This window comes from Rhodoferax sp. GW822-FHT02A01 (assembly GCF_038784515.1).
Lineage (GTDB): Bacteria > Pseudomonadota > Gammaproteobacteria > Burkholderiales > Burkholderiaceae_C > Allorhodoferax.
The window spans coordinates 5,071,761-5,127,446 of sequence record NZ_CP152376.1 but is presented as its reverse complement, the minus strand read 5'-3'; the positions used below and the strand labels follow the sequence as shown (position 1 = coordinate 5,127,446).

The 55,686-nt window shown below is 60.8% G+C and carries 53 protein-coding genes (2 of these 53 running past the window's edge); 31 read left to right on the top strand and 22 right to left on the bottom strand.

From position 1 onward, the window contains the following. The 4 genes from AAGF34_RS24265 to AAGF34_RS24250 form a co-directional block, all read left to right on the top strand. Positions 1-386: the 3' portion of a response regulator gene (locus AAGF34_RS24265; protein WP_342618279.1), read on the top strand. The gene continues 25 nt to the left of window position 1, outside the view; 386 of the gene's 411 nt are visible here — the last part of the coding sequence; its start codon lies off the left edge, out of view; the stop codon is at positions 384-386. 199 nt (positions 387-585) lie between these two features. Then, positions 586-1,605 carry an ABC transporter substrate-binding protein gene (locus tag AAGF34_RS24260; protein WP_342618278.1) on the top strand — a complete coding sequence of 340 codons (1,020 nt, stop codon included), beginning with the start codon at positions 586-588 and terminating at the stop codon, positions 1,603-1,605. 2 nt (positions 1,606-1,607) lie between these two features. Next, positions 1,608-2,387 (top strand): ABC transporter permease, encoded by a 780-nt coding sequence (locus AAGF34_RS24255; protein ID WP_342618277.1) that lies wholly within the window; start codon positions 1,608-1,610, stop codon positions 2,385-2,387. Positions 2,388-2,390: 3 nt separating this feature from the next. Beyond that, a complete protein-coding gene (locus tag AAGF34_RS24250) occupies positions 2,391-3,209 on the top strand; it encodes an ABC transporter ATP-binding protein (protein WP_342618276.1) in 819 nt (272 codons plus the stop codon). Between the two features lie 24 nt (positions 3,210-3,233). On the opposite strand, the gene AAGF34_RS24245 is transcribed toward AAGF34_RS24250, so the two are convergent. From AAGF34_RS24245 to AAGF34_RS24225, 5 genes are all read right to left on the bottom strand, one after another. Continuing rightward, complete coding sequence (locus AAGF34_RS24245; RefSeq protein WP_342618275.1) at positions 3,234-3,752, bottom strand: flavin reductase family protein; 519 nt, start codon at positions 3,750-3,752, stop codon at positions 3,234-3,236. A gap of 161 nt (positions 3,753-3,913) precedes the next feature. After that, positions 3,914-4,657 (bottom strand): amino acid ABC transporter ATP-binding protein, encoded by a 744-nt coding sequence (locus tag AAGF34_RS24240; protein WP_342618274.1) that lies wholly within the window; start codon positions 4,655-4,657, stop codon positions 3,914-3,916. 9 nt (positions 4,658-4,666) lie between these two features. Next, positions 4,667-5,767, bottom strand: a complete 1,101-nt coding sequence (locus AAGF34_RS24235; RefSeq protein ID WP_342618273.1) for an amino acid ABC transporter permease — start codon at positions 5,765-5,767, stop codon at positions 4,667-4,669. A 9-nt stretch (positions 5,768-5,776) separates the two neighbouring features. Continuing rightward, positions 5,777-6,952 carry an ABC transporter permease subunit gene (locus AAGF34_RS24230; protein WP_342618272.1) on the bottom strand — a complete coding sequence of 392 codons (1,176 nt, stop codon included), beginning with the start codon at positions 6,950-6,952 and terminating at the stop codon, positions 5,777-5,779. Between the two features lie 111 nt (positions 6,953-7,063). Continuing rightward, positions 7,064-8,098 (bottom strand): amino acid ABC transporter substrate-binding protein, encoded by a 1,035-nt coding sequence (locus AAGF34_RS24225; RefSeq protein WP_342618270.1) that lies wholly within the window; start codon positions 8,096-8,098, stop codon positions 7,064-7,066. A gap of 207 nt (positions 8,099-8,305) precedes the next feature. On the opposite strand from AAGF34_RS24225, the gene AAGF34_RS24220 reads away from it, so the two are divergent. Further along, positions 8,306-9,511 (top strand): serine hydrolase domain-containing protein, encoded by a 1,206-nt coding sequence (locus tag AAGF34_RS24220; RefSeq protein ID WP_342618269.1) that lies wholly within the window; start codon positions 8,306-8,308, stop codon positions 9,509-9,511. Here AAGF34_RS24220 and AAGF34_RS24215 read toward each other — a convergent pair. Further along, positions 9,508-10,119, bottom strand: a complete 612-nt coding sequence (locus AAGF34_RS24215; protein WP_342618268.1) for a YitT family protein — start codon at positions 10,117-10,119, stop codon at positions 9,508-9,510. The genes AAGF34_RS24220 and AAGF34_RS24215 overlap by 4 nt on opposite strands. Then, the gene (locus AAGF34_RS24210) at positions 10,119-10,655 is read right to left on the bottom strand and encodes a hemerythrin domain-containing protein (RefSeq protein WP_342618267.1); all 537 of its coding nucleotides are present in this window, start codon (positions 10,653-10,655) and stop codon (positions 10,119-10,121) included. Before AAGF34_RS24210 ends, AAGF34_RS24215 begins: the two co-directional genes overlap by 1 nt. Positions 10,656-10,790: 135 nt before the next feature. On the opposite strand from AAGF34_RS24210, the gene AAGF34_RS24205 reads away from it, so the two are divergent. Next, positions 10,791-11,531 carry a 2OG-Fe dioxygenase family protein gene (locus AAGF34_RS24205; RefSeq protein ID WP_342618266.1) on the top strand — a complete coding sequence of 247 codons (741 nt, stop codon included), beginning with the start codon at positions 10,791-10,793 and terminating at the stop codon, positions 11,529-11,531. Positions 11,532-11,627: 96 nt separating this feature from the next. After that, a complete protein-coding gene (locus AAGF34_RS24200; RefSeq protein WP_342618265.1) occupies positions 11,628-12,815 on the top strand; it encodes an acetyl-CoA C-acyltransferase family protein in 1,188 nt (395 codons plus the stop codon). Positions 12,816-12,817: 2 nt separating this feature from the next. Here AAGF34_RS24200 and AAGF34_RS24195 read toward each other — a convergent pair whose 3' ends face one another. Continuing rightward, entirely contained in the window at positions 12,818-13,576 is a 759-nt protein-coding gene (locus AAGF34_RS24195; protein WP_342618264.1) for an SDR family NAD(P)-dependent oxidoreductase, read from the bottom strand. Positions 13,577-13,646: 70 nt separating this feature from the next. Between AAGF34_RS24195 and yegQ the strand changes: the two genes are divergently transcribed. Both yegQ and AAGF34_RS24185 read left to right on the top strand, forming a co-directional pair. Next, positions 13,647-15,038: a tRNA 5-hydroxyuridine modification protein YegQ gene (gene yegQ, locus AAGF34_RS24190; RefSeq protein WP_342618263.1), complete on the top strand. Its 1,392-nt coding sequence runs from the start codon at positions 13,647-13,649 to the stop codon at positions 15,036-15,038. Further along, on the top strand, positions 15,035-15,517 hold the full coding sequence (locus tag AAGF34_RS24185; protein WP_342618262.1) for a GNAT family N-acetyltransferase: 483 nt from the start codon (positions 15,035-15,037) through the stop codon (positions 15,515-15,517). The genes yegQ and AAGF34_RS24185 overlap by 4 nt, the downstream gene beginning before the upstream one ends. A gap of 12 nt (positions 15,518-15,529) precedes the next feature. Here AAGF34_RS24185 and AAGF34_RS24180 read toward each other — a convergent pair whose 3' ends face one another. Beyond that, positions 15,530-17,314 carry a methyl-accepting chemotaxis protein gene (locus tag AAGF34_RS24180; protein ID WP_342618261.1) on the bottom strand — a complete coding sequence of 595 codons (1,785 nt, stop codon included), beginning with the start codon at positions 17,312-17,314 and terminating at the stop codon, positions 15,530-15,532. A gap of 317 nt (positions 17,315-17,631) precedes the next feature. Here AAGF34_RS24180 and AAGF34_RS24175 point away from each other — a divergent pair, with 317 nt between their 5' ends. Beyond that, positions 17,632-18,375, top strand: a complete 744-nt coding sequence (locus AAGF34_RS24175) for an ABC transporter substrate-binding protein (RefSeq protein WP_342618259.1) — start codon at positions 17,632-17,634, stop codon at positions 18,373-18,375. Positions 18,376-18,391: 16 nt separating this feature from the next. On the opposite strand, the gene AAGF34_RS24170 is transcribed toward AAGF34_RS24175, so the two are convergent. The 3 genes from AAGF34_RS24170 to AAGF34_RS24160 all read right to left on the bottom strand — a co-directional run bounded on the left by AAGF34_RS24170 (position 18,392) and on the right by AAGF34_RS24160 (position 22,970). Then, a complete protein-coding gene (locus AAGF34_RS24170; RefSeq protein ID WP_342618258.1) occupies positions 18,392-20,158 on the bottom strand; it encodes a methyl-accepting chemotaxis protein in 1,767 nt (588 codons plus the stop codon). Between the two features lie 117 nt (positions 20,159-20,275). Then, a complete protein-coding gene (gene recJ, locus AAGF34_RS24165; protein ID WP_342618257.1) occupies positions 20,276-22,006 on the bottom strand; it encodes a single-stranded-DNA-specific exonuclease RecJ in 1,731 nt (576 codons plus the stop codon). 16 nt (positions 22,007-22,022) lie between these two features. Then, positions 22,023-22,970 carry a hypothetical protein gene (locus tag AAGF34_RS24160; protein WP_342618256.1) on the bottom strand — a complete coding sequence of 316 codons (948 nt, stop codon included), beginning with the start codon at positions 22,968-22,970 and terminating at the stop codon, positions 22,023-22,025. A gap of 77 nt (positions 22,971-23,047) precedes the next feature. Between AAGF34_RS24160 and AAGF34_RS24155 the strand changes: the two genes are divergently transcribed. Genes AAGF34_RS24155 through AAGF34_RS24125 form a run of 7 tightly spaced genes read left to right on the top strand, consistent with a single transcriptional unit; the run spans position 23,048 to position 30,468 of the window. After that, on the top strand, positions 23,048-24,307 hold the full coding sequence (locus AAGF34_RS24155) for a lipoprotein-releasing ABC transporter permease subunit (protein ID WP_342618255.1): 1,260 nt from the start codon (positions 23,048-23,050) through the stop codon (positions 24,305-24,307). Next, positions 24,300-25,034, top strand: coding sequence for a lipoprotein-releasing ABC transporter ATP-binding protein LolD (lolD, locus tag AAGF34_RS24150; RefSeq protein WP_342618254.1), 735 nt, complete (start codon positions 24,300-24,302; stop codon positions 25,032-25,034). Before AAGF34_RS24155 ends, lolD begins: the two co-directional genes overlap by 8 nt. 10 nt (positions 25,035-25,044) lie before the next feature. Beyond that, entirely contained in the window at positions 25,045-25,884 is an 840-nt protein-coding gene (locus tag AAGF34_RS24145; protein ID WP_342618253.1) for a TatD family hydrolase, read from the top strand. A 6-nt stretch (positions 25,885-25,890) separates the two neighbouring features. Beyond that, entirely contained in the window at positions 25,891-26,652 is a 762-nt protein-coding gene (locus AAGF34_RS24140) for a spermidine synthase (protein ID WP_342618252.1), read from the top strand. Continuing rightward, positions 26,649-28,436: an ATPase, T2SS/T4P/T4SS family gene (locus AAGF34_RS24135; protein WP_342618251.1), complete on the top strand. Its 1,788-nt coding sequence runs from the start codon at positions 26,649-26,651 to the stop codon at positions 28,434-28,436. The genes AAGF34_RS24140 and AAGF34_RS24135 overlap by 4 nt, the downstream gene beginning before the upstream one ends. Positions 28,437-28,455: 19 nt before the next feature. Then, entirely contained in the window at positions 28,456-28,944 is a 489-nt protein-coding gene (locus AAGF34_RS24130; protein ID WP_342618250.1) for a tripartite tricarboxylate transporter TctB family protein, read from the top strand. Positions 28,945-28,956: 12 nt separating this feature from the next. Next, positions 28,957-30,468 (top strand): tripartite tricarboxylate transporter permease, encoded by a 1,512-nt coding sequence (locus AAGF34_RS24125; protein WP_342618249.1) that lies wholly within the window; start codon positions 28,957-28,959, stop codon positions 30,466-30,468. Between the two features lie 74 nt (positions 30,469-30,542). Here the strand turns inward: AAGF34_RS24125 and AAGF34_RS24120 are convergent, their stop codons facing one another. The 3 genes from AAGF34_RS24120 to AAGF34_RS24110 form a co-directional block, all read right to left on the bottom strand. Beyond that, the gene (locus AAGF34_RS24120; protein ID WP_342618248.1) at positions 30,543-31,325 is read right to left on the bottom strand and encodes an SDR family oxidoreductase; all 783 of its coding nucleotides are present in this window, start codon (positions 31,323-31,325) and stop codon (positions 30,543-30,545) included. Between the two features lie 2 nt (positions 31,326-31,327). Beyond that, positions 31,328-32,107, bottom strand: coding sequence for an SDR family NAD(P)-dependent oxidoreductase (locus AAGF34_RS24115; RefSeq protein WP_342618247.1), 780 nt, complete (start codon positions 32,105-32,107; stop codon positions 31,328-31,330). Between the two features lie 165 nt (positions 32,108-32,272). Next, positions 32,273-35,269 (bottom strand): HD domain-containing phosphohydrolase, encoded by a 2,997-nt coding sequence (locus AAGF34_RS24110; protein WP_342618246.1) that lies wholly within the window; start codon positions 35,267-35,269, stop codon positions 32,273-32,275. 270 nt (positions 35,270-35,539) lie between these two features. Here AAGF34_RS24110 and AAGF34_RS24105 point away from each other — a divergent pair, with 270 nt between their 5' ends. Further along, positions 35,540-35,872: a hypothetical protein gene (locus tag AAGF34_RS24105; protein WP_342618245.1), complete on the top strand. Its 333-nt coding sequence runs from the start codon at positions 35,540-35,542 to the stop codon at positions 35,870-35,872. A gap of 6 nt (positions 35,873-35,878) precedes the next feature. On the opposite strand, the gene AAGF34_RS24100 is transcribed toward AAGF34_RS24105, so the two are convergent. Further along, positions 35,879-36,409: a C40 family peptidase gene (locus tag AAGF34_RS24100; RefSeq protein WP_342618244.1), complete on the bottom strand. Its 531-nt coding sequence runs from the start codon at positions 36,407-36,409 to the stop codon at positions 35,879-35,881. Positions 36,410-36,447: 38 nt separating this feature from the next. Continuing rightward, positions 36,448-37,323: an NUDIX hydrolase gene (locus AAGF34_RS24095; protein ID WP_342618243.1), complete on the bottom strand. Its 876-nt coding sequence runs from the start codon at positions 37,321-37,323 to the stop codon at positions 36,448-36,450. 63 nt (positions 37,324-37,386) lie between these two features. Between AAGF34_RS24095 and AAGF34_RS24090 the strand changes: the two genes are divergently transcribed. Further along, positions 37,387-38,301 carry an SDR family NAD(P)-dependent oxidoreductase gene (locus tag AAGF34_RS24090; RefSeq protein WP_342618242.1) on the top strand — a complete coding sequence of 305 codons (915 nt, stop codon included), beginning with the start codon at positions 37,387-37,389 and terminating at the stop codon, positions 38,299-38,301. 8 nt (positions 38,302-38,309) lie between these two features. Here AAGF34_RS24090 and AAGF34_RS24085 read toward each other — a convergent pair whose 3' ends face one another. After that, entirely contained in the window at positions 38,310-39,527 is a 1,218-nt protein-coding gene (locus tag AAGF34_RS24085) for a GGDEF domain-containing protein (RefSeq protein WP_342618241.1), read from the bottom strand. A 105-nt stretch (positions 39,528-39,632) separates the two neighbouring features. Between AAGF34_RS24085 and gshA the strand changes: the two genes are divergently transcribed. From gshA to AAGF34_RS24035, 10 genes are all read left to right on the top strand, one after another. Beyond that, positions 39,633-41,171, top strand: coding sequence for a glutamate--cysteine ligase (gene gshA / locus AAGF34_RS24080; protein ID WP_342618240.1), 1,539 nt, complete (start codon positions 39,633-39,635; stop codon positions 41,169-41,171). A gap of 68 nt (positions 41,172-41,239) precedes the next feature. Continuing rightward, on the top strand, positions 41,240-42,250 hold the full coding sequence (ylqF, locus tag AAGF34_RS24075) for a ribosome biogenesis GTPase YlqF (RefSeq protein WP_342618239.1): 1,011 nt from the start codon (positions 41,240-41,242) through the stop codon (positions 42,248-42,250). A gap of 60 nt (positions 42,251-42,310) precedes the next feature. Beyond that, entirely contained in the window at positions 42,311-42,961 is a 651-nt protein-coding gene (locus tag AAGF34_RS24070) for an SOS response-associated peptidase family protein (RefSeq protein WP_342618238.1), read from the top strand. 74 nt (positions 42,962-43,035) lie between these two features. Next, positions 43,036-43,476 carry a universal stress protein gene (locus AAGF34_RS24065; protein WP_342618237.1) on the top strand — a complete coding sequence of 147 codons (441 nt, stop codon included), beginning with the start codon at positions 43,036-43,038 and terminating at the stop codon, positions 43,474-43,476. Positions 43,477-43,567: 91 nt separating this feature from the next. Then, entirely contained in the window at positions 43,568-44,950 is a 1,383-nt protein-coding gene (locus AAGF34_RS24060; RefSeq protein WP_342618236.1) for a response regulator, read from the top strand. Further along, positions 44,947-45,579: a response regulator transcription factor gene (locus AAGF34_RS24055; protein WP_342618235.1), complete on the top strand. Its 633-nt coding sequence runs from the start codon at positions 44,947-44,949 to the stop codon at positions 45,577-45,579. The genes AAGF34_RS24060 and AAGF34_RS24055 overlap by 4 nt, the downstream gene beginning before the upstream one ends. Positions 45,580-45,770: 191 nt before the next feature. Next, positions 45,771-46,298: a chemotaxis protein CheW gene (locus AAGF34_RS24050; protein WP_342618234.1), complete on the top strand. Its 528-nt coding sequence runs from the start codon at positions 45,771-45,773 to the stop codon at positions 46,296-46,298. Positions 46,299-46,320: 22 nt separating this feature from the next. Continuing rightward, complete coding sequence (locus AAGF34_RS24045) at positions 46,321-48,063, top strand: methyl-accepting chemotaxis protein (protein ID WP_342618233.1); 1,743 nt, start codon at positions 46,321-46,323, stop codon at positions 48,061-48,063. Between the two features lie 42 nt (positions 48,064-48,105). Beyond that, a complete protein-coding gene (locus tag AAGF34_RS24040) occupies positions 48,106-49,266 on the top strand; it encodes an HD domain-containing phosphohydrolase (RefSeq protein ID WP_342618232.1) in 1,161 nt (386 codons plus the stop codon). 39 nt (positions 49,267-49,305) lie between these two features. Further along, complete coding sequence (locus tag AAGF34_RS24035; protein WP_342618231.1) at positions 49,306-52,758, top strand: PAS domain-containing protein; 3,453 nt, start codon at positions 49,306-49,308, stop codon at positions 52,756-52,758. Here AAGF34_RS24035 and AAGF34_RS24030 read toward each other — a convergent pair. Genes AAGF34_RS24030 through AAGF34_RS24015 form a run of 4 tightly spaced genes read right to left on the bottom strand, consistent with a single transcriptional unit; the run spans position 52,755 to position 54,631 of the window. After that, positions 52,755-53,357, bottom strand: coding sequence for a thioredoxin fold domain-containing protein (locus AAGF34_RS24030; RefSeq protein ID WP_342618230.1), 603 nt, complete (start codon positions 53,355-53,357; stop codon positions 52,755-52,757). The two genes, AAGF34_RS24035 and AAGF34_RS24030, sit on opposite strands and share 4 nt — an antisense overlap. A gap of 29 nt (positions 53,358-53,386) precedes the next feature. Then, positions 53,387-53,650, bottom strand: coding sequence for an RcnB family protein (locus tag AAGF34_RS24025; protein ID WP_342618229.1), 264 nt, complete (start codon positions 53,648-53,650; stop codon positions 53,387-53,389). 16 nt (positions 53,651-53,666) lie between these two features. Beyond that, complete coding sequence (locus tag AAGF34_RS24020) at positions 53,667-54,293, bottom strand: DUF938 domain-containing protein (protein ID WP_342618228.1); 627 nt, start codon at positions 54,291-54,293, stop codon at positions 53,667-53,669. Positions 54,294-54,322: 29 nt separating this feature from the next. Further along, a complete protein-coding gene (locus AAGF34_RS24015; protein WP_342618227.1) occupies positions 54,323-54,631 on the bottom strand; it encodes a DUF6172 family protein in 309 nt (102 codons plus the stop codon). Positions 54,632-54,662: 31 nt separating this feature from the next. Here AAGF34_RS24015 and AAGF34_RS24010 point away from each other — a divergent pair, with 31 nt between their 5' ends. Then, positions 54,663-55,268, top strand: coding sequence for a 3'-5' exonuclease (locus AAGF34_RS24010; RefSeq protein WP_342618226.1), 606 nt, complete (start codon positions 54,663-54,665; stop codon positions 55,266-55,268). A 10-nt stretch (positions 55,269-55,278) separates the two neighbouring features. After that, positions 55,279-55,686: the beginning of a PHB depolymerase family esterase gene (locus AAGF34_RS24005; protein WP_342618225.1), read on the top strand. 435 nt of this gene lie beyond the right edge of the window; the window shows 408 of its 843 coding nt (coding positions 1-408); it begins with the start codon at positions 55,279-55,281; the stop codon falls past the right edge of the window.

Genomic DNA, 55,686 nt, shown 5'->3' with positions numbered 1-55,686 from the left:
TTGCGCCCCGCTCCTTGAAGGTACTGGTGGCCGAGGACAACATCATCAACCAGCGTGTGGTGGTGGGTTTGCTGACCCAGCTCGGCCATACCGGCATGGTGGTGAAGGATGGCGAGAAGGCGCTCAAGTGCCTGTCCAAGATGAAGGTGGACGTGGTGCTGATGGACGTCATGATGCCTGTCATGGATGGGCTGGAAGCGCTGGCGGCCATACGTGCGCAGGAGGCCGTGACGGGTGCTCACCTACCCATCATCATGGCAACCTCCCACGATGAGCCGGGCGAGGCCTTGCGCTACCAGAAGGCAGGAGCCGATGGCTATCTGTGCAAGCCGCTGGACCTGGATCGGCTGCAGGCGGAAATCACGCGCGTGCTGTCCAGGCGTTAGGCAAAGGCAATTTGGCACGTAGTTTGCATTCCTTCTTGGATACAAGAAGGGGTGTTCAAAAATGGTGCCTTTGTGTGAGCAACCAGACAATGCAACGCCGGTGATCCCGGATTGCGCTGCCATAGCGTTGCGTCAGGGTGCATGTAACCCGAACTCCCTCTGTGTTAACGGTCTCATCGTCAAACTGTAGGAGTTCTTCATGTCACACGCCAACGGTACGCAGCAATACCTTCACGCGGATACCTCCAGACGCAAACTGCTCAAGACCGCGGCGACCGCAGGCGCATTGGGCGCCCTCGGTATGCCTGCCATCGTGCGGGCGCAAGGCGTCAAGCTGCGCATCGGCTTCTGGCCGGTGGCAGCGGGGCTGCCCTTCTTTGCTGCGATTGAAAAGGGCTACTTCAAAGAGGCCGGGCTGGATGTGGAGGCACTCAAATTTGCAGGTGCGCAGCAGGTGATGGAGGCCATGCTGTCCGGTCGCAGCGATGGCAGCTCCAACGGAACCGGTTCGGCCAACCTGGCTATTGGAGAAATTGCGCAGCCAGGCCTGTTCAAGATCTTTGCCACCAACCCGAGCAATGCCAAGCATGTGCTGGACGAGTTCATCGTACCCAAGGACAGCCCGGTCAAGGCCGTGTCCGAACTCAAGGGCAAGAAAGTCGCGTCCGGTCCCGGCATCCAGAATGTGACCCTGTGCAAGACCATGCTGGAGCGCGCCGGTGCAACGGGTGCGACGGTCATGGAGCTGCCCATAGGACAGCATGTGGCAGCGCTGGTTGCCGGCCAGGTGGACGCCTGCTACACGCTGGAGCCCACTGGTACGGTGGGGCGCATGAATGGCACCACGCGGGTGATTGAAGCCGGCGTCGTGGCCCACTACATCCTGGGCGACCCCATGGCTCCCTGGCATGGCGGATCGGCCAGCCTGACTTCGGAGTTCATCAAGAAGAGCCCGGACGTGGCCAAGAAATACATCGCAGCCTATGCACGCGGCATTGAATTGGTGCGCACCAAACCGGATGAGGCGCGCCAATACATGAAAGGCTACACCGCCATCGAAGGCCCGCTCACCAGCGAGGTGCCGCTGGCCTCCTACATGCTCTACAACGAGTTCAAACCAGCAGATGTGGCCTACTTCCAGAAGTTCTACGACCTGTTTACGGAGAAGGGAATCTTCGAGCGAAAGGTCGCGGTCGAAGGTCTGCTTTACAAGGCCTGATCATGTCCACCCGGATATTGCCCAAGCCTTCCAAATGGGAAGGGTTCATTCCCTTCATCGGTCCAATTTTGTTGTTCATCATCTGGGACCTGGTGGTGCGCTTCGGACTCATCAAGGCCATCCTGCTGCCCAGTCCCTTTGCCACGATTTCCACCATGGTGACGGGGTTGGCGGGCGGACCGCTGCTGGCCGACTTTGGTGTGACCGTCATGCGAACACTGGAAGCTTTTTTGATCGCGGCGGTGGTCGGCATGCCGCTGGGCGTCTTGCTGGGAAGCAACGAGAAGGCTTACCGCAGCGTGGAGTTCCTCATCGACTTCTTTCGTTCAACGCCGTCTTCCGCATTGATCCCGCTGTTCCTCCTGATATTTGGCGTATCCGACGTCAACAAAGTGGCGATTGCGGCATTTGGTGCGCTGCTCATCGTGGTGTTCAACAGCGCATACGGCGTCATCAATGCACGCAAACAGCGCGTCATGGCAGCCAAGGTCATGGGCGCCTCGCGCTGGCAGGTATTCAAGGATGTGCTGATATGGGAGAGCCTGCAGCCGTCTTTCGTAGGCCTGCGCTCGGCAGTGTCGATGGCGCTGGTGATTGTCATTGTTGCCGAGATGTTCATTGGTTCCGACTCGGGGCTGGGCCACCGCATCATCGATGCGCAGCAGGTGCTCAACGTCAAGAGCATGTACGCTGCCATTCTGGCCGCGGGGGCCCTGGGATACGCCCTGAATATTTTGTTCTTGGTTGCAGAACGCAAGATCGTGCACTGGAGCGGAAGGTAAGCCATGGAAGTTCTCAACGCAGCCGTGGTCGCCGATGTGCCCACGCCACCCTTCCAACCCGGACCCGCCGGAACCCACATCACGATTCGCGGCCTGACCAAGTATTTTGCCGGCTGGCCGCTGTATGAAAACTTCGATCTGAACATTCCAAAGCACAAGATCGTTTCGGTCTTCGGGCCCAACGGCTGCGGCAAGAGCACGCTCATCAACATGATCGCGGGCTTGATCCCCATGGACTCCGGCGAAATTCTTTTCGATGGCAAAAGCCTGAAGGACACCAAGATCGGCTACGTCTTCCAGAACTACCGCGAGGCCCTGTTCCCCTGGATGCGCACCATCGACAACATCGCCTATCCGCTCAAACTCGAAGGCAAACCCAAGGCGGAAGTGGATAGGCGCATGGCCGAACTGGTGGCGTCCTTCGATGTCAAGTTCGATCTGAACCGTTACCCATACGAACTGTCCGGTGGACAGCAGCAGACCGCTTCCATCATGCGGGCCTTGGCTCCCAAGCCCGAGGTGCTGTTTCTGGACGAGCCTTTCTCCGCACTGGACTTCGAGATGACGCTATTCATACGGGAGAAATTGCAAGAGGTCTTCATGCAGACCGGCACCACCATGCTGCTGGTGTCGCATGATTTGGAGGAGGCGGTGTATCTGGCCGACGAAGTGCTGCTGCTGACCAAACGACCGACCCAGGTGGCCGAGATACTCAAGTACGACGATCCGCGTCCGCGTACGCTGGCCACATTGAGTGAACCCAGCTTTGTGGGCATGAAGAAACTGAGCCTGGAAATCTTCCAGCGCGAAGTGCGTCGGTGACTACGCCCTTGCTAGGCCGCTCGCTTACAGCGGGTGCTCCGCGTAGAACTTGCCGCCGTGATAGAGCAGGGGAGATGCACCGGCCAGCGTCGTGCAACGCTCCACCTCGCCTACAAAGATCACGTGATCGCCTTCTTCATAGCGGCTGCGGTTGAAGCATTCAAACGTGGCTGCCGCGCCTTCGATCAGGGGCGCACCGGCAGCGCCCAGGTGGTACTTCACACCGGCAAAGCGGTCTACATCTTTTGCGGCGAACTGGCGCGCCAGTTCCTGCTGGTCCGCACTCAGGATGTTGATGGCATAGTGCGACCCGGTGCTGAAGGCTGCCATGGAGCCCGCCGTTTGCGACAGGCTCCAAAGCACCAGCGGAGGTGACATCGAGACCGAATTGAACGAATTGGCCGTCAGCCCCACCAGACTGCCGTCAGGGGCACGTCCGGTTACTACTGTGACGCCCGTGGCAAACATGCCCAGGGCGGTACGGAACTCGGCTTTGGAAAAAGTAGGGGGCTTGGCCTTTTGGGGCCGGACGGAAGACAACATGCGGGGAATTTAACTCAGATTGATTGGGGCACGCCATGGAGAGGTTTTTCTTCTCCTTTGCGATGTCTTCCCTGTGGCGCTGTTTGTAAGTTCCCACTGCCCCGCCCTTACCCAGACGGGGGTAAGGGCAAGATTGGCGCAGTTAAAGCGCAAGCGTTGAATCAGTGCCCCAAAATCTTGGAGAGAAAGTCCCGGCTGCGGTCGCTCTGCGGGTTGTTGAAGAAGTCGTGCGGGTTGTTCTGCTCCACGATCTGGCCCTGGTCCATGAAGATCACACGGTCGGCCACGGCTTTGGCAAAGCCCATTTCGTGTGTGACGCATAGCATGGTGATGCCCTGGTTGGCCATCTCGATCATCACGTCCAGCACTTCCTTGATCATCTCCGGGTCCAGCGCCGACGTGGGCTCGTCAAACAGCATGATCTTGGGCTTGAGGCACAGCGCGCGGGCAATCGCCACACGCTGCTGCTGGCCACCCGAGAGCTGCAGCGGGTACTTGCTGGCCTGGTTGGCAATGCGCACGCGTTCCAGTTGCGCCATGGCGCGTTCTTCGGCTTCCTTCTTGGGCATCTTGCCTACCCACATCGGGGACAGCGTGAGGTTTTCCAGCACGGTGAGATGGGGGAACAGGTTGAACTGCTGGAACACCATGCCGACTTTCTTGCGCACATCGTCAATGGCCTTGACGTCGTCAGTGAGCTCCACACCGTCCACGGTGAGGTGGCCTTGCTGGTGCTCTTCCAGGCGGTTGATGCAGCGGATCAGGGTCGACTTGCCTGAGCCCGATGGGCCGCAAACCACGATGCGCTCGCCGGTCTTGACCTGCAGGTCGATGTCACGCAGCACGTGAAAACTGTTGCCATACCATTTGTTGACTTTGTCGAAGGTAATGATGTGTTCTGACATGGTGAATCCTTAGCGCAGCTTGCTTTTGTTGACCTGCTTTTCAATCCAGATGCTGTAGCGCGACATGGAGAAGCAGAAAATGAAATAGATCAGGGCGATGAAGAGGTAGCCCTCGATCTTGAATGGTCGCCAGTTGGCATCCGAGTTCAGCGCCATGCTCATGGCGCCGGTAAGCTCATACAGGCTCACGATGGTGACCAGCGAGGTGTCCTTGAAGGTGGAAATGAAGTTGTTCATGACGCCGGGCACCACCATGGCCAGCGCCTGGGGCAACACGATTTTGCGCTGCGTCTGCCAGTAGCTCAGGCCCAGTGTGGCCGCGGCCTCCACCTGCCCCTTGGGCACCGCCTGCAGGCCACCGCGTATCACTTCGGCCATGTAGGCCGCGGCAAACAGGGTAATGCCGGCCAGCACCCGCACCAGCACATCAATGCTGAAGCCTTGCGGCATGAGCAGGGGGAACATGAACGACGCCATGAACAGCACCGAGATCAGCGGCACGCCGCGAATCAGCTCCACATAGATGGTGCACACGCTGCGGATGGCGGGCAGCTTGGAGCGGCGGCCCAGCGCGATCACCAGCGCAATCGGGAAGGCCATGGACATCGACAGGGATGCCAGCAACAGCGTCAGCGGCAAGCCACCCCAGCGGTCCGTATCCACACGTGAGAGGCCCAGAACGCCGCCATACATCACCGTGAAGAAGAAGGCCAGCACGCCAATCCACAGCGCCGCCAGCCAGGGTTTCCAGAACGCGCGCATGCAACTGGCCACCAGCAGTCCCAGAAGCGCCAGCGCGGATACCAGTGGTCGCCATTGTTCTTCAAACGGATAACGGCCGAAGATGATGATGCGGTACTTCTCTGCCACCACGCCCCAGCAGGCCCCTGCGGCCGCGTGGCAGGCATCGTAGTCCTTGGCCCAGACGGCGTTGATGAAGGCCCAGTTGATGAAGCGGGGCACGATGGCCAGCAGTACTAGACCGATGATGATGGTGCCTATCGACGTGGGCAGGTTGGCAAACAGGTTGAATTTGATCCAGGCGGCCAGCCCCTCGGTCTTGACCGGGGCGGGGCGTGGTGCAATAGGTTGAAAAATGGTTGCAGTCATGGCGAGCCCCTAGCGTTCCCTGATGGCCGAACGGTTGTTGTACCAGTTCATGCTGATGGATGTGAACAGCGAGGTGCTCAAGTACACCAGCATGATCACGGCAATGCATTCCACCGCCCGCCCGGTCTGGTTGATGGCCGTGTTGGAAATGGACACCACATCCGGATAGCCAATGGCCACCGCCAGGGAGGAGTTCTTGGTCAGGTTGAGGAACTGGTTGGTTACCGGTGGGATGATCACGCGCAGTGCCTGCGGCAGCGTCACCAGTCGCATGGTCTGGCCGCGGCTCAGACCCAATGCTGCCGCTGCTTCCGACTGGCCCAAGGCCACCGACTGGATGCCTCCGCGCACCACCTCTGCCACAAAGGCCGCCGTATAGACGGTCAACCCCAGCAGCACAGACAGGAATTCCGGGGTGAGGGCGCCGCCATTTTCAATGGCGAATTCGCCCTTGACCGGCATGTTGAACTCCATGGGCGCACCGCCTACGATCCAGCCCACCACGCCAAAGCCGATGACGATACCTACGGGCACCCAGAACAGGCTCTTGGGCACACCGGTCTTCTCAAACGACCGGATGGCATAACTTCGGTAGAACAACGCAACCACAATCGCCACTGCCATGCCGATGACCGCATACAACTGGCCCGTACCCCATACCGGAACCGGAAAATTCAGGCCGCCCTTGCTCAAGTAAAGCGGTCCCAGCACCAGCGGCTCAGCGGATTCGGGTAGCACTTCGGTAAACATCAGATACCACATGAGCAACTGCAGCAGTACCGGAATGTTGCGGAAGAACTCCACGTAGCACACGCAAATGCCACGTACCAGCGCATTGCGGGAGAAGCGCCCCACGCCGATTAGCGTACCCAGAATGGTGGTCAGGATGATGCCCAGGATGGCAACCCTGAGCGTGTTGGAAAAGCCGATGAGGTAGGCCTTCCAGTACGGGTCGGCGGAGTCATAGGCGAACAGGCTCTCGCCGATGTCAAAGCCGGCGCCGCCCAGCATGAAGTCCCAGCCGCTCTGGATGCCGCGGGCATTCATGTTGACTTTGGTGTTGTGTGCCAGGTAGAGCACCACAGCGACGATGACTGCCACGGTGACCAACTGGTAGATCAGGCCGCGGAATGCCTGACTACGCCAGGACCAGGGCTGTTTGGGTGGTTTGTGGGAAGTGGACATGGGTTGTTGTAAAGGGCGGATCCAAATACAAAGACAAAGGGGCAGAGTCACAGGTGTGTTTCTGCCCCCCGGGGATATGCCAAGGCCGCTGGCCCTGTGCGTGTGGGTGAATTAGCGCAAGGGTGGTGCGTACTGGACGCCGCCCTTGTTCCACAGGTTGTTCAGGCCACGCGGTAATTGCAGGGCCGATTTGGGACCTACGTTGCGTTCGAATATTTCACCGTAGTTGCCCGTGGTCTTGATGGCACGTGCCAGCCATTCCTTGTCGAGACCCAGCAGCTTGCCGGTGTCTTCAGTGGATCCAAGCAAGCGGCCCACGATGGGGTCTTTGCTGTTGGCCTTTTGTTCATCCACGTTGGCTGCGGTCACACCGTATTCTTCGGCTTCCAGCAGACCGTAGATGGTCCATTTGACAATAGCGGTCCACTCGTCATCGCCACGGCGCACCATGGGACCCAGGGGCTCTTTGGAGATCAGGTCCGGCAAGATCACATGGTCGGCGGGATTCTTGGCAACCTTGTTGCGGGTAGACGCCAAGCCGGATGCGTCGGTTGTATAAGCCACGCAACGACCGGAGAAATAGGCGCCCTCCGCAGCTTCCAGTTTTTCAAACACCACAGGCTTGATGCCCAGGCCGGAGGCCTTGGAGAAGTCGGTCAGATTCTTCTCGGTCGTGGTGCCGGACTGCACGCAAACGGTTTGGCCCTTAAGCTGTTTGGCACTCTTGATCTTGCTCTTGACCGTAACCATGAAGCCCTGGCCATCGTAGTAAGTCACGGCTGTCTGGCTCAGGCCCAGGGACGCATCGCGGGTCAGGGTGAATGTGGTGTTGCGCGACAGGATGTCAACTTCGCCGGATTGCAGCGCGGTGAAGCGGGCCTGTGCATTCAGCGGGACGTACTTCACCTTTTCGCCGTCTCCCAGGGTGGCTGCAGCCACCGCGCGGCAGATATCCACATCGAGACCGGTCCACTTGCCACCAGAATCAGCAGCACCGAAACCAGCCAGACCGGTGTTTACGCCGCAAATCACTTGCCCGCGCGCCTTGATGGCGTCCAGGGTCTTGCCGGCAAACGCCGGGCTGGCAACCAAAGTACCCATGGTGGCCACAATGGCAGCAACGATCTTCAGTGATTTCATAGTCATGTAGTAATACTCCTGTGTTGACTAATGTTTCGACGCGGCACCTCTGGGTGCACCAACGAGGTGAATGTAGCGGCATGTTACTTGCCCTACGCTCAGGGTTTACTCTTGAAAATTATGCAAAATAGTTATGAGCTAATTTGCCGCAAACTCTTGGTAAATTTCCAAAAGCAGAAAACATGCCATACGCCTCCACATTGGAAAATCCGAATGACCAGCCACTCACTGTTTGACACCGCCGCCCCTGAGTCCTTGGGCTTTGTGCCCGCACGCCTGCAACGCATCGACGCCATGTTGTCGGATGCTTCCAATCGAAGACACCTGCCGGGTGCGGTGGCGATGGTGGTACGTCGTGGCAAGGTGGTGCTCCAAAGCAGCGTAGGCATGCAGGATGCGAACACCGGCACTGCCATGTCGCCGGACTCGCTGTTTCGCATCTATTCCATGACCAAACCGATTGTCTCGGTAGCGGTGATGATGCTCGCCGAGCAAGGGCGGGTTTTGTTGGGCGATCCGATCTGGAAGTACCTGCCCGAATTCACGGACGTGCAGGTGGTTTCGCTGGTGGATGGGCAACCCGTCAAGCACAGGCCGCGCATTGCACCGACGGTGCAGGACTTGCTGCGCCATACCTCCGGGCTGACCTACGAGATTTTAGGAACCGAGCCGGTGCAGCAGCTGTATGCACAAGCCGACCTGTGGTCGCGCAAGAAGACCAATCGTGAGTTCTCCCAGGTGCTTTCCACCCTGCCGCTGATGTTCGAGCCGGGCACCACCTTCGGCTACAGCCGTGCAACCGACTTGCTGGGCAGCCTGATCGAAGCCGTGACTGGGCAGACGCTGGGCGCGTTCCTGCAACAAAACATCCTGGACCCCCTGGGCATGGCGGACACCGTCTTCCATGTGGAGCCAGCGCAGCAACACCGCATTGCGGAGCCGTTCGCCGTGTGCCCCGATACGGGCGCGCCTGTGGAACTCATTGATATTCGCCAACCCTATCCCATGGAATCCGGTGGCGCTGGCCTAGTGTCCACCGTGGGCGACTACGCCCGCTTTCTGCAGTGTCTGCAGAATGGCGGCGAGCTGCAGGGGCATCGCATTCTCATGCCCAACACGGTGCGCAACATGACTACGGACCACCTGGGGCAGATGGCCCAGCACTTCACCCAGCGTTCGGGCTACATGCTGGCACAGGGCGTGGGCTTCGGCTTGGGCTTTTCCGTCAAACTGCAGGACGGGCTGGATCCGCAACCGGGTTCAGCCGGCCTGTACAGCTGGGGTGGCATTGGTGGAACCACCTTCTTCGTGGACCCAGCCAAGGAGCTGTTTGCGATTCTGCTGACCCAGGCACCCAACCAGCGTGACATCTATCGCCCGAGGTTTCGGGCCATGGTGTACGCTGCGTTGCTGGATTAGATGGCCACGTAGCGGCCCTTGCGGTGGTTGAGGGCCAGGGTCTGGTTGAGCATCACGGCGCCCAGAATGGACAGGGCAATATGCCACCAGTCGGTCACGGCAAAAGCCAGCGCCACGATGGCGCAGTCCAGCCCCATCTGTATGAAGCCTGCGCGCCAGCCGTAGCGCTCCTGCAGATACAGTGCCAGCACATTGAAGCCGCCCAGGCTGGCCTGGTGCCGGAACAGGATCAGCATGCCAGTGCCCATGAGCAGACCACCGGCCACACTGGCAAACACGGGGTTGATGGCGCCTAGGGAAATCCACTGCGGCAGCAGGTTGCTGATGCTCGCCAGCAGGGCCACCGACACGAAGGTCTTGAGGGTGAATACCCTGCCCATGCGCTGGAAGGCAAGACCGTAGAAGGGCAAGTTGATGAGGAAGAACACCAGCCCGAAGTTCCAGCCGGTGGCGTAATGGATCAGGAACGCAACGCCCGCCGTGCCGCCGGTCAGCAGTCCGGTGCGACCGAACATCACCACGCCCAGCGCTACAAACAATGTGCCCGTAATCAGGGCCTGGACGTCCTCATGGGGACGGTGGCGCAGGTCGGCGGGGGCGTCCTGCATCAGGCTGTAACAGCCGTGTTGGCCGGCACTTCCGGCGCGCCCGCCGATGAGCCACAAGTGCCTCCACCGCAGCCATGGATCTGTTCGGCAGGTAGAGCGGATGGTTGACTCATTTCACCCGTGGCTGGATCAAAGCCGGCAGAACGCAAATGCAGGGCCAGCCCGGCATCCATGCTTTGCACATGGTTGACGAACCACAGGCCCAGCTCGTGTGCCATCTGGCGCACCAGGTCCAGTTCGCCTTGCAGGCCACGCTTGCCGCCTTCACGCATCACTTGCAGGATGATGTTGTGCTGGGTTGCGTGGCAGTTCTCCGCGGAAAAACCGGTGGCCTGCATCCACTGGTCCTCACGGTCGAAATGCTCCTGGGTGTGGTCTATCAGTTCAGCCCAGCGGGACAGAAGCGTCTCATCGGGCGCTTCCACGGCCGCTGCCAGCAGGGCGATAAATTCTTCGTGGGTGTCGTCCATCATCGGCATATCCAACGCCAGGGTGGGTGTCCATTGCATGGTCTTACGGTCCGCGGTTGCTTGCATATGTGCTTCTCCAAAACTGAGGAGGTGACTTTACGTGGTCTGCCGGCGCCAGACCTTGATGTAGGTCACGTGCACTGAGCAATCGGCCGCTTGGGCCGACGGATAATGATCGGCTGTTCGCCAGTCACCTATTTTATGTCCCTCACATTTTCGCCCCCTGTCCTGGACCGCAGCGCCGATTTGGGCCGCATATTGCAGTTGCAAGGTTTTGCCGTGCTCAGCGCTGAACAAGTGGCTGAGCTCAGCCACGCTTCCATGCCGGAGCTGATGGCCTGGCGCCCCGAATGGAATGACTTGCCGCCTGACGGCTATCTGCGCGACGGCGGACGCTACCGGCGCAGGCGCCACAGCTGCTTTGTGGTGAACGGCGATCAAGCCACCCAGGTGCCGCACCGTCCGCACTGGCAACCGCTGGAATACAACGCCCTGCACGGTGGACTGGAGCGGCACTTTGAGCCCATGCACGCCGCACTGGTGGAGCAACCGGCCTGGTCGCAACTGCTGGTCTGGCTGGGGCGGGTGTGCTCGGACCTCAAGGGGCAGCAACCCTGGTTTGTTGAGGCGCACCAGTTCCGCATCGATACCACCGACGGCATTGGCCGCCCCACACCCGAAGGCGCGCACCGCGATGGGGTGGACATGGTGGCTGTCTTCATGGTGGAGCGCGCGGGTGTCAAAGGTGGCGAAACCCGGGTGTTTGAGGCGGATGGCCCCAAGGGGCAGCGCTTCACCCTGTCGCAGCCCTGGTCGGTGCTGCTGCTGGACGACGCGCGCGTGATCCACGAAAGCACGCCCATCCAACCCCTGGAGCCCAGCGGTCACCGCGACACGCTGGTTGTCACCTTGCGTTCAGGCGGTTTTCAGTCAGAGGCCTAATATGTAAGCCAGTGGTACGGAAGCACGATCAGAATTTCCGGCCGCAGACCTGTTCTTTTTTTCCGTAACCCATTTCAAGCAATCAGGAGACAAAACATGAGCAAGCGTGAAGTTGTAGTGTTGGGCGCAGCCCGTTCGGCCATTGGTACTTTCGGTGGAGCTTTGGCAGACATCGAGCCCTGCGAGCTGGCCGGCACCGTGATGAAGGAGGCGATTGCCCGTTCCGGCGTGGACCCCAAGGTCATCAACTACGTGACTGTCGGCAACACCATCCCCACGGAAAGCCGCTTTCCCTATGTGGCACGCGTCGCTTCCATCCAGGCTGGCCTGTCCAATGAGTCGGTGGCCATGGCGCTCAACCGCCTGTGCTCTTCCGGCCTGCAGGCCATCGTCACTACGGCACAGAACATCCTGCTGGGCGACTGCGAATACGGCATCGGTGGCGGTGTGGAAGTCATGAGCCGCGCCGGTTACCTGTCCACTGCCATGCGCAATGGCGCACGCATGGGCGACACCAAGATGATTGACACCATGGTGGCCACCCTGACCGATCCGTTCGGCGTGGGCCACATGGGTGTGACGGCAGAAAACCTGGTGACCAAATGGGGCATCACCCGTGAAGAGCAGGACGCACTGTCGGTGGAGTCGCACCGCCGTGCGGCTGCTGCCATCGCAGAAGGCCGCTTCAAGTCCCAGATCGTTCCCATCGTGAAGAAGACCCGCAAGGGCGAAGTGGTGTTCGACACCGACGAACACGTCAAGCCCGAGACCACCCTGGAGTCGCTGGCCAAGCTCAAGCCCGCGTTCAAGAAGGAAGGCGGTACCGTGACTGCCGGCAATGCCTCCGGCATCAACGACGGTGCAGCCTTCTTCGTGCTGGCCGATGCTGATGTGGCCGCCTCGGCTGGCCACAAGCCCATCGCCCGCCTGGTGTCTTACGCCGTGGCCGGTGTGCCCAACGAAATCATGGGTGAAGGCCCCATCCCCGCGTCCAAGTTGGCCCTGAAGAAGGCCGGCCTGACACTGGACCAGATGGACGTGATCGAAAGCAACGAAGCTTTTGCCGCACAAGCCATTGCTGTTTCCCGCGGCCTGGGCCTGGACATGGCCAAGACCAACCCCAACGGCGGTGCCATCGCCCTGGGTCATCCCATCGGCTGCTCCGGCGCGTTCATCGCCACCAAGCTGATCTATGAGCTGCAACGCATTGGCGGCAAGTACGGCCTGGTGACCATGTGCATTGGCGGTGGCCAGGGCATTGCCTGCGTGTTTGAGCGTCTGTAAGTTCAGTTCCTGACATCTGCCACCGGCTCGGCGCCAAAGTCGGGTCGGGCCAGATAGGCCAGCAACCGCCTTGCCGCATCGGCAGGGCTGGTGAGCTGGCCTTTTTCTTTGAGGGCGGCAAAACCACCCTGGTCGGGAAACTGTGCGGCATTTGCACTGCGCAGTTGTACCTGCATGTCGGTATCGATCACGCCGGGCGCCAATGAGCAGACGCGCGCGCCGTGTGGCAGCAACGCTTCCTCCAGTGCCAGGCAACGGGTGAAATGGTCCATGCCAGCTTTGGCCGCGCAGTAGGCGCCCGACGATGCCATGGCGCGACGACCCAGTCCCGAGGAAATATTCAGCACCTTGCGCGGGACTTGGGCCCAGTGCTGGGTCGCGCCCAGAAAGGCGCCGCACAGCAGCATGGGCGCTTCGAGGCCTACGCGCAGGGCGCGGGCCAGCTCGGTCGCTTCGCCCTCGCGCAAGGGCGTGAGCGCCGGAATCACGCCCGCGTTGTTGATGAGGGTGGCACTGGCCAGCGTATCGGTGTCCAGTGCCAACAGCCAGTCGCCTACCCGCTGCGCCACAGGTGCCGCGTCACTCAGGTCAGCCTGCCACTGCAGCAGCTCGGCGCCGCAGGTGCCAGCCTGTTGAGCCATTTGCGTGTTGGAGTTTCTTGAGATGCAGAGCAGCAGGGCGTTTGGGGTCAGCAATTGCTCGGCCAGCGCCAGTCCCATGCCACGGGACGCGCCGGTCAGGATGGTGAGGTGTTTTTTCATGGTGCAGCGCCTTGGTTCCGGGTTGAAGCACCGCATTTTGCCTTTCAGTGGACGCTGGGATAATCGCAGCATGCAAGTCAAGACCCCCGAACTCCTCGCCCCAGCCGGTTCTCTGTCCATGCTGGAGACCGCGTTTGCCTTTGGTGCCACTGCCGTCTACGCCGGGCAGCCGCGTTATTCCCTGCGCGTGCGCAACAACGATTTCGGCGACTTGGCCACGCTGGGCGAGGGCATCGCCAAGGCCCATGCGCTAGGCAACAAGTTCTATCTGGTGTCCAACATCTATCCGCACGACAACAAGCTCAAGAGCTATGTGGCCAATATGAATCCGGTCATTGCCTTGAAGCCCGACGCCATGATCATGTCCGATCCCGGCTTGATCATGATGGCGCGCGAGGCTTGGCCAGAGATGGAAATCCACCTATCGGTGCAGGCCAATACGGTGAACTCTGCCGCGGTGAAGTTCTGGAAGAGCGTGGGCATTGCCCGCGTCATCCTGTCGCGCGAACTCTCGCTCGACCAGGTGGAACGCATCCGCCAGGAATGTCCGGACACCGAGCTGGAAGTCTTCGTGCACGGTGCGCTGTGCATCGCCTACTCGGGCCGCTGCCTGCTCTCGGGCTACTTCAACCACCGCGACGCCAACCAGGGCAGCTGCACCAACTCCTGTCGCTGGGACTACAAGACATTGCAGGGTGTGGAAGACGCGTCCGGCGACATCCTCACGCCCACAGCGGCGGGCGCACGCGATTCTGGCTGTGGCAGTTGCGGCGCTTCCTCGCAGGATTCGGGCAGCGCCCATCCGTCCGGCGTCTACCTCATCGAAGAGAGCCAGCGCCCGGGCAGCTATATGCCCATCGAGGAGGATGAGCACGGCACCTACGTGATGAACTCCAAGGACCTGCGCGCCATCGAGCACGTCAAGCGGCTGGTGGATATCGGCATCGACTCGCTCAAGATCGAAGGGCGTACCAAGAGCCCCTACTACGTATGCAGAACCGCCCAGGCCTACCGCAAGGCGATTGACGATGCGGTGGCTGGACGCGAGCTGGACCCGGCCCTGCTGGGGCAACTCGAAGGCCTGGCCAACCGCGGCTATACCTCCGGCTTCTTCCAGCGCCACACGCCCGAAGAAACCCAGAACTATCTGCGCGGTTATTCCGAATCGGGTCGCAGTCTTTATGTGGGGGACGCAGTGGCCTTCGATGCGGCGCGCGGCATGGTGCAAGTCAATGCCCGCAACAAGTTCTCGGTGGGCGACACGCTGGAGATCATCCACCCCAGTGGCAACTTTGATGTGCAGATCCAGCGCATGCAGAACGCCGAGGGCGAGCCGGTGCAGTCCGCGCTGGGCAGTGGTCACACCGTCTGGATCGATCTGCCGCAGACCGCAGTCGGTGCCTTTGTGGCGCGCTACCTGCAGGCACCTGCGCCTGCACCCCGAAGGGCGGTGATCGCATGAGCACGCCCATGCAGATCAGGCAGGACGATTTGCGCGGCGCGCAAATCATTGCGTTGTTGCAGGCGCACAGGGCCAGCATGTTCGCGCATTCGCCACCGGAGAGTGTGCACGCGCTGGACCTGGACGGACTGCGCAAGCCAGAGATCACCTTCTGGTCCGCGTGGGACGGCGAAACATTGCTGGGTTGTGGCGCACTCAAGGAACTGGACGCCACGCAGGCCGAGGTCAAGTCCATGCGTACCGTGGCGGCCCATCTGCGCAAAGGCGTGGCTGCCCGCGTGCTGGCGCACATCGTGCAGGTGGCGCGGGATCGTGGATACGACAGGCTGTATCTGGAAACCGGCACCGCGCCGGCCTTTGCGCCAGCGCGCGCCCTGTATGAGCGCCATGGCTTTGGCTATTGCGGTCCCTTTGCAGACTACGTGGAAGACCCTTTCAGTGTCTTCATGTGCCTGCAATTGCCTGCACCGGCAATGTAGCCCTGCCGGACCTTAAAAAGTCTCCCATTCATCGTCATTCGTCTTGGCTGCTTGCGCGGTTGCCACGGCCTTGGGTTGTGGCAAGGACTTGGGTGCGCTGGCCTTGGCCATGGGAGGTTTGGAAGATTTGCCGGCCAGAGCCTGGGGCGCACGGCCCGGCTGCGCAACGGCCTTGGGCAAAGACTTTGGCGCGGGCTTGGGCGCAGGGGCGCGTTGGTGCGTGACCTGCAAGGTATCGCTGGCCGAGAGCTTGAAGGTAGAGACCACCTGCACCAAATCGTGGGCTTGCGACTTGAGGCTGCTGGCCGCGGCGGCCATCTGCTCAACCAGTGCGGCATTCTGCTGGGTCACCTGGTCCATCTGGTTGACAGCTTCTCCGACCTGGGATACCCCAGCAGCCTGCTCGCTGCTGGCTGAGCTGATCTCTCCCATGATGTCGGTGACGCGGCGAATGCTGCTCACCACTTCGGCCATGGTGGTTCCGGCCTGATCCACCAGTGCGGTGCCTTGTTCGACCCGTTCCACGCTGGCGTTGATCAGGCTCTTGATCTCCTTGGCCGCTTCGGCCGAGCGTCCGGCCAAGGAGCGCACTTCGCTGGCGACCACGGCAAAGCCGCGGCCCTGTTCGCCCGCACGCGCTGCTTCCACCGCAGCGTTGAGCGCCAGGATATTGGTCTGGAAGGCAATGCCGTCGATGACGCTGATGATGTCGCTGATCTTGCGCGAAGAGTCGTTGATGCCTTTCATGGTCTCCACCACCTGACCGACCACGGCACCGCCTTGTACGGCGACGGTAGATGCGTTGATCGCCAACTGGTTGGCCTGGCGAGCGGAGTCGGCGTTCTGGTTGACGGTGCTCGAGAGTTCTTCCATGCTGGCAGCGGTTTCTTCCAAAGCGCTGGCCTGGCTTTCGGTGCGCGAACTCAAGTCCTGGTTGCCCTGGGCGATTTCCGAGCTCGCAGTTGCAACACCTTCGGAACCCACACGCACCTTGCTCACCACTTGCACCAGACTGCCTTGCATGGCTTGAAGACTCTGTAGCAGGGTGCTGATTTCATCGCGACCGCTGGCATCGATGTGCACAGTCAAGTCACCGGCTGCGACCTGTGTTGCGAGCGCATTGGCTTGCGTCAGGGGCTTGGTGATGGAGGAGGACAGCGTCCAGGCCAGGAATACGCTGATGGCCAGTCCGATCACGCCCAGCGCGATCAACAGATTGCGGCTGGACTCGTAGTTCTGGTCGATCTTCTTGGCAAAGGCATTGACTTGGTCACGCTCGTTTTGAAGCAAGTCCCCCAACTTGCTGATATAGAGCTTGGAGGCTGGCGTGAACTTCTCGTCCATCAGCTTGATGGCCTCATCGGCCTTGCCGTCTTTCTTGAGTGCGACGATTTCATTGCGTGCATCGAGAAAGGCCTTTCGCACATCGGCAATATCCTGGAACAGGCGCTTCTCTTCGGCAGAATTCATGAGAGGTTCCAGCGCCTTTTGCAACTCACTGGATATCTTGGTGGCCTCTTCCTGATCCTGCTTGAAGTAGTCCGCCAAAGCGGGGTCGCTGCTGCGGGCAATTGCTGCCGTGCGGCGAACGCCGGCAGCGATATTGCGATTCCAGTCCGAAACCAACCGTTCCGCTTTGAGCGGCTCCGCCATCATGTCGCGGGTGGATTGCCCCACCTGGCTGAGGCGCTGAATCGCAATCAGCATGGAAACCAATGACAGCGCCATGATGAGCGCAAAGGCCACCGACAGGCGTTGGCCAACCTTGAGTGTTGAATAAATCCGATCCATTGCCATGCCCCCTCATCTGGTTGTTGAACAAGAAAAATGCTCGTGTAGGTGCAAGTGTGCTGCATAGCTTTCACGAAGTCACCTTTTATCGGGTGGGGGGCGGCATCCAAGATACCGAGGGCAATTATTCAAGGGAGTACGAAGCTCACCGCGAAGTGGGTTACACCTCGCAACGCCAATTGGGGGTAAGGAAATTAGGAATTCCTTGTGCACCAGGGCAAAGTGGGAATAAGCTTCGCGTGCTCGAGTACGGCCCGGTGCGCTTTCAGGTGCCGGCGCGGCCAACCGAATAATTGACATACGACAAGAGGTGATGGAGCACGATGAACAGTCTGATGGCCCTTTCTCTTGTCGCGATCATGCATGCATCCCTTGCAGCCAATGTGGTGACGCCGATCTACGAATCGCCCCCGAAGTTTTATGTTGAAAACGACGAGGCGAAGGGCCTATGTATCGATGTGCTCAAAGCCATCGAACGAGTCGCCAGCGATCTCCATTTTGTGGTCGTGAAGAACGTGCCCTTGAAGCGAATCGAGATAGGTACCCGTCGGGGAACATATGACTTGCTGCTGTGCGCCACGCCGACCCCGGAAAGAAATGCGCAGTTGCGCATGATTGATATTCCTGTCTACAGCGTGCGCGACGTGCTGATCGTGCGCAAGGATGACCCAATTGTCGACGCCACATTGGATGACATTCGCAAACTTGGCGCAGACAACACGATATTGGCCTATTCAGGTTCAGGCCAGAACACCTGGTTGGGTGAACAGCCAAATCTCCACACCGATTTGGGCGCTCCTGATCCGATTGCCAACTTTCAGAAGCTGATGTTCGGGCGTGGGCGTTTTGTTTTTGCAGGCGAGGCTGTGAGCGTCAATGTGATGCGGCTGCCTCAGTTTGCGGAAAAGTTCCGTATTTTGCCAACACCGGTCCGCGTCATGGGACGGTACTTTTTCTTCTCACCCAACACGCCGCCGCAGATCGTTGAGAAGGTGCGGGACGCACTCAGGCAACTGGCCGCCAGCGGGGCGTTGAAGCGTATCGATAGCAAATACCAGCTCCGCTAGAAGCTGCGGGTATGGCTCAGAAGGTCTCCCACTCGTCGTCGCTGGTCTTGGTAGCCTGTGCAGTCGTCACCGGCTTGGGCTGCGGGAGCGATCGGGGGGCGGCAGCCTTGGACGCAGTCGGCTTGGCTGTCTTGCTGGCCAGCGGCTGAGGTGCACGCGCAGGCTGTGCAGCGTTCTTGGGAGCGAAGTGCGGTAACGGTTTGGCATGGGCCGTGGCCTGCAAGGTATCCTTGGCCGAGAGCTTGAAGGTAGAGACCACCTGCACCAGATCGTGGGCTTGCGACTTGAGGCTGCTGGCCGCGGCGGCCATCTGCTCAACCAGTGCGGCATTCTGCTGGGTCACCTGGTCCATCTGGTTGACAGCTTCTCCGACCTGGGATACCCCAGCGGCCTGCTCGCTGCTGGCTGAGCTGATCTCTCCCATGATGTCGGTGACGCGGCGAATGCTGCTCACCACTTCGGCCATGGTGGTTCCGGCCTGATCCACCAGTGCGGTGCCTTGTTCGACCCGTTCCACGCTGGCGTTGATCAGGCTCTTGATCTCCTTGGCCGCTTCGGCCGAGCGTCCGGCCAAGGAGCGCACTTCGCTGGCGACCACGGCAAAGCCGCGGCCCTGTTCGCCCGCACGTGCTGCTTCCACCGCAGCGTTGAGCGCCAGGATATTGGTCTGGAAGGCAATGCCGTCGATGACGCTGATGATGTCGCTGATCTTGCGCGAAGAGTCGTTGATGCCTTTCATGGTCTCCACCACCTGACCGACCACGGCACCGCCTTGTACGGCGACGGTAGATGCGTTGATCGCCAACTGGTTGGCCTGGCGAGCGGAGTCGGCGTTCTGGTTGACGGTGCTCGAGAGTTCTTCCATGCTGGCAGCGGTTTCTTCCAAAGCGCTGGCCTGGCTTTCGGTGCGCGAACTCAAGTCCTGGTTGCCCTGGGCGATTTCCGAACTCGCAGTTGCAACACCTTCGGAACCCACACGCACCTTGCTCACCACTTGCACCAGACTGCCTTGCATGGCTTGAAGACTCTGTAGCAGGGTGCTGATTTCATCGCGACCGCTAGCATCGATGTGCACAGTCAAGTCACCGGCTGCGACCTGTGTTGCGAGCGCATTGGCTTGCGTCAGGGGCTTGGTGATGGAGGAGGACAGCGTCCAGGCCAGGAATACGCTGATGGCCAGTCCGATCACGCCCAGCGCGATCAACAGATTGCGGCTGGACTCGTAGTTCTGGTCGATCTTCTTGGCAAAGGCATTGACTTGGTCACGCTGGTTCTGCAGCAGTTCGCCGATCTTGCTCAGATACAGCTTGGAAGCGGGCGTGAACTTTTCCTCCATCAGCTTGAGTGCCTCATCGGCCTTGCCATCCTTCTTCAGACCCACAATTTCATTGCGAGTCTCCAAATAGACCTTACGCAGGTCGCCAATCTCCTTGAACAGACGCTGCTCTTCCGGCAGGTCCATAAGCGGCTCCAAGGCTTTCTGCATTTCGCCTGACATCTTGGTGGACTCTTCCTGGTCCTGCTTGAAATAGTCTGCCAGTGAGGGGTCGCTGCTGCGGGCAATGGCCGCTGTACGGCGCACGCCCGCGGAAATATTGCGGTTCCAATCTGAAGCGAGTCGTTCCGCCATCAAAGGGCCAGCCATCATGTCGCGGGTGGATTCGCCTACCTGGCTCAGGCGCTGAATCGCAATCAACAGCGAAGCCATGGAAAGCACCATGATGAGTGCGAAGGCCAGCGACAGGCGCTGGCCGACTTTCATTTTGGAGTAGATGCTGTTCATTTTGATATCCCCATTTTTTTATCGATGGACACCGCACAGTGTGGCGTTCCAGCGTGCCCAACTACGAGTGATATTACACCCGGTAGAGTACCAATTCGAGCTCTCAAAGACGTGTCTTCAGACTTCTGCACCCTCGACCAGAAAGCGCACTCTACGCACCCCATTCCACTCGTCTGCATCCAGCCGAAATGCCAGCTTGACCCGAGGCGGCAACTGCTCGGTGTGGCCAAACCAGATGCCGTCTACGGGCTGGCCCTGGTGTTTGAGCTTGAGTTGCAGATGCTTCTCACCGACCAGTCGCTGTGACACGACCTCCACTTCCTCGCTGAAGGTAGGTGGCGCAAAGCCCTGGCCCCAAACCTCCTTGTGCAAGGTGTCCACCAAGTCCACGCGCAGGTACTGCGGCTCCAGCGGGCCATCGGTTTCCAGGCGGCGGGTGAGCGTGGCGGCGTCCAGCCACTCCTGGGCCACTTCGGTCAGGCCTTGCTCGAAAGCATCCAGACCATCCTCGTGGATGGTGCAGCCGGCCGCCATGGCGTGGCCGCCAAAGCGCAGCAGAACGCCGGGGTAGCGCTTGGCCACCAGGTCCAGCGCGTCACGCAAATGGAAGCCCGGAATGCTGCGGCCTGAACCTTTGAGCTCGTGCTCCTTGCCCGGTGCCTGGCTTGCAGCAAATACGAAACTGGGGCGGTGCAGCTTGTCCTTGATGCGCGAAGCCACGATGCCCACCACGCCTTCGTGAAAGTCCGGGTCGAACACGCACACCGCAGGTGGTGGCTCGTCATCCTCATCAAACAGCGACTCCACGATATCCATGGCCTGGTCGCGCATATCGCCTTCGATGACGCGGCGCTCGCGGTTGATGCCGTCCAGCATCTTGGCCAGCTCGTCGGCCCGTGCGGCGTCATCGGTGATCAGGCATTCGATGCCCAGGGTCATGTCCGACAGGCGGCCGGCGGCGTTGATGCGCGGCCCCAGGGCAAAGCCAAAGTCAAAGGTGGTAGCAGCGCGTGCATTGCGGCCCGCCGCGCTGAACAGGGCTGACAGACCGGCCGGCATGGCACCGGCGCGCACGCGCTTGAGCCCTTGCGCCACCAGACGGCGGTTGTTGGCGTCCAGTTTGACGACGTCCGCTACGGTGCCAAGCGCCACCAGCGGAAGCAGCGTATCCAGCTTGGGCTGGTTGCTGGCGTCGAAGATCCCGCGCGCCCGCAGCTCGCTGCGCAGCGCCAGCAGCACATAGAACATCACACCCACACCCGCCATCGACTTGCTCTCGAAACTGTCGCCCGGCTGATTGGGGTTGACGATGACGTCGGCAGCGGGCAACTCAATGGCGCCGGTCTTGCCGTTGGCGGCGGGCAGATGGTGGTCGGTGACCAGCACCTGCAGTCCCAGCTTCTTGGCATGGGCCACGCCGTCCATGCTGGCGATGCCGTTGTCCACGGTGATCAACACATCGGCGCCGCTGTCGGCCACGCGCTGTGCGATGGGGGCAGTCAGGCCGTAGCCGTCCACCACACGGTCCGGCACCAGATAGTCCACGTTTTTCGCTCCCAGCAGGCGCAGGCCACGCAGGGCTACGGCGCAGGCGGTGGCGCCGTCGCAGTCGTAGTCGGCCACGATGCACAGCTTCTTGTTCTGCTCCATGGCATCGGCCAGAAATACTGCGGCTTGGTCGGCACCGAGCAGCGATGCCGGCGGCAGCAGCCGCGACAGCGCATCGTCCAGCTCTTCGGTACCTTTGACGCCACGCGCGGCGTAGAGCCGCGCCAGCAGGGGATGGATGCCGGCCTGCTCCAGGGTCCAGACGGTGCGCGGCGGTATGTCGCGGGTGGTGATGTGCATGGTGTGACGAAAAAAATCAGAGGTTTTGCAGCAGTGCCGCGATGTCGGTAGGGCCACGGGAGCGGGTGATGCGTGACCACAGGCTGCGCGGCTGCAGGGAATAGGTCTGGGCGCTATTCTCTGCGCACAGCGTCAGCTCTACCGGCTGGCCAGCGCGCGCTTGCTGCAGCAGGGCGGCCGTGGTGCTGCCGTCGATGGCGTGCCAGGCTTGCGTCCAGGCAGCGGCATCGTCCCGCAATGCGGCTTGCTGCAAAGCGGTAACGTGTGCATCGTTTTCAATGGCGTTGGGAACAAAGCCTGCTGGCAAGCTGCCGGTGCCACTGACCCAGAATGAATTGACGGGCAGCAGATGGGCTGCTGTGCGGTCGTCGTTCACCGGGTGGGTATAGAGCAGCATCTGCATTTCATTCTGCAAGCGGCGCAAGCTGCGCGCCTGCGGCTGGCGCGGCAGCCAGTGGTCGACCGCACCGCCGGCAGCGCGTGCCAGTGACGCGGTCTGCAGATCGCAGAACACGGCTCCGCGTGCCAGCCAATGGCCGTCATGCCCCTCGTGCAACTGGATTCCGTCCTCGGCAAAAAAGCTGCGCATGGTCTCCATCAGGGCGCGGGACTCGGCTTCGCTGATGCGAGAGTCGGCGGGGTCGGCCATGCGGACATGGTCGCTGTTGACCTGCCAGTGGCAGGGGCTTAGCCAGGCCCAGCCTTCATCTTGGCCCGCTGGGGGAAGCTGCAGTTGCAGGGCTTGCAGCGCGGCCCAGGGCACCAGCCCATCTGCAGCGGGTAGGCCCAGGGCCTGGGCACGCAGTGTTTCTGGCAGGGGGGTGAGCGAATCTTCCTCGCCCTGGTGGCGCTGTCCGGGTTGCAGCAGGCGCAGCAGTGCCAGCAGGTTGGGCAATTGCAGTTGCGGCAGCGCCTGCAGGCAGTGCTGCAGGGGCGGCTTGGCGTAGGGAATCAGGGTTGACATGGGCCTGTATTGTCACGGCTTTGCAAAGCAGCCGTGCTGCAAAGGCAAAGGCGGCGGCCAGATGCCACAATCAGGGCGTGAAACAAATTCCCTATGAGTTGCTGATTGGCTGGCGCTACACGCGCGCGGGCCGCGCCACACGGCGTAACGGCTTTATCTCCTTCATCTCCGGCGTATCCATGTTGGGCATTGCCCTGGGCGTGGCTGCGCTCATCATCGTTCTGAGCGTGATGAACGGCTTCCAGAAAGAGGTGCGTGACCGCATGCTCAGCGTGGTCTCCCACATCGAGGTCTACGCCGCCAATGGCCAGGCGCTGCCGGACTTGGCCACCACGCTCAAGGAAGTCAAGGCGCATCCGCAGGTAGTGGGCGCTGCGCCCTTCATCGCGGCACAAGCCCTGCTGGCGCGCGGCGAGGACATGAAGGGCGTGATGGTGCGTGGCATTGACCCCGCGCTGGAGCATGAAGTCACCGACCTGGCCGCTGGCCCGCAGGCAGCCGTGCTGAACCAGCTCAAGGCGGGTGAATTCGGCGTGGTGCTGGGGGCCGAACTGGCGCGTAGCCTGGGTGTGCGCACCGGCGACCGTGTCACCCTGGTGGCGCCCAGTGGCGAGGTGACACCCGCGGGTGTGGTGCCGCGCCTCAAGCAGATGACAGTGGCGGGGACGTTTGACTCCGGCCACTTTGAATACGACTCGGCGCTGTTGATGATGCACTGGCAGGACGCCGCGCGCATCTTCCGCCTGGAAGGTCCCACCGGCGTGCGCCTCAAGCTGCACGACCTGCAGCAGGCACGCTCGGTGGCAGCGGACCTGGCGCGTAGCTTGACCGGCGAGCTGTATGTGCGCGACTGGACGCGCCAGAACCGCACTTGGTTTGCCGCAGTGCAGGTGGAAAAACGCATGATGTTCATCATCCTCACGCTGATCGTGGCCGTGGCTGCCTTCAATTTGGTGAGTACGCTGGTGATGACGGTCACCGATAAGCGGGCTGACATCGCCATCCTGCGCACCCTGGGCGCCAGCCCGGGCAGCATCATGGGCATCTTCGTGGTGCAGGGCGCCATGGTCGGCGTCATCGGCACCTTGGCCGGTCTGTTGCTGGGGCTGGGCGTGGCGTTCAACATCGACGTGATCGTGCCGGCGCTGGAGCATGCGCTGGGCGCAACCTTTTTACCGCAAGACATTTACCTGATCAGCCGCATGCCCAGTGATCCCCAGATGAACGACATCCTGCCCATCACGCTCATTTCCCTGGTGCTGGCCTTTGTGGCCACGCTCTACCCGAGCTGGCGTGCCAGCCGCGTCAATCCGGCGGAGGCGCTGCGTTATGAGTGATGTAGCTGCCAAGCCCGGTGTGGACGGCCCGGCGCCGCTCAAGACGGATGCGTCCATCCTGTCGTGCCAGGGGCTGACCAAGCGCTTTGAAGAAGGACGCCTGGACGTCACCGTGCTGCAGGGCGTGGACCTGTCTGTACAACGCGGCGAGACCTTGGCCATCGTAGGTGCCTCTGGCTCCGGCAAGAGCACCTTGCTGCACCTGCTGGGTGGGCTGGATGCGCCCTCCAGCGGCAGCGTGGTGTTGTGTGGCCAGAAGCTGGCCGGATTGAATCCGGCTGAGCAGGGGCGCTTGCGCAACCGGCATCTGGGCTTTGTCTACCAGTTCCACCACCTGCTGCCGGAGTTCAGCGCACTGGACAATGTGGCCATGCCGCTGACCATACGCCGTGTGCCACGGGCCGAGGCGATCCAGGCTGCGACCGACATGCTGACCAAGGTCGGCTTGCAAGGGCGGCTGCAGCACCGCCCGGCCGAGCTTTCGGGCGGCGAGCGCCAGCGTGTGGCCATAGCCCGTGCTCTGGTGACCCGGCCCGACTGCGTGCTGGCCGATGAGCCCACCGGCAATCTGGACCGCAATACCGCTGACGGCGTGTTTGCGCTGATGCTGGGGCTGGCACGCGCCCATGGCACGGCGTTTGTGCTGGTCACGCACGACTCCGGCTTGGCGGCGCGTTGCGACCGGCATCTGTCGCTGGTGCAGGGCAAACTGCAGTCCATTGCCTGAGTGGCCTGCCATGCAATGGATAGACAGCCATTGCCATCTCGATGCCTTTGAGTTTTCGGGTGACGTGTTGCAGGTCCGCGCCAAGGCCACGCAAAACGGTGTCGTGCATTGCGTCATTCCCGCCGTGCAGGTGTCCAACTTCGAAGCGGTGCGCACTTTGGCGCACCAGACTGGCGACAGCTACTGCATGGGCATCCATCCCCTTTACGTGGCGCAGGCGCAAGAGGAAGACCTGCGCCTGCTGGATGCCCAGCTGGCGCAGTACCGCGACGATCCGCGTCTGGTAGGCGTGGGGGAAATCGGGTTGGACTACTTTGTGCCCGCCCTGACGCAAAGCCCCTTGCGCGAAAAGCAGGAGCACTTCTACCGCGCCCAGCTCAAGTTGGCCCGTCAATACAATTTACCGGTGGTACTGCATGTGCGCCGCTCAGCCGACAAGCTGCTCAAGCACTTGCGCGACTTTTCCAGCAAGCCCTGGAGCGGCATTGCCCACGCCTTCAATGGCAGCGAGGTACAAGCGCAGGAGTTCATCAAGCTGGGATTCAAGCTGGGCTTTGGCGGCGCAGTCACCTTTGAGCGCGCCAACCAGCTGCGCCGCCTGGCTGCCAGCCTGCCGCTGGACGCGCTGGTGCTGGAGACCGATGCGCCGGATATCCCACCCCACTGGCTGTACACCACAGCGGAGCAACGTGCCGCCGGCGTCGCGCAAGGGCGCAACACGCCGGGCGAATTGCCACGCATTGCCGCCACCGTGGCGCAGCTGCGTGGCATGGGGCTGCAGGAGCTGGCGCGGGCCTGCTGGCAGAACACCACCGCAGCCTTGCCCCGGCTCGCGGCCTTGCTGGTATAAATCCCCATGGCTAGAAAAGACGCAATCATTCTCCCCGAGGTCAATTTTTCAGAGGAAGGCCCCATCCGCCACCTGCATCTGGGCAGTGAGTGGATCCAGGGCTCCATGCTGGTGGACGCGCCCAACGTGCTGGTGCACGAATACATACAACGCATGATGGCCTGGCTGCTGTTCATCGACCCGGCCACGGTCAACCAGCGCCAGGCGGTGCAGCTTGGGCTGGGTGCGGGCTCGCTCACCAAGTTTTGCCACAAGGTGCTGCGCATGAAGAACACCACCGCCATCGAACTCAACCCGCAGGTGCTGCACGCCTGCCGCGGCTGGTTCCATCTGCCAGCGGACAACCCGCGCATGCAGGTGGTGCTGGCCGATGCCTCCGAAGAGATCAAGAAACCGCGCTGGTTAGGCTGTGTGGACGCGCTACAGGTGGATCTGTATGACGAAGAGGCTGCCGCGCCCGTGCTCGACAGCGCCGCCTTTTATGCCGACTGCCGCGCCATGTTGACCGACGAGGGCTGCATGACGGTCAATCTGTTTGGCCGCGTCTCCAGCTTCCAGGGCAGCGTGGACAAGATTGCCGAGGCCTTTGGCCGGGATGCGGTCTGGGCCTTCAAGTCCACCCGCGAGGGCAATACCGTGGTCATGGCGCAGCGCACCGCATCACGGCCCAAACGCAGTGTGGTGGAGCCCCGTGCCGAATACATCAGCACCAACTGGGGACTGCCCGCCGACAAGTGGATGCGCGTCTTCAAACCGGTTGTGCCATGACACCGTCGTCCCATACGTCGCCCAGCCAAGCCGCCAAGCATGCGGGGCCTCTGGACTGGCACATCCTGGTGCAATGGCTGCAGCGTGACGGCGTCATCTCTAACGATGAAGCCCAGCGCACCATTGCCCGCTGCTCGGTGGCGGAAAGCGCGCAGCATCCGCTGCTGCGTCTGGCCGCCGTGGCCATGCGCCGCGATGTGGACCAGAAGCCGCTGGACGTAGAGCTGCTGACCCAGTGGCTGGCCAAGCGCAGCGGTCTGAGCTATCTGCGCATTGATCCGCTCAAGGTGGAAGTGGGCAAGATCGCCGACTCCATGGGCGCAGCCTATGCCGAGCGCCACCGCATCCTGCCGGTTACCGTCACGCCTTCCGAAATCACCGTGGCCACTGCGGAGCCCTTTGTCACCGACTGGGTGGCCGAGGTGGAGCGCCAGTCGCGCCGCACGGTGCGCCGCGTGGTCTCCAGTCCGCAGGACATCCAGCGCTTTACAGCGGAGTTCTACGCGCTGGCCAAGTCGGTACGCGCAGCCAACAAAAGCGGCGCCAACAATGGCGCCACTTTTGAGCAACTGGTGGAGCTGGGTCGCACCAACAAGCAGCTCGACGCCAATGACCAGGGTGTGGTGCAGGTGGTGGACTGGCTGTGGCAATACGCCTTTGACCAGCGCGCCAGTGACATCCACCTGGAGCCGCGGCGCGAGCAGGGCGTGATCCGCTTCCGCATCGACGGTGTGCTGCATCCGGTTTACCAGATGCCCATGGGCGTGCTCAATGCCATGTGCGCGCGCATCAAGCTGCTGGGGCGCATGGATGTGATCGAGCGGCGCCGGCCGCAGGACGGACGCATCAAGACACGCAACCCGCGTGGCGACGAAATTGAAATGCGTATCTCCACCTTGCCCACCGCCTTTGGTGAAAAGATGGTGATGCGCATCTTTGACCCCGACAACGCCGTCAAGGATCTGGACGCCCTGGGCTTCAGCAGCCACGATGCCCAGCGCTGGGAAGCGCTGGTCAAGCGCCCACACGGCATCATCCTGGTGACCGGTCCCACCGGCTCGGGCAAGACCACCACGCTGTACTCCACGCTCAAACGCGTGGCTACCGAAGAGGTCAACGTCAGTACTGTGGAAGACCCGATCGAAATGATCGAACCCTCTTTCAACCAGACGCAGGTGCAGCCGCAGCTGGACTTCGGCTTTCCGCAGGGGCTGCGCGCCCTGATGCGGCAGGACCCGGACATCATCATGGTGGGTGAAATCCGCGACCTGGAAACGGCGGAAATGGCGGTGCAGGCCGCGCTCACAGGGCACCTGGTGTTTTCCACCCTGCATACCAACGACGCACCCTCCGCCGTGACGCGGCTGCTGGAGCTGGGCATACCGTCGTACCTGATCAACGCTACGCTACTGGGCGTGCTGGCGCAGCGCCTGGTGCGCACCCTGTGTACCAAATGCCGGGTGCCCGATGAGGAAACCACGCGCGAAAAGCTGGGCGAAATCGTCAAACCCTGGAATATCAGCGGCGGCTACAAACCTTTCAAACCCGTGGGCTGCGTGGACTGCCGCATGACCGGCTTCATGGGGCGCATGGGCCTGTACGAGCTGCTGGAAGTGACCGATGCCTTCAAGGCGCGTGTGACCAAGGAGCCGGTGATTGAAGCCCTGCGCAAGCAGGCCTTGGCCGATGGCATGCGCCCCCTGCGGCTCGCGGGCGCCTTGCGGGTGGCTGAAGGGATGACCGTGGTGGATGAGGTGCTGAGCGCCACCCCACCCATGGACTGAGTTTTTCAGGAGTACGCAGGTGAATCTGAAAAATCAAAAGGACTTCTTTGCTGGCCTGCTCTTCATGGTCATGGGCGTGTGCTTTGCGTGGAGTGCATCGCGCTACACCATTGGCACTGCGGCCCGCATGGGGCCAGGCTATTTCCCGTTGCTGCTGGGCGCATTGCTCACGGTGCTGGGTGGAGTGATCCTGTTCAAGGCATTGGTATTTGAAACCGAGGATGGCGGGCGTATCGCGGGTTGGGCCTGGCGGCCGGTGGCGTATGTGGTGCTGGCCAATCTGGCCTTTGGTGTGTTGATTGGAGGTCTGTCCGCAGTGGGCGTGCCCTCCATGGGGTTGATGCCGGCGGTGTTCGTGCTGACAGTGTTGGCAGCACGGGCAGGCACCGAGTTCCGATGGAAAGAGGTGCTGCTGCTGGCTCTGTTGCTGTCGCTGGGCAGCTACGTCACATTTGTCGTCTTGCTGAAGCTGCAGCTTCCGCTGTGGCCCGTCTTTGCGGCCGTCTGAGCCCTGCGCACCATGGACCTGATCAGCAATCTCGCTCTGGGCTTTGGTGTGGCATTCACACCCATGAATCTGTTGTATGCCCTGGCGGGCTGCCTGCTGGGCACCCTGATCGGTGTATTGCCCGGCATTGGGCCGGTGGCCACCATTGCTATGCTGTTGCCAGCCACCTACTCCTTGCCGCCGGTGTCGGCGCTCATCATGCTGGCGGGCATTTATTACGGCGCACAGTATGGCGGCTCCACCACGGCCATTCTGGTGAATTTGCCGGGTGAGTCCTCGTCGGTGGTGACCTGCATCGATGGCTACCAGATGGCACGCCAGGGCAGGGCAGGGCCGGCACTGGCAGCGGCCGGTCTGGGCTCTTTCTTTGCGGGCTGCGTGGGCACCTTGATACTGGCCGCGTTTGCGCCGGCGCTGACTGTGGTGGCTCTGCAATTCGGCCCTGCGGAGTATTTTTCCTTGATGGTGCTGGGCATGATTGGCGCGGTGGTGCTTGCTTCGGGCTCGCTGCTCAAGGCGATTGCCATGACGGTGCTGGGTCTGCTGCTGGGGTTGGTCGGGACCGACATCAACTCCGGCGTGGCGCGCTTTGCCTTTGACATTCCGGACCTGTCCGACGGCATAGGTTTTGTCGCTATTGCCATGGGCGTGTTCGGCTATGGCGAAATCATCACCAACCTGGCGCAGCCCGAGCATGCGCGCCAGGTGTTTACCAGCAAGGTGCAGGGCCTGTGGCCCACCCGCAAGGACTTCAAGGACATGACACCCGCGGTGCTGCGAGGCACGGCGCTGGGTTCCATCCTGGGAATCCTTCCCGGCGGCGGTGCCTTGCTGGCCTCGTTCGCGTCCTACGCCATGGAAAAGAAGATTCGCGCCAAGCCGGGGGAAGTGCCGTTTGGCGAGGGCAATATCCGCGGCGTGGCAGCGCCCGAGTCGGCCAACAATGCCGGTGCGCAAACTTCGTTCATCCCCTTGCTAACGTTGGGCATTCCACCCAACGCGGTGATGGCACTGATGGTGGGTGCCATGACCATCCACAACATCCAGCCCGGACCGCAGGTGATGACCAGCAACCCCGAGCTGTTCTGGGGACTGATCGCATCCATGTGGATAGGCAACCTGATGCTGGTGGTGCTGAACCTGCCACTCATTGGCATCTGGATCAAGCTGCTCAGCGTGCCCTACCGCTGGCTGTTTCCGGCCATCGTGCTGTTCTGTGCGATCGGGGTCTACACTACCAACAACAGCACGTTTGACATCTGGCTGGTGGCCCTGTTCGGGCTGGTGGGCTATGTGTTCAACCTGCTGGACATGGAGCCCGCGCCGCTGCTGCTGGGCTTCATCCTGGGGCCCATGATGGAAGAGAACCTGCGGCGTGCCTTGCTCTTCTCGCGCGGCGACTGGAGTGTGTTCATCTCGCGTCCCCTCTCGGCCGGCTTGCTGCTCATTGCGCTGCTGCTGGTGATCCTGGTGCTGTTGCCGGCGGTGAAATCGCGCCGACAGGAAGCGTTTCTGGAAGAGTGAGTTGGCGCCACCCTTCACAGACACGGATGCCCAAGAGCGGGCTCTACGAGCGCACGCTTGGCAGGGCTTCGTCGTCAATACCCGGCCGTCAATCCAAAGTCCAACATCACCTGGGCACCGGTAACACCTTCGCATGCGGACGAGAGCAGCCACACAACGTGCTGCGCGACCTCTTGTGGTGACAGGAAGCGTGCGTTCTTTCCCTGGGGGTAGTGCGCAAGCAGATTCTGGAGATAGGCCTCAGGATTGCCGTTGCCATAGCGCTCGGCCTGGAAGCTGAGCATGGGTGAAAAGATGTCTGAGGGGCACAGCGCGTTGACACGCACACCATCACTTGCCAGTTCACGCGCCAACGCTTTTGTCAGAAGCCCCACGCCACCTTTGCTGGCGCAGTAGATGGCTGCTCCGGCGTTGCCCACTACGCCGGCGTCCGAGCTGATGTTCACGATGGCGCCATGACTTTTCTTGAGTGCGGGAATGGCGCGGCTGCACATGAAAAATACGGCCTTCAGGTTGATATCGATGCAGCGTTGCCAATCCGTTTCAGACGCATGTTCGCTAGCGCCTTCTACCCACACGCCCGCGCAGTTGGCCAAGCCATCAAGGCGGCCATGGGTTTCCAGCGCGAGTTGCATGAGTCTTTCTGCCGCATCCGCTTCACCCAAGTTCAGGCACATGGGTGTTGCCCCCAGGAGCTCGGCTTTGGCCTGCAGCGCTTCCTGTTGAATGTCTGTCAACACAAGCTTTGCACCCAAAGAGCAGAGGAGGTCGGCAACGGCACCGCCCACACCACCGGCCGCTCCCGTGACCAGAACGACCTTGTCTTTCATCAGGTCTGTTGCAAAGACGTTTGTCATGTTCAGCCTTTGCTTTCTTGCAGGATGTTTCCACCGTCCACGACGACCAGCTCGCCTGTGATGTAACTCGCCCCGGGCATGGCCAGAAAGGCAATGACAGAGGCCATCTCAAGCGCCGTGCCGGCGCGCCCTATGGGGGTATGTTGTGCCGCCTTTGCCTCATGCGCGGTTTGCGACGCCGTCGCAACCCAACCGGGTGCCACACAGTTGACGGTGATTCCACGCGCAGCGACTTCAATGGCCAAGGCTTTGCTCATGCCCACCATGGCCGCCTTTGCGGCACTGTAGACAGACTCTCCAGGGTGGCTGACCAATGGACCGGTGACCGACGAGACATTGATGATCCGGCCAGACTCCTGGCGCAGCATCGCCGGGACAACCGCTCGGGTGACAAGAAAGCAGGTGTTCAAGTTGCGCGCCATGCCGGTATTCCAGTCTTCATCGGACATTTCGGAGAAAGGTGTGAAAGACTCTGCGGAACCCTCCTGGGTCATTCCTGCATTGTTGACAAGGATGTCGATGCGGCCGAAGCGTTCCAGCACCTTGCTGACCATATTCCTTACCTGGGTGGCGTCGGTCAGGTTGGCCCGGTATGCCTCCACGTCGTGTTCAAGCGCATGCAACTCTTTGGCGCGCTCATGTATCCGGTCCCCGGTCGCGCAAATGGCAACACTGCAACCCAGTTCAGCCAGCAGTTTGACCGTCGCAAAGCCAATGCCGGAAGGACTTCCAGCACCAGTCACCAGGGCAATGCGTTTATTCAGATTGAACAAGGGGTGCAATTTAGTCTCCACGCCATTCATTTGAAAATTCGCTGGCGATGCTATCACAAAGAGTTAATTTGTGATCACATATTAACTAAATTTCACAGGTTTTGAAGCAAGATTTCTGATGATTTTATTGTTTGAGATCACAAGTTAATGATTTTTCATCGCTCTGCTGTGGACCTAACTTGCTTGGTGCCCGGTGGTCACAAACTTCGCAATATCCACCTCATCAATCTGCTCGGGCAGCAGATATTTTTCGGCGTAGCGTTTGTACACACCCGAGGTCAGGAACAGATCGAACAAATCCCCGTCAATGTGCTTGTCCTTCTTGAAGAAGGACAGGATCTTGATGGACTCCGACAGCGTCTTGGCCTTCTTGTAGGGGCGGTCCGAGGCGGTGAGCGCCTCGAAGATGTCGGCAATGGCCATGATGCGCATGGGCACGCTCAGCTCGTCGGCACCTAGCTTGCGCGGGTAGCCGGTGCCGATCAGGGTCTCATGGTGGGTGCCGGCGTATTCGGGCACGCGCCGCATGTTCTTGGGCAGGGGCAATTGCTCCAGCATCATCAGGCTTTGCATCACGTGCTCGTTGATCTTGAAGCGCTCCTCTTCGGTGAGGGTGCCACGGCTTACGCTGAGGTTGTAGACCTCACCATAGTTGTACTGGTGCTCCGGTATGTTGACCTTGAAGTTCCACTTGGGGTCCAGCACTGCCTTGCTGGTGCGTGGAATGATGTGGTGCGCCTTGTCCGACAGCAGTTGCTCGGTTGCGGGCAGGGCAGCTGGTGCATCGGTGTAGCGCTTGAGCTCTTCGTGGGCCAATCCGGCACGGTCGTCAAAGTGACGCAGCCAGGTCTGCTGGGCTATCTGCTGCAGGCGCTGCACTTTCTCAGGCGCCATGTATTCGCCACCCAGGTTGCACTCGGCCACAAACGCGAAGTCATCCAGCAGCTGTGCACGCCGTGCGTCAAAAGCGGCTTGTGCATCCTGCGCATCGCCGCCACCGGCCAGCGCTTCGAGCTGGGTGATGCGGGCATCGCGCAGCAGCACTTCAAAGCGCATGCGCACCTCATGGATGCGGTTGTAAATGGTTTCGAGCTTGCAGGCCTTGTCCACCACATACTCCGGCGTGGTGACTTTGCCGCAGTCATGTAACCAGGCGCCAACGCGGAATTCCCGCCACTCGTCTTCTGTTTCAAACTTGAAGGTTGACAGCGGCCCTGTGGTTTGGGCCGTGGCGGCTTCGGCCAGCATCATTCCCAGTTCGGGAACGCGCTCGCAATGGCCGCCGGTATAGGGGCTCTTGGCGTCAATCGCGCCGGCAATCAGCTTGATCAGCGCGTCCATGAGTTGCCGCTGCGCGTCGATCAGGTTCTGGTTCTCGATGGCCACGGCCGACTGCGCCGCCAGTGCCTCGACAAATCCAACCAGATCCTTGGGGAAGGGAATGACCTGGCCCGTCTTGGGATCCTGCGCGTTGAGCAGCTGGATCACACCAATCACTTCGCCCTCACGCGGACTCAAGGGGACCGTCAGCATGGAGATAGTCCTGAAGCCGGATTCTTCGCTGAACTTCTTGGTGCCCGACATGTCAAAGCGCGTTTCCGCATACACGTCATCCACGATGACGGATGTGTTGTTGTTGGCAGCGTTCACCACCACGTAGTGGTTGTTCGGCTTGCCATCAGCGTTGAAGAGCGGAATTTCAAAGGAGGGTAGCGCATCCTCGTTGGTGCGCTGGGCGAACACCAGGGTGTTTTGTTCGGTCTTTAGGAACAGCGTGGCTGCAGCGCAATGCGCAATCTCACGGGCGCCAAACAGCACGTGGCGCAGCAGCAGCGAGCGGTTCTGCTCACGCGAGAGCTTGATGCCGTTGTCCACCAGCCGTGCCAGCTTGTCCTGCGAGGTCTTGAGTTCGTCGGTACGGTTCTGGATGGCGCCATGCATGACGTACTGCGCGTCGCCCAGCGCCTGGACTTCATAGAGGATGGAGCGGGCCCGGTGTGGCTCCTGCGAGAAGTCCAGACGTTTGAGGCGTTCGGAGTCCACCGCCATGGCCGTCAGCGATTTGGCGATCTGGCGCGAGCCCAGCAGCGCCAGTGGTGCCAATACCAGCAATACCAGCAGCGCCAGGGTCAACACGTTGTGCTCGGCCTGCTTGAAAGCTGCAGTGAAGTCGGAAACCGGAGCCCAGACGGTGATGCGCAAGGGCATTCCCGGCACGGCCTGCACGGCCTTGTAATTGACGACAAAGTGGGTTTGTTCCGCGCCCATGGTCTGCAAACCGGAAACCACTTGCGCATCCCTTTGCAGGACGGAGAGGTATTCATTGGTGAGGCTGGTAGTCGCGCTCAGCGGTGCAATCGTCACCCCCTCGAATCGGGCCCCGTTGCCATGGAAGGCCAGCACCCGGCCCTGCCGGTCCTGCACTGCGATGGCTCCGTTGGGCGGCAGCTTGATATGAGAGAGAAAGGCTTCCATGCCACGCAGGCTGATGTCGGTTGCCAGCACGCCGGCGCCGTCCTGGAGAGGGGCCGCGACGGTCAGCCCCAGTTCGCCAGTGGAAGCAAACAGATAGGGCTCCGTCACAAACAGACGCTTCTGACTCAGAGCACCCTGGTACCAGGGGCGCTCTGTAGGCACCAATGTGGCAGGCTGCGAGCGGCTTCCTATCAGGTCCTTGCTGGCGGACAAAAAGTGATAGCTGTCGGTGCGCCTGCCTTGGTTGTCCCGCGTGATGCGGCGCACGGCATAGGCAGTGCCCTCAGGGGCCTTGATCGCGGCCTGGATGCGGGCGTCTCCCAACACGTTGATGACCTGAAGAAACTCGTTGTTCTGCAGCGCAAAGAAGTGCGAGTACGCATCAGGCTCTGCTTCAAATGATCCCAGGAAAGCTGGCACCATGCTGCTGGGGTTCAGCACACCATCCCGCACAAACATCTGGCGTTCGGAGGCCGTGCGAGCCAGTACCAGATTGCCGCTTTGCTTTACCAGGCTTTCCAGTTGCAGCGCAGCCTGTTCGGCAATCAGCGAAAAGCGTTCCTGTGCTGACTCTTCCGAGATGGATGAAAAGGTGCGAAAAACCGTGTAGAGGAACGCTGCCGCCAGGCAGAGTACCAGCAGCACCGTCATGGATAGCACCCAGGTCTGGAACCGGATCTGCAAGCGAAAGCGCATGGTAAACCCCCCGCCACTATTCTGTTGATGGATTCTAGGGTAACGATGATTAAGTCCGACCTAGCCCATGACTTGCATGTGAATAGCTAAGGCTGTGAGGGTGCACAAATGAAGCAGCAAACGCATAAAAGGCTCATCAACCACCGGGTTTGCCCAAACAAAAGCCGTTGCTTTTGCGCTCCACGCCACACATTTCACGCATACCCGTGTGTTGCATCGAATTGCGCGACCCGGCTGTGTATAGTTGGACGGACTTAACGAATTTGCCTTATGCACTCCACGAACCCGCACGACGCGCATTGGCCACCGGTTGGATCGGGCATGTGGACCCGCTGGTGGGGCTATCTGGCACGCTGGCTGATCTTCGGGCTGGCCATTCACATCTTTCTGCCGGTGGAAGACGGCCCGCAGCCTTGGTGGCAACTCAAACTGCTGCAGGCTGCAGTGGGCTTGCTGTTCGGTCTGGTCTGTGCGCTTGTGTTCACCTTGGCCGAAAACCGCTTCAACACCCCGCGCGTGCAATGGAAGTCCTGGGCCATCGTGGTGGCCACCTGGCTGCTGGTGAAGGTGGTGTTTGTCAGCACCTTCGCCATCATTGGCTAGACGCGCTCAGGGGCGCCGGTAGCTGACTGGTTGCCGGGACCAGTAAATCGAACTCAGCGAGTCCAGCCGCACTTCACCGCCACTCGACGGGGCATGCACAAAGCGCCCCTCGCCCACATAGATACCGGCGTGGTTGACGGTGCCCTTCTGGGCAAAGACCACCAAGTCACCGCTACGCAGAGAACCCGGCGGCACCGGCTGACCCCAATCGACCAGTGCGGAGGTTGTGCGCGGTGCGTAGATGCCGGCACGGGTCTTGTAGACATAACCGATCAGGCCGCTGCAATCAAAACCGGAGGCCGGCGTGTTGCCACCCCAGCGGTAGGGCGTTCCCACCAGACTGATGGCATACAGGGTCACGTCATTGGCAGCGTCCAGGCTCAGGCGCGATTGGATATCAACTGCTGCCTGGTCTGGCGCTTCTGTGCGTGACGTGGGCGCAGTGGAGCACCCTGCCAGGCCCACCGCAAGCACCACCGCCAGGCAGCATCCGGCGCGGGATGCAGTGCGGTGTATAGGGTGGCCTGTCTTGTGCATGGCCGCACTATGCCACGGCAGAGTCAATCTGCAATGCCTCAAGCGAAAAGTGCTTCAAAGCCCTGCTCCGGCTCGAAGCGCTTGTTGCGGTAACGCAGCCGGGTAGGGCCGGGCATGGCAGCTTGCCTGATGCTGTGGCAGGGGTCGCCGGGATAGCACAACACACGCTCGCCGTTTTCATCCATGGGCTCGGGCTGGATCAGCGCCGGCGGGATGGTACGCGCGGCCTGCAGCGCGCTGGCCACATCGGCAAAGCGCGCCAGATGGGCCAGGGTCATGATCTGGGGCGGCGCCATTTCAATGGTCCGGTCCCAGTACTGTTCGAGGGCGGCGCGGGGGCGCAACCAGTCGCTTTGCGTGGTTTCCACGTCGTCATGACGGGCAACCTGCCCTTCGGGCAGGGCGGCAACAAAGAAGCGGGTATCAAAACGTTTGCTGGAAATGGACGGCATCTTGGGTGTGACCCAGCGCGACCAGGGAATGACGGCCTGGGTTTGCAGCCGCAGACCGGTTTCCGCCAGCGCCAGATTGAACATGCGCCCGTCGCGCAACTGCACTGCAAGATCCATGCTGTGGGTTGGCGTCGCATCCTGGGCGAACAGCACGCCGCATTCTTCAAAGGCTTCGCGCAGCGCGGCTACAAACAGCCCCTTGGCGCGCTGCTGCTCCAGATCCGGTTCGCCGAGGCGTTTGTGCAGGTCTGCCGCAGAGCTGTCCAAATGATGGGTTTCGTCCAGCTGTGCGTCGCTTTCGTCCAGCTTGCCGCCGGGGAACACGTAGGCACCGCCCAACACGTCAGACAGGCCGTGGCGCTTGACCAGAAAAACTTCGGGGCCCTGTGGGCTATCCCTGAGAATGATGACGGTGGCAGCATCTCTGGGCGGTGTATGAATGATTTCGGAGGTGATTTCCATAGGAGCTTTGGCACACGCGGTGTGCGAATGGCATGCAGTATCCGTTTTTTTCTGGAGTGAAGTGTGGCGATTGATTTCAAAGGACGCGTAGCAATTGTGACCGGAGCCGGTGGTGGTTTGGGTCGCCAACATGCCTTGGCCTTGGCCAGACGCGGTGCCAAGGTGCTGGTAAACGACCTGGGGGGCGCACGGGACGGTTCGGGCAGCTCCCTGACGGCGGCCGAGCGCGTGGTGGCGGAAATCCGCGCCGCTGGTGGCGAGGCCATTGCCAACGGCGCTTCGGTGACCGACTGGGACGCGGTGCAGGCCATGGTGCAACAGGCGGTGGATGCCTGGGGTCGCATCGACATCGTGGTCAACAACGCCGGAATCCTGCGCGACAAGACCTTTGCCAAGATGGATCTGGCTGACTTCCGCCTGGTGCTGGATGTGCATCTGATGGGCGCCGTGCACTGCACCAAGGCGGCTTGGCCGCATATGGTGGAGCAGAAGTACGGGCGTATTCTCATGACCACTTCCAGTACCGGCCTGTACGGCAATTTTGGTCAGAGCAATTACGGTGCGGCCAAGCTGGCGCTGGTTGGGCTGATGCAGACATTGGGGCTGGAAGGCGCCAAACACAATATCCATGTGAACTGTCTGGCACCCACCGCAGCGACCCGCATGACTGAAGGGCTGATGCCACCGGAAGTGCTGGCGGCCCTGGAGCCCCAGGCCGTGACACCGGCCATGCTGGTGCTGGTGGGGGAGGATGCGCCCACCCGCACCGTGCTGTGCGCAGGGGCTGGAAGCGTGGAGGCCGCGCATATCACCCTGACGCAAGGTGCCTGGATCGGCCTGGATGCCCAGTCACCGGAGCGTCTGGCAGAGCTACTGGCGCAGGTGCGTGACCGCACCGCAGAAATGGTGCCGCACGACGGTTCGGGTCAGGGCGCGCACGAAGTGGGTCGTGCCACGGCCCTGCTCAAAAAGGGTTGACGGGGTGATCAGCCCTCGGCCTGCAAGGGGCTGTGGGCGGTCTGTTCGGCGCGGTTGTATTCGCGTTCGATGTTGAGGGCCTGCTGCTCGGCTTCATCGATCACGTCGGCGGGCACCAGGTCCGCGGAACTGACGGTGACATGGCCTACGCTGAACTGCGGAATGAACCGGTGCACTGCGTCGTTGCTGCCAATGACATCCAGTGGCTCCACCATCAGCTCACGCAGCCGCTCGGTCATCTTGCGGACCAGTTTGGGTTGCTTGACGGCGGACAGCACCACCACAAAGCAGCGCGGGTGGTACAGCCCCACCACGCAGCGAAAGCCCATGGCGCGCCGAATGCGCGCCGCCATGGCGGCCAGAATCTGCTGGTCCACCGAGTGGCCCGCCACTTCACTGAGCTCATAGAGGTTGCGCAGGTGCAGGCAGATCACGGCGCAGCTGGTGTTGAGCCTGGCGCTACGCCAGAAAGCGTCATCGACTTTGGACAGCAGAACCGAGCCGCGTGGCAGGCCAGTGGCCGGGTCAACGCCTTGGGACAGTCCGGCAAGCCGCTCGAGCTTGCGCAGTTGCCGGTTGCGCCGGATTCCCAGTGCCACCATGACCAGAAAGAAGACCACAGTACTGAAAGACGTCACGATCCAGATGGCGAGCGAGCCGTGGTCCGGTACCAGCTGGTGGGCAAACAGACCGCCCAGCGACAGGGCCAGGAACAGGCAGCCCACTGCCATGGTGCGTGCCAGCTTGTCTCCGAGCTGGGCTGCACGCACCGATGTGAAGGTGGCCAGCAAAACGGCCACCGCATTCAGGAAGGCGGCAAACAGCAGGATCTCGGTGCTCAGTGTTGCGGCAAACAGCACGCACAGCAGGGTGATGACCACGGCCGCCACCAGCAGACCGGTGGAGCCCCAGAGGATGGCGTTGTGCACGTAGTGGTCTTCCGCGGCAACACCCAGCCACTGGCGCAGATAGGTGAGCACCATGGCTCCGCTCAGGGGCCCCAGGCTGCTTTTGAGGATCAGTACCGGCACCACCGGCAGGCCGGGAAAGAGGTCTTCTGGCAGACCCGACAGCAGCACGCAGCTGAAACCGGTGACCGTCATGAACAGCAGGCCCCGGCACGCGGCCAGCGTGCGGCTCAGGGCAACGTCCACGACAGCCATGGTCCCGATGGTCAGCAGACCACCTAGCATGACTGACCAGACAACAGATTCCAACGTTTGCATATCCGTATTGTGCAGCCTCAAAACGGTGCAATCATGCCCTCAAACTGCACAAATAGTGCGCCTGTGTTAACTTCTCGCCCGAAGAAAAGACAAAGGGCCACAGGTATGGACAATTTTTCGCAAGGCCCTAGCTGGGTCGCCCCGGAGCGGCTGCGAGGCATTCGCCGCGGTTTGGAAAAAGAGAGTTTGCGTGCGCAGGAGAACGGCCGTCTGGCCATGACACCGCATCCGGAGGCGCTGGGATCGGCATTGACGCACCCCCGCATCACCACCGATTTCAGTGAGTCGCAGGTGGAGCTCATTACCGGTGTGCACGCCGGTGCGCAGGACTGCATTGACGAGCTCACCCGTATCCAGCAGTTCACCATGCAGTCGCTGGGTGATGAAATGCTGTGGGTATCGAGCATGCCCTGCGGACTGCCGGCAGACGACGCCATTCCGCTGGGTCAGTACGGCAGCTCCAACGTGGGGCGCAGCAAGACGGTATATCGCAGTGGGCTGGGGCACCGCTACGGCAGACGCATGCAGACCATCTCGGGCATCCACTACAACTGGAGCCTGCCTGATGTCTCCAGCGAAGCCTACTTTGGCCTGATCCGCAATTTCCGCCGCCACGCGTTTCTGTTGCTGTATCTGTTCGGGGCATCGCCTGCCGTGTGCTCCACCTTTGTTGCCGGTCGCGAGCACCGCTTGCAGCCGCTCAACGAGGGCACGCTGTATCTGCCCTACGCCACCTCGCTACGCATGGGCCGGCTGGGCTACCAGAGCGATGCGCAATCTTCCCTGGCCGTCAGCTACAACAGCCTGCAGGGCTACGCTGCATCCTTGCAACAGGCCCTGACCGTGCCCTATCCGGCCTACGAAGCCATTGGCGTGCGCGCGAAAGATGGCAGCTACAAGCAGCTGCAGACCACACTGCTGCAGATCGAGAACGAGTTCTACGGCACCATCCGCCCCAAGCGCGTGATCTTCCCCGGCGAGCGGCCCCTGCATGCCCTGCGCGAGCGTGGCGTGGAGTATGTGGAAGTCCGCTTGATGGACCTCAATCCGTTTGAGACGGTTGGCATCACCGCGCAGACACTGCGCTTTCTGGACGTGTTCCTGCTGCACTGCCTGCAATCGGACAGCCCGGATGACACGCCGCAGGAAATCGCGGCCATGGCACGCAACCAGCACAAGGCGGCAGAGCGCGGACGTGAGCCGGGTCTGGAGCTGGAGAAGGGCACTGGCACCATGACCCTGAGCGCCTGGGGGCAAGACATCGTGCAGCAACTCAAACCCATAGCGGCGCAACTGGACGCGGTGCACTCCACCAATGATTACTCCCGTGCGGTGCAGGACGCCGAGCGGGCCTTGCAGAATCCGGATCTCACGCCTTCGGCCCAGGTGCTCAAGGTCATGACGGAGGAGTTTGGCGGGTCTTTCGTGTCCTTTGTGCGGGCCCAGTCGCAAAAGACCCGGCAAGCCATGCTGGCAACGCCGTTGTCAGATGAGCAGGCCGCCGAGTGGGCGCGCATGGCCGCCAAGTCCATCCAGGACCAAAAAGAGATTGAGGCTGGCGACTCCCTGCCTTTTGACATCTACCTCAAGGAGTATCTCTCGCCCAAGCGCCTGGTCGCCAAACCGGTGGCTGCAACCGTCTGAGCGTGCGCCAAGCCGGACCTGCCCGACAATGCAGGTCCAGCAGTTAATTGACAGATAGGTTCAGCGCGATGGCAATTCAGTGGTTCCCCGGACATATGCACCTGACGCGCAAGGCCATTGCCGAGCGTATCAAGGACATCGATGTGGTTGTCGAACTGCTCGACGCGCGCCTGCCGGGCTCCAGCGCCAATCCCATGCTGGCCCAGATCACCAAAGGCAAACCAGCCCTCAAGGTGCTCAACAAGCAGGACCTGGCGGACCCGGTGCGCACTGCGGCTTGGCTGGATTACTTCAATGCCCAGTCCGACGTACGTGCGTTGCCGCTGGACGCCAGCATGAGCACGCCGGCCAAGGCTCTGGTGGCGGCCTGCCATGCGCTGGCGCCCAACCGCGGGGGCATGGCCAAGCCCATGCGGGTGCTGATCTGCGGCATTCCCAATGTGGGCAAGTCGACACTGATCAACACCCTCAAGGGCAAGCGCGCCGCCAAGACCGGTGACGAGGCCGGTGTGACCAAGCTGGAGCAGCGCATCACCATTGCCGACGACTTCTACCTCTACGACACGCCGGGCGTGCTATGGCCGCGCATCATCGTGGCCAAGAGTGGCTACAACCTGGCCGCCAGCGGCGCCGTAGGCCGCAATGCCTTCGATGAAGAAGAAGTGGCGCTGGAACTGCTGGACTATGTGCGCCAGCACTATGCCGAGGGTCTGGAGTCGCGCTACAAGCTCACCGGCGTGGCCGGGCAGACCGATGAGGAGTTGCTGGAGGCCATCGGCCGCAAGCGTGGAGCCTTGCAGGGGGGCGGCAAGGTCAACCTGACCAAGGCAGCGGAGATCGTCATCCACGACTTTCGTTCGGGTAGCCTGGGCCGCCTCACGCTGGAGACGCCCGAAGAGTTTGCTGAGTGGCTGCGGGCGGGCGAGAAGCTCGATGCCGAGCGCCAGATCAAGAAAGACGCCATCGAGGAAGCGCGCCTGATCCGCCTGAAAAAAATCCCGCGCCCGCAAAAGCCGCGCGAGCCCGCCTACGTGAAGGGTTCGCAAGGCGACGACCTGGACGATGAAACCAGCGATTGACGCATCTGGCCTGTCATGTGCACCAACTTCGTCCCTTCCGTGTGCCAGGAAATAGCGGCCATGCATCCGGGGTTGGTGCAGATGCCGGAGCAGGACTGGCCTGAAGAAACCTACCCTGGCTACGACGCCCCCATTCTGTTGCGCAATGCCCAGGGAGTCTGGGAGTGTCGGGTTGCGCGCTTCGGACTGGTGCCGCGCTGGTGCAAGGACACAGTCCAAGCGCAGACCATAGGTCGCAAGACTTACAACGCCCGCAGTGAGACCGCCGCTGAAAAGCCCAGCTACCGCGGACCCTGGCATCAGCGGCAGTGGGCCCTGGCACCCATGCGCGCCTATTTCGACCCGTGCTGGGAAGAGGCCGAGCGCAACGGTGGCCGCGCCGTGCGTTGGAAGATGGCCATGGCCGATGGCAACCCGTTTGCCGTCGCCGGTCTGTGGGAACAATGGGTGCATCCGCAAGACGGTGTCATCACGCACAGCTTCACGCTTTTGACCGTCAATGCAGATGGTCACGCCATCATGGGGCGCATGCACCGTCCCGGCGATGAAAAGCGCATGCCGGCCATCATTGCACCGCAGGATTACGGGGCTTGGCTGCAAGCCGACCCTGCCGAAGCCCATGGTTTTCTGCGCCCATTTGACGCTGCGCGCATGGCAGCCGGTCCGGCAGACAAGCTCAGAGAGCCGCCCCGGCAAGATTGTTTGTGGTAGTTGACCCAAGTCAAAAAAGGGCTATGGAAATAGGCGCAAGATGAAGGCTCACAACTTCACTTAGCGAGGCATTTATGTTCAAGAATATTTTGTTGGCAACCGACGGTTCTGCAGCATCTGCACACGCCGCCAAGCTCGCAGTCGGTATGGCCCGTCTGCACGGTGCAGCGCTGACAGCTCTGTACGTTTCCGACCCCTATCCCTATCTGGGCGTGGGCGAAGTCAATCCCATGGGTTACCAGGCCTATTCCGCCGCCGCACAACAATTGGCTGCCCAGGCACATGCCCAGGTAGAAGAGCTGTGCAAGGCCGAAACCCCACCCGTGAATCTGCAAGCCCGTCTGGTGGAAGACGTGGCCGCCGCCAGCGGCATCGTGGAAAGCGCCAAGGAGTTGGGCAGCGACCTGATCGTTATGGGTTCGCACGGCCGCACGGGTATTGCGCGCCTGATGCTGGGTAGCGTGGCAACCAAGGTGGTGGCCGAGTCTCCTGTGCCGGTGCTGGTGACGCGCTGATCGGATCGGGGCTGGTCACAGCCCTGCGAGTTCGCGTGCCCAGCCAAAAAGGGCACGCGGCCTATTGATGCGGGTACCATGCAGCATCAATATGCAAGCTTCCTTCAATTCGGTCGTGATGGTGGTGGACGACGTTCCGCAAAATACGCGGCTGATGCGTAGCGCCTTGGCGTCTGCAGGATACGCCGTAGTGACAGCGCAAGACGGCCCCACGGCTCTGGAAATCGCACAACACACCCCACCTGATCTGGTATTGCTGGATGTGCGCATGCCCGGTATGGACGGGTACGAGGTGTGCAGCCGTTTGAAGGCACAGGAAACCACACGGCACATTCCGGTCATTTTCATGACTGCCAGCGACAATGAAGACGCCGAGGCCCGCTGTTTTGAAGTAGGTGCCGCGGACTACATCACCAAGCCCATCATGCTGGCAACGGCGCTGGCGCGTGTCAAAGCCCATCTGAGATTGCAGGATCGCGAGAGGCGGCTGGAGACCATGTTTCAGGACGTGGTGGAGTTGGCGCCTGATGCTTTCATCTTCACCGACGACCAAGGAACCATCTTGCGTGTGAACGTCCGCGCGGAGCGCATGTTCGGCTATTCACGTCAGGAACTCATCGGTACGCCTGTAGTCGACTTGCTGCCCGATCGTGCATCCCCCACAGGCGTACGCAAGGGCGGTGAACCGTTTCCGGTTGAAGTCAACCGTAGCCCGATACAGACCGTCAGTGGCATGCTGTCCATGGCAGTGGTGCGTGACATGACAGCCTGGCTTGCGGCAGAGCGTGAACTCAATGCTTCACATCAGCGGCTGCGGGCATTTGCAGCCAAGAACGAAGTCGCTCGGGAGGATGAGCGAAGACGTGTTGCGCGCGAAGTGCACGACGAGATGGGGCAAGTGCTGACCGCTCTGCGCATGGACCTTTCGCTGGTGGAGTTGCATGCGGGTGCCGCCGATACCTTTGTAGGCACCAAGGTGAAGGACATGAAAGGCCTGGTGGATCAGGCCATACAGGGCGTGCGCAACGTCGCCGGCAACCTGCGCCCCCCCGTTCTGGACATGGGCCTGGTACCCGCCATCGAGTGGCTGTGCCGCGACTTCATGCGCCGTGCCGGCGTGGAGTGCCGGCTGTACCAGGGGGGTGAACCCATACCGCTGGATGACGAGCGCTCCGTGGTGATCTTCCGTATTGTGCAGGAGGCGCTCACGAATGCGAGCCGCTATGCGTCGGCACGTACGGTGGACGTAGAGCTGGACAGCAGCGAGGACGTGTTGCGCCTGGTGGTGCGCGACGATGGTCAGGGTTTCGATCCTGACGCCACGGTCGGCCACCGCTCCTTTGGTTTATTGGGTATGCGGGAACGGGCTTTGGCATTGGGAGGAAGAATGGAGCTCGTCTCTGCACCCGGTAAGGGCACCTGCATTTCCGTAACCATCCCCATGCGCAATCCAAATCCAGGGGAAACCCAATGATCAATCTGCTGATTGCTGACGACCATGCCATTGTTCGCAGTGGCATCAAGCAGATATTCGCCTTGACGATGGACATTCGTGTGGCGGGCGAGGCCATCAACGGTGCAGAAGTTCTCGACAGCTTGCGCCAGGGCACATACGACGTATTGCTGCTGGACCTCAACATGCCCGGCATCAGCGGCACGGATCTGATCAGCCGGGTCCGCTCGCACTATCCCGATTTGCCCATCCTGGTGTTGTCCATGCACGACCAGCCGCAGGTGGTTTCCAGCGCGCTCAAGGGCGGAGCCACAGGTTTTGCCACCAAGGACTGTGAGCCCCAAACGCTTTTCACGGCCGTGCGACAGGTGGCACGCATGCAGCGCTACGTCACACCGGTATTGGCGGAGAAGATGGCTCTGGAGGCCGCTTTGGGTGCCCCTTCCTTGCCGCACCACCTGCTTTCGCCACGCGAGCTGGAAGTACTGCGCTTGCTTGCCAAGGGCTTTGGTGTCAATGAAATCGCCGAAGAATTGGCCATCAGCAACAAGACGGTCAGCACCCACAAGATGCGCCTGATGGAGAAGATGAACTTCTTCAGCGTGGCCGATGTGGTGCGCTACGCCATGCAGCACGAACTGTTGGCCTGATTCCAGGTGCAGGCCTCGACCTGCACCGCCCCAGACGCTCCGGGGGTAGTCATTTCCTGACATCTGAATCGGAATCCGCCGAGGTTCAATTGAACCTATAAGGCGCATCCTCACGGCATACACATGTGTGCTTGGTGCTTTTCTGATCCGGGTCCGTGTGACCCGTTTCATCAAACCCAAAGGCACCAACCATGCAAAGCACGTCTTCCTCGGCGCAAGTCACAAGTGAGAGTGGCACCGCCTCATATCTGGCAGGTGCGGCACCTGACATCCGTGAGTTCCTGGCATTCAAACTGGGCGCCGAAGAATATGGCATCGACATCCTGAGCGTGCAGGAAATCCGTTCGTTCGAGAAGCCCACCCGCATGGCCAATATGCCGGCGTTTGTGCTGGGCGTTCTGAACCTGCGCGGCGTGATCGTACCGGTGCTCGACATGCGGGTGAAATTCAACCTGAGCCAGGCGGAATACGGCAGCCTCACGGTGTGCATTGTTCTGAGCATGGGCGACCGCGTCGTGGGCATGGTGGTGGACGGTGTATCTGACGTGATTGCGCTTACCCCAGGGCAAATGCGCCCGGTGCCCGAGTTCTCTTCTAGCGTTGGCAGCGAACACCTGCTGGCCATTGGCTCATTGGAGGACCGCATGCTGATTCTGCTGGACATCCAAAAGCTCATGAGAAGTCCCGAGATGGGGCTGATTTCCACTTCCATTCAATAACCAACTTCACAGGGATATCTACATGAACAATCTGACGGTAAGAACCAAACTTTCGCTTGCATTTGGCGGCCTGGCCCTATTGGTCCTGCTGATTGCGGGTTTTTCTCTCTCCATGCTGGGAGATGCCAACGCTCGCTTCGAGAATTACGTCAATGGCATCAGCGCGCGCGGAAACACCGCTCATCAGGTGCGTGAGGCCATTGACCTGCGGGCCGTTGCTGCACGCAATCTGGTGCTGGTTACCAAACCGGAAGATATGGCCGTAGAGAAGGAAGTAGTCACCAAGGCCCATGCTGCCGTAGTTTCCAATATGGAGAAACTGAAGAAGTTGGCGCAAGCGCCAAGCATATCGGAAGAAGGTCGTCGCGCAGTAGAGGAGTTTGACAAGATCGAGCAAGCCTACGCACCAGTGGCACTGTCGATCGTGGATCTGGCACTGCAAGGCAAAAAGGAAGAAGCCATAGCGAAGATGAATACCGAATGCCGGCCACTGCTTGCCAAACTGGTACAAGTGTCTGAGGCGTATTCAGAGTTGAACATCAAGCGATCCGCGATGCAGCTGGAAACTGCCGCCGCCGATTACGCTACCCAGCGCACTTATCTGATTCTCGTCAGTTGCGTTGCCCTGATCGCCGCCATCGTGGCGGGATTTTTGATCACCCGCAGCCTGACCCGAGCCCTGGGCGGCGAACCTGCAGAGTTGTGCGACGTGGTGGGCAAGGTGGCCGATGGCAACCTGACCAGCCCTTTGCAGGTGGGTAGTGGCGACACCGTCAGCGTGATGGCAGCGGTTGCCCGAATGCAGGCATCGCTGACGCACGTGGTCTCCACTGTGCGTAGCGGCTCCGAAGGCGTGTCCACGGCCAGTGCCGAAATTGCCTCGGGCAACAACGACCTCTCAGCCCGCACCGAGCAACAGGCCAGCGCCTTGCAGGAAACCGCGGCGTCCATGGAAGAACTCAGCTCCACCGTCAAGCAAAACGCCGACAACGCCGCCCAAGCCAACCAGCTGGCGCAGAACGCGTCCAGCGTGGCCGTCAAGGGCGGTGAGGTAGTTGCCCAGGTGGTGGACACCATGAAAGGCATCAACGACAGCTCCAGAAAGATCAGCGACATCATCAGCGTGATCGACGGCATTGCCTTCCAGACTAACATCCTGGCCTTGAATGCGGCGGTGGAGGCAGCGCGTGCCGGTGAACAAGGTAGGGGTTTTGCAGTGGTGGCCAGCGAAGTACGTAGCCTGGCGGGCCGCAGTGCGGACGCGGCCAAGGAAATCAAGAGCCTGATCAACGCCAGCGTAGAGCGGGTGGAGCAGGGCACGTTGCTGGTAGACCAGGCTGGAGAGACCATGACAGAGGTGGTGAGTTCGATCCGCCGGGTGACCGACATCATGGGTGAGATCAGCGCGGCCAGCACCGAGCAGAGCCAGGGCGTGGCGCAGGTGGGCGAAGCAGTCACCCAGTTGGATCAGGCCACGCAGCAGAACGCCGCGTTGGTGGAGGAGATGGCTGCTGCGGCCTCAAGCCTGAAGGGCCAGGCGCAGGATCTGGTGCAGGCAGTAAGCGTGTTTCAGCTGGGAGCACAGGCAGAAATGAATAGTCCCCCGGCTTTGCAGCGTGCCAATGTGCGGCGGGTGGAGCGCACTCCCGCAGCAGCTGCCAAACCATTAAAAAAACCCGCAGGCAATCGCGCACCGCAAATCGCGGGCGGGGCTAAGAAGGTGGTTGCTACTGTTGACGCGGATAGCGATTGGTCCAGTTTTTAGTTCCCGATGGGTAGTTACCCAACGCACGCACAAGGGGAAATCATGACTATTTCGTTCGGTTCAATTCACCGCATCCAGGGGGTGCCGGATATAGACCTGAGTGACTCGCGCATTCTGATTGTGGATGACGAGCCAATCAACGTGCGCCTGATGACCAAGGTGCTTGAGCAGGCGGGATTTACCCAGGTGCGGGGTACCAGTGATCCAAGGGAAGGCTTGGCCATCTATCGTGAAACGCCGCAAGACTTGGTGGTGCTGGACCTGCGCATGCCGGGTCTGAGTGGGATGCAAGTATTGGCCGAGCTGAAGAAGCTCGAATCCGGAGGCTATGTCCCGGTATTGGTGATGACTGCGGAAGATGACCCTGCCGTGCGTCTGGAAGCGCTGCGGGCCGGGGCCCGTGACTTTGTGGGCAAGCCGTTTGATGCGCACGAAGTGCTCAGCCGTATCTACAACCAGCTGGAAGTGCGCTACCTCTACAACCGATTGATCGTCCAAAACGCGACGCTGGAGGCGTCCGTGCAGGCGCGTACGCAGGAATTGACCGATGCGCGTTTGGAGGAGGTGCGTCGGCTGGTGCGAACCGCTGAATTTCGGGATAACGAAACCGGTCTGCATCTGGTGCGCATGAGCAAAATCTCTGCGGCACTGGCGCATCAGTGCGGTCTACCGCCGGCTATTTGTGAAGACATTCTGAATGCCAGTCCCATGCACGACATTGGCAAGATCGGCGTCCCCGACGGTATTCTGCTCAAACCGGGTCCGCTCGATGCGGCAGAGTGGGAGACCATGTGCATGCATCCCATCATCGGGGCAGAGATATTGAGTGGCCACGATTCCAGTCTGCTGCGCATGGCGCATGACATTGCACTTTGCCACCATGAGAAGTGGGACGGAAGTGGCTATCCACATGGGCTTGCAGAGACTGACATTCCCCTGGCTGCGCGCATTGTTGCGGTAGCCGACGTCTTTGACGCACTGACTTCCAAGCGTCCGTACAAAGCCGCATGGCCCGTGTCTCGCGCGTTGGCGGAAATGGATCGCATGGCCGGCGCACACCTGGACCCGGCGCTGGTGGTCTGCTTGCACGAAATACAGACAGAAGTGGAGACCATTTTGGTGGCCAATGCGGAGCCAGATGGAGTAAGTCGCCTGCAGCGCATCCAATCGGAGACACTGCTGGGCACCAATCGGTTTAGGTGATATACCTGACGGTGTGGATACTTGCCGCACGTTTCAACCATGTCTTTGAGCAGTCATACCTCGCGCGCCGAGCCTGTTAGGCCTTCTGCAGCGATGGGGGCGGCAACGTTGTGCGTTGCGCTTGTTGGTGTGGCACTCTCCAGTCTTTTGTACTTGATACCTCAAGGGGACGCCCTGTTCGCGCACGGCATTGCCTTGCCTCACTTGCCTGTGGACTGTGCGGTGGCGTTTCTCCTGTGCGGTGTGGCTTTGTTGCTGTTGCAGTGGCGCAAGGGGCGTCGGCCGGGTTTTTCTCTTGTGGCCGTAGCCTGGACACTATCGGTTGCCCGACTGGCCCAACTGGGCCTGTTTCCAGATTCAGCAATGAACCTATGGCTCTTGGAGCATGCGGGTGGTCTGCCACCCCTGCGTATGCCAGTGAATGCCATCGCCATGTCAGTCTTCTGGCTTTGGACGTCCGGGTTGCTGGTCAGTCAGGCGCAAATGCAATCGGTCTTGTATCCCGCGAAGCGCCAGATCGTCGGACTGGCTTGGTGCACCTATCTGGTGATGGTATTGCTTGCGTCTGTGGCATATCTTGCGCTGGGGTTGCGGCGGGGACTTTCCAACTTCATTGCGCCGGATTTTTGGTGGATGCTGGCCGGGTACATGGCAATGACCTGGGCCTTGAGCCTTGTGGGCTGGTGGAAATTCCCAGTCCACTGGCGCAAACCCACACTCAGAAGTTGGGCCCAGGGGGCGCTTGCCTTGCAGCTCTCGCTTACCTTGATAGGGTGGGCCGCATTGACCTATCGCGAGAGCGAGCAGCTGGTGCGCAAGCTCGATTCGCAGGCCAGTTGGTTACAGAAGATTTTTCTGGAAGTGACCAATGACCACACCGGCTCATTGGAGCGCATGGCCTTGCGCTGGGAAGCCAGCGGCGGCACCCCGTTATTATTGTGGTCGCTTGACGCCAAAGCACATCTGGAGAGCAACTCCGACTTTCAGGCATTGGCCTATTTTGACAAGGCCGGTCGGCTGGCGCGGTTTGTACCGCGGGCAAACAATGCCCTGGTAAAAGACTTTGACCTGCGTGCAGACACTTTTCCTCGTCCTGATGCTGCACGCTCGCCAGTTTTCACCGAACAAGTCTCGCTGGAGGTGGCTGAACAGAATTTTCTGCTGATTCGTGCCTTGACAGTGCAAGGGCGCTTTGACGGCTGGCTGGCCCTGGTCTTTCGCACGGAAGGTTTCTTTTCGGAGCTGTCCAAGCCAGTGGACGACTTCAGCTACTGCCTTGAAGTGCTTGACGCTGGCAAGGTGGTCTATCGCAATAACTTGAGTCCCAGCGAGGCCGATGCTCGATACGCCCATGAGTTTGAGATTCCCAATGGGAACGGGTTTTGGCAGATTCGACTGACACCAAGCCAGATCGCTGTAGACAGCCTGCGCTCCGACTCCGCCTTGGTCCTGCTGATTGGAGGGTGTCTGACCACTCTGATGATGGCAATGGCATTCTGGTTTCTCCAGCGGGATGCGACCAGCCGCAATGCACTGCTGAAGGCACATCGGTCGCTGGACGAACTGGGTCGTGAGGCACACAAGCTGGCATTGGTGGCTTTGCATTCACGCAACCCAACGGTCATTACCGATGCGGCGGGCCGGATCGAGTGGGTCAATCAGGCCTTCAGTGACAGAGTCGGCATCAGCACTGAGCATGCGTCAGGCATGGACTATTGCGAAGTCTTGAAGGCACGTGTGGTTGATCCGGCAGATGCCGTACCCATCGTGAATGCCTTCCGGTCCGGTACCAGTGTTGTTGCCGACAGATTGCTGCATTTATCCAATGGGGTTGATGCCTGGGTGCAAGCAGAGGTGTCGCCCATTCGTGACGGTGCGGGACAGCTATGCCAGTTCTTTGTCATCACCCGGGATGTCACCGAGATCAAGCGCGTGCAGAATGAATTGGACTCCAGCCGCCGACTGTTGCGGAGCTTGGTTGATGTGATTCCCGACATGGTGGGCTACTGGAGCCGGGACCTGCGGTGTGGCTTTGCCAACGCTAGGTATCTCGAGTGGTTCGGCCGTACACCCGAAGAGATGCAAGGCATCTCCATGCAGGAACTGTTTGGCGAAGAGCTGTTCCGCAAGAACCAGCCTTTTATCGATGCCGCGCTGCGCGGAGAACGTCAGGACTTTGAGCGCACACTGGTCAAGGCAGATGGCAGTACGGGCTACACCTGGGCGCATTATCTTCCCGATATGCAGAATGGCGAAGTGCGCGGTTTTTTCGTGGCGGTGAACGACATCACCGATGTCAAGCTCACGCAGCTGCAGCTGCAGACACTCAACGTGGAATTGAACCAGCGCACTCAGGAAGCAGAAACTGCAAACCGCGCCAAGAGCGAGTTTCTCTCCAGCATGAGCCATGAGTTGCGCACGCCCATGAATGCCATGCTGGGCTTTGCACAGCTGATTGCCATGGATGCGCAACTGGCGCCGCACCACAAGGAAAACGTGAGCGAAGTGCTGCGCGCTGGCAAGCATCTGCTGAGCCTGATCAACGACTTGCTGAGCCTGAGCAAGATCGAAGCCGGACACACGGAGTTGCAGCACACCACCATTGAGGCGACAGAACTGGTGGAGGAGTGTCTTGCGCTGGTGCGCCCCATGACAGTTGACAATGACACGCGTCTGATGTCTGACGTGGCACCTTTGGTGTTCACCAGCGACCGGCGCTTGCTCAAACAAGTTCTGATCAACCTGCTGACCAATGCCATCAAGTACAACCGGCCGCATGGACAGGTGCGGGTGACCGTGCAGCCCAGCTCCGCTGGCGTGCATTTCGTGGTCAGCGATACGGGCCTTGGCATTGCCAGGCATCGCCAAGCTGAGCTGTTTCAATCGTTCAATCGCCTGGGGGCGGAGACCAGTGATGTTGAAGGCCACGGCATTGGCCTGGTCGTCTGTCAACGCCTTGTGCAGGTGCTGGGGGGCACCATCCGTGCCGTCAGTGAGGAGGGTGTAGGAAGCAGTTTCAGCGTGACCTTGCCGATGCAGTGGCCCGGAGCCACCAGTATGTCAGTTGCAACAACCGATACGCCTTCTGGTTTTCAATTTGCGCCGGCAGTGGTGCTCAGCATTGAGGACAGTCCGGCCAATCGCCGATTGGTCAAGGGAATATTTGCTGAATACGAGGCACTGGAATTGATCGAGGCCACTTCAGGAGAGGCAGGTCTGGAGGTGGCACGCCTGCGCCTCCCGGACCTGATTCTGCTGGACATTCAATTGCCGGGTATCGATGGTTTGGAGGTACTGCGGCAGTTGCGCTCCAATCCCGAATCAAGACATATCCCAGTCATTGCCATCAGCGCCCACATCAAAGGTGAATACGCCGGGCAGCTGGAAGAAGCAGGTTTTGATGCGCACATCAGCAAACCCTTTGAAGTCCATGAACTGATGGCGATGGTGAACCGCCTGTTGCAGAAGGACCGGACCGTCAGCGAAGGCTAGTTCAGCCCCAGGAACTGCGCCAGGGCCGCAGTTTCCATGGCGCCCGCATTGGTCACCACCTGGCCGGTGGTGGCATTCTTGGCGACGATGTAAGGCACCGACTCCACGCCCATGGCGTTGAACATGTCGGTGTTCTTCTTGATGGCTGCGGCGATGTCGTCGGGAATGCTGGAGGAGGCCGAGGTGCCGCCGGTGCCGGCCAGTATGGATGCCTCATGCGTATTCATGGCTTCCACCGGGTTGGCGGCAGTCAGCAGTGCCGCGCCCTGCGGTGCGCTCTTGGCATTGATGAACGACACCGGCATCCAGACGAATTTCACCTTCTTCAGCAAGGGCTGGGACTGCTCCCACAGGTGGCCGCAATGCGGGCACTGCGGATCGAACATCACATACACCGTGTTGTTGCTCATCACCAAGCCAGCTACAAAGCCTTTGCCGTCCTTGGCCAGCAGATCGTAGGCATCGGCGGGCTTGACGCTGCCGGCTACTGGTTTTTCTTCCTGCGGTGAACAGGCTTGCAAACCCAGGGCCAGGGCACCGACAAAGGGCAGGGAGGCTGCGCGCAGCATGGCGCGGCGGGGGAGTGTGTTCAGAGTCATTCCAAAAGTATACGGGGCAAGGCTTGGCCCTAGTGATTGAGGATGATATTAACGATCACGCCGGTCGCAATGGCAACCAGCACATAGTCCGCACCCACCTGCACCCAGCGCTGGCCGGGAGGATGGCGGCGCAGATGGTGCTCGCGGTAATCGACCTCATACACACGGCTGCGGTTTTCGTAAGGGATGTATCCGCCACGGTGGAACGCCGGTCCGCGTGCGTTGTACTCGTCGCGCCGTTCATTGAAGCGTCCCTCACGCGTGTCAAAGCGTGGTGACCCAATGGCAAACAAATGTAGCTGCAGACAGCTAGTGGCGGCAGCGCCACACCAGCAGCAGGTTGTTGGCTGGCATGGCAAAGCGCTGCAACAGATGGAGCCCGACCTGGGCAGCCTGGGATTCCACATCTTCCCGACGGCGTAGTCCCCAGGCAGGGTTTTGCGCACGCAGGCTCAGATCAAAGTCGCGGTTGCCCTGCGACGTGGGTACATCGTCTTCCAGATACGGGCCATAGGTGATCAGCAAACCACCCGGTGCCAGATGCAGGGCACTGCCTTGCATCAGCGCGGCACAGGTGGCCCATGGGGAGATGTGCAGCATGTTGGCGCAGTAGATGGCATCAAACTGCTGCGGCACGGTCCCGGTATCTTCCAGCCAAGGCTGGTTCAATACATCAAGCAGCCGCGCCGGCCGCACATTGTCCAGGCGGCTCAGGGCCACGTAGGCCGCAATGCTGCGCAGCGCATCGGCATGGGTATCGGTAGGCTGCCAGGTCCATTGCGGCAGATGCTGGGCAAACCAGGTCACATGCTGGCCCGTGCCAGAAGCAATTTCCAGCGCATGTCCCTGCGCAGGCAGCACCCGCTGCAACACTTCCAGAATGGGCCGCCTGTTGCGTTCGGCAGCCGGGCTGAAGGCGGGCGATGGAGTGGTCATGCGGCTCGGAGGTGCGACGATGCCGGGGCTTACTCGTCCAGCGCTTCAGACTTGTCGCGCAACCTGCGGTGCCCCGGCTTGGCCAGGATTTCCACGTAGAACTGCGTGCCCTGGCTTTTGACCAGTGCGTCAATCAGGGGTGTGAGCTCGGCAATGTGGGCCACTGTGGCGGTGTCGGCCGATGGGCCAAACTTGCAGTCAAAGTCCCAGAAGTCGGCGCCTTCGGGCAAGGCGCGGCGGCGTTCGCGTTTGATGTATTTGCGGATTTCGTGCTTGGTGGCTTCGAGCAGACGGTCCGGGTTTTTGCCCTCGACGGCGAGGGGGAATGTTTTTTTCATGGGATTTCCTTAAGCAGCGATGATACGGGCCATGAACACGCGCCACGCCACCCCCGACAAAGAAGCCATTGCGCTATTGCCACCTTTTGAACGCCTGGGGCTGGATCGCATCACCCTGGTCACCAATGGTGAGCAGGCGCGCCACGCCTTTGCGCAGCTCACCCAAACCAATGCCTGGGGCTTTGATACCGAGTCCAAGCCCACCTTCAAGGTGGGCGAAGTGTCCGATGGCCCGCACATCCTGCAGCTGGCAACCGCCGAGCGTGCCTGGGTGTTTCAGTTGCACGAGCCGCAGTGCCGCGCCATCAGCGCCGAGCTGCTGGCATTGCCAGGTGTGGCCAAGGCAGGCTTTGGTCTGGGCGATGACCGCAAGCGCATCATCCACAAGCTGGGTGTGGAGCCACGGGGCATTCTGGAGCTCAACCACGTATTCAAGGAGCGTGGCTACCGCAAGGACATGGGCGTCAAGGGCGCTGTGGCCGTGCTGTTCAACCAGCGCTTCATGAAGTCCAAAAAGGCCGCCACCAGCAACTGGGCCAATGCCCGGCTGACCGAATCCCAACTGGTTTATGCTGCCAACGACGCCTATGCCGCCATACGCGTGTACCACGCACTGGGGCTGACCCACACTGCCTGAAGGAGTGACCATGAAACCCGCATTGCAACCCGCAAGGACATGGCGTGCCGCACTCTGCACCGCACTGTCGCTTGCCGCCCTTTGCGCCCATGCAGCGCAATCCACCGAGACCTACGGCGGGCGCAGCGCCGTCATTTACACCCCGGCAAAACTACCCGCTGCCGGACAGCGAGCACTCGTGGTGGTGCTGCACGGCGGTTTGGGCAATGCACAGCGTATTGCCGATGGCCGTTCCGAGAGCGCACTCAATATCGATGCCGCGGCGGACGAGGCCGGCTTTGTGGTCGCCTATCTGAGCGGCACGCCGGTGGCGCGCATGCTCAGCGCCGAGCGCCTGGGCTGGAACGCGGGGGACTGCTGCGGCCAACCCGCGGAGAACCATGTGGACGATGTGGCCTACATCCAGTCCACCGCGATG

Bases quoted from the DNA above. Each gene is read 5' to 3' on its own strand.
- AAGF34_RS24105 (WP_342618245.1), top strand. From the start codon at position 35,540: ATGCACTCCACGAACCCGCACGACGCGCATTGGCCACCGGTTGGATCG.
- AAGF34_RS24230 (WP_342618272.1), bottom strand. From the start codon at position 6,952: ATGTCCACTTCCCACAAACCACCCAAACAGCCCTGGTCCTGGCGTAGT.
- AAGF34_RS24055 (WP_342618235.1), top strand. From the start codon at position 44,947: ATGATCAATCTGCTGATTGCTGACGACCATGCCATTGTTCGCAGTGGC.
- AAGF34_RS24020 (WP_342618228.1), bottom strand. From the start codon at position 54,293: ATGACCACTCCATCGCCCGCCTTCAGCCCGGCTGCCGAACGCAACAGG.
- AAGF34_RS24010 (WP_342618226.1), top strand. From the start codon at position 54,663: ATGAACACGCGCCACGCCACCCCCGACAAAGAAGCCATTGCGCTATTG.
- AAGF34_RS24170 (WP_342618258.1), bottom strand. From the start codon at position 20,158: ATGAACAGCATCTACTCCAAAATGAAAGTCGGCCAGCGCCTGTCGCTG.
- AAGF34_RS24065 (WP_342618237.1), top strand. From the start codon at position 43,036: ATGTTCAAGAATATTTTGTTGGCAACCGACGGTTCTGCAGCATCTGCA.
- yegQ (WP_342618263.1), top strand. From the start codon at position 13,647: ATGCAAGTCAAGACCCCCGAACTCCTCGCCCCAGCCGGTTCTCTGTCC.
- AAGF34_RS24215 (WP_342618268.1), bottom strand. From the start codon at position 10,119: ATGCAGGACGCCCCCGCCGACCTGCGCCACCGTCCCCATGAGGACGTC.
- AAGF34_RS24035 (WP_342618231.1), top strand. From the start codon at position 49,306: ATGTCTTTGAGCAGTCATACCTCGCGCGCCGAGCCTGTTAGGCCTTCT.
- AAGF34_RS24145 (WP_342618253.1), top strand. From the start codon at position 25,045: ATGCAATGGATAGACAGCCATTGCCATCTCGATGCCTTTGAGTTTTCG.
- recJ (WP_342618257.1), bottom strand. From the start codon at position 22,006: ATGCACATCACCACCCGCGACATACCGCCGCGCACCGTCTGGACCCTG.
- AAGF34_RS24185 (WP_342618262.1), top strand. From the start codon at position 15,035: ATGAGCACGCCCATGCAGATCAGGCAGGACGATTTGCGCGGCGCGCAA.
- ylqF (WP_342618239.1), top strand. From the start codon at position 41,240: ATGGCAATTCAGTGGTTCCCCGGACATATGCACCTGACGCGCAAGGCC.
- AAGF34_RS24135 (WP_342618251.1), top strand. From the start codon at position 26,649: ATGACACCGTCGTCCCATACGTCGCCCAGCCAAGCCGCCAAGCATGCG.
- lolD (WP_342618254.1), top strand. From the start codon at position 24,300: ATGAGTGATGTAGCTGCCAAGCCCGGTGTGGACGGCCCGGCGCCGCTC.
- AAGF34_RS24110 (WP_342618246.1), bottom strand. From the start codon at position 35,269: ATGCGCTTTCGCTTGCAGATCCGGTTCCAGACCTGGGTGCTATCCATG.
- AAGF34_RS24175 (WP_342618259.1), top strand. From the start codon at position 17,632: ATGAACAGTCTGATGGCCCTTTCTCTTGTCGCGATCATGCATGCATCC.
- AAGF34_RS24250 (WP_342618276.1), top strand. From the start codon at position 2,391: ATGGAAGTTCTCAACGCAGCCGTGGTCGCCGATGTGCCCACGCCACCC.
- AAGF34_RS24100 (WP_342618244.1), bottom strand. From the start codon at position 36,409: ATGCACAAGACAGGCCACCCTATACACCGCACTGCATCCCGCGCCGGA.
- AAGF34_RS24085 (WP_342618241.1), bottom strand. From the start codon at position 39,527: ATGCAAACGTTGGAATCTGTTGTCTGGTCAGTCATGCTAGGTGGTCTG.
- AAGF34_RS24260 (WP_342618278.1), top strand. From the start codon at position 586: ATGTCACACGCCAACGGTACGCAGCAATACCTTCACGCGGATACCTCC.
- gshA (WP_342618240.1), top strand. From the start codon at position 39,633: ATGGACAATTTTTCGCAAGGCCCTAGCTGGGTCGCCCCGGAGCGGCTG.
- AAGF34_RS24030 (WP_342618230.1), bottom strand. From the start codon at position 53,357: ATGACTCTGAACACACTCCCCCGCCGCGCCATGCTGCGCGCAGCCTCC.
- AAGF34_RS24125 (WP_342618249.1), top strand. From the start codon at position 28,957: ATGGACCTGATCAGCAATCTCGCTCTGGGCTTTGGTGTGGCATTCACA.
- AAGF34_RS24015 (WP_342618227.1), bottom strand. From the start codon at position 54,631: ATGAAAAAAACATTCCCCCTCGCCGTCGAGGGCAAAAACCCGGACCGT.
- AAGF34_RS24195 (WP_342618264.1), bottom strand. From the start codon at position 13,576: ATGAAAAAACACCTCACCATCCTGACCGGCGCGTCCCGTGGCATGGGA.
- AAGF34_RS24240 (WP_342618274.1), bottom strand. From the start codon at position 4,657: ATGTCAGAACACATCATTACCTTCGACAAAGTCAACAAATGGTATGGC.
- AAGF34_RS24235 (WP_342618273.1), bottom strand. From the start codon at position 5,767: ATGACTGCAACCATTTTTCAACCTATTGCACCACGCCCCGCCCCGGTC.
- AAGF34_RS24095 (WP_342618243.1), bottom strand. From the start codon at position 37,323: ATGGAAATCACCTCCGAAATCATTCATACACCGCCCAGAGATGCTGCC.
- AAGF34_RS24040 (WP_342618232.1), top strand. From the start codon at position 48,106: ATGACTATTTCGTTCGGTTCAATTCACCGCATCCAGGGGGTGCCGGAT.
- AAGF34_RS24225 (WP_342618270.1), bottom strand. From the start codon at position 8,098: ATGACTATGAAATCACTGAAGATCGTTGCTGCCATTGTGGCCACCATG.
- AAGF34_RS24070 (WP_342618238.1), top strand. From the start codon at position 42,311: ATGCATCCGGGGTTGGTGCAGATGCCGGAGCAGGACTGGCCTGAAGAA.
- AAGF34_RS24180 (WP_342618261.1), bottom strand. From the start codon at position 17,314: ATGGCAATGGATCGGATTTATTCAACACTCAAGGTTGGCCAACGCCTG.
- AAGF34_RS24255 (WP_342618277.1), top strand. From the start codon at position 1,608: ATGTCCACCCGGATATTGCCCAAGCCTTCCAAATGGGAAGGGTTCATT.
- AAGF34_RS24205 (WP_342618266.1), top strand. From the start codon at position 10,791: ATGTCCCTCACATTTTCGCCCCCTGTCCTGGACCGCAGCGCCGATTTG.
- AAGF34_RS24220 (WP_342618269.1), top strand. From the start codon at position 8,306: ATGACCAGCCACTCACTGTTTGACACCGCCGCCCCTGAGTCCTTGGGC.
- AAGF34_RS24060 (WP_342618236.1), top strand. From the start codon at position 43,568: ATGCAAGCTTCCTTCAATTCGGTCGTGATGGTGGTGGACGACGTTCCG.
- AAGF34_RS24160 (WP_342618256.1), bottom strand. From the start codon at position 22,970: ATGTCAACCCTGATTCCCTACGCCAAGCCGCCCCTGCAGCACTGCCTG.
- AAGF34_RS24120 (WP_342618248.1), bottom strand. From the start codon at position 31,325: ATGACAAACGTCTTTGCAACAGACCTGATGAAAGACAAGGTCGTTCTG.
- AAGF34_RS24050 (WP_342618234.1), top strand. From the start codon at position 45,771: ATGCAAAGCACGTCTTCCTCGGCGCAAGTCACAAGTGAGAGTGGCACC.
- AAGF34_RS24245 (WP_342618275.1), bottom strand. From the start codon at position 3,752: ATGTTGTCTTCCGTCCGGCCCCAAAAGGCCAAGCCCCCTACTTTTTCC.
- AAGF34_RS24140 (WP_342618252.1), top strand. From the start codon at position 25,891: ATGGCTAGAAAAGACGCAATCATTCTCCCCGAGGTCAATTTTTCAGAG.
- AAGF34_RS24200 (WP_342618265.1), top strand. From the start codon at position 11,628: ATGAGCAAGCGTGAAGTTGTAGTGTTGGGCGCAGCCCGTTCGGCCATT.
- AAGF34_RS24045 (WP_342618233.1), top strand. From the start codon at position 46,321: ATGAACAATCTGACGGTAAGAACCAAACTTTCGCTTGCATTTGGCGGC.
- AAGF34_RS24210 (WP_342618267.1), bottom strand. From the start codon at position 10,655: ATGCAAGCAACCGCGGACCGTAAGACCATGCAATGGACACCCACCCTG.